Origin of the sequence: Treponema lecithinolyticum ATCC 700332 (genome assembly GCA_000468055.1) — a bacterium.
In the GTDB taxonomy this organism is placed as follows: Bacteria; Spirochaetota; Spirochaetia; order Treponematales; family Treponemataceae; genus Treponema_C; species Treponema_C lecithinolyticum.
Genome location: KI260561.1, coordinates 230,687 through 275,455 on the forward strand (window position 1 = coordinate 230,687; position 44,769 = coordinate 275,455).

Annotated in this window: 38 protein-coding genes (1 of these 38 running past the window's edge); 18 read left to right on the forward strand and 20 right to left on the reverse strand. The window is 44.8% G+C overall.

Annotation, left to right across the window (positions count from 1 at the left end):
- Positions 1–1,390, reverse strand: partial view of an IMP dehydrogenase gene (locus HMPREF9193_RS03825; RefSeq protein WP_021686754.1) — the 5' portion only. 116 nt of this gene lie to the left of the window's left edge; only the first 1,390 of its 1,506 coding nucleotides appear in the window; its start codon is at positions 1,388–1,390; the stop codon falls past the left edge of the window.
- A gap of 104 nt (positions 1,391–1,494) precedes the next feature.
- On the opposite strand from HMPREF9193_RS03825, the gene HMPREF9193_RS03830 reads away from it, so the two are divergent.
- Positions 1,495–2,931, forward strand: a complete 1,437-nt coding sequence (locus HMPREF9193_RS03830) for a lyase family protein (protein ID WP_040847557.1) — start codon at positions 1,495–1,497, stop codon at positions 2,929–2,931.
- Positions 2,932–2,943: 12 nt separating this feature from the next.
- On the opposite strand, the gene asnS is transcribed toward HMPREF9193_RS03830, so the two are convergent.
- Positions 2,944–4,425, reverse strand: a complete 1,482-nt coding sequence (asnS, locus tag HMPREF9193_RS03835; protein ID WP_021686756.1) for an asparagine--tRNA ligase — start codon at positions 4,423–4,425, stop codon at positions 2,944–2,946.
- Between the two features lie 93 nt (positions 4,426–4,518).
- Here asnS and HMPREF9193_RS03840 point away from each other — a divergent pair, with 93 nt between their 5' ends.
- The gene (locus tag HMPREF9193_RS03840; protein WP_021686757.1) at positions 4,519–5,385 is read left to right on the forward strand and encodes an aldo/keto reductase; all 867 of its coding nucleotides are present in this window, start codon (positions 4,519–4,521) and stop codon (positions 5,383–5,385) included.
- A 56-nt stretch (positions 5,386–5,441) separates the two neighbouring features.
- On the opposite strand, the gene HMPREF9193_RS03845 is transcribed toward HMPREF9193_RS03840, so the two are convergent.
- Genes HMPREF9193_RS03845 through HMPREF9193_RS03865 form a run of 5 tightly spaced genes read right to left on the reverse strand, consistent with a single transcriptional unit; the run spans position 5,442 to position 10,562 of the window.
- Positions 5,442–6,143, reverse strand: coding sequence for a Bax inhibitor-1/YccA family protein (locus tag HMPREF9193_RS03845; RefSeq protein ID WP_021686758.1), 702 nt, complete (start codon positions 6,141–6,143; stop codon positions 5,442–5,444).
- A gap of 37 nt (positions 6,144–6,180) precedes the next feature.
- A complete protein-coding gene (locus HMPREF9193_RS03850; protein ID WP_021686759.1) occupies positions 6,181–6,825 on the reverse strand; it encodes a DUF4340 domain-containing protein in 645 nt (214 codons plus the stop codon).
- Position 6,826: 1 nt separating this feature from the next.
- The gene (locus HMPREF9193_RS03855) at positions 6,827–8,896 is read right to left on the reverse strand and encodes a GldG family protein (RefSeq protein ID WP_021686760.1); all 2,070 of its coding nucleotides are present in this window, start codon (positions 8,894–8,896) and stop codon (positions 6,827–6,829) included.
- Complete coding sequence (locus tag HMPREF9193_RS03860; RefSeq protein ID WP_021686761.1) at positions 8,896–9,606, reverse strand: ABC transporter permease; 711 nt, start codon at positions 9,604–9,606, stop codon at positions 8,896–8,898. The genes HMPREF9193_RS03855 and HMPREF9193_RS03860 overlap by 1 nt, the downstream gene beginning before the upstream one ends.
- Positions 9,603–10,562 carry an ABC transporter ATP-binding protein gene (locus HMPREF9193_RS03865; RefSeq protein ID WP_021686762.1) on the reverse strand — a complete coding sequence of 320 codons (960 nt, stop codon included), beginning with the start codon at positions 10,560–10,562 and terminating at the stop codon, positions 9,603–9,605. The genes HMPREF9193_RS03860 and HMPREF9193_RS03865 overlap by 4 nt, the downstream gene beginning before the upstream one ends.
- Positions 10,563–10,787: 225 nt before the next feature.
- Here HMPREF9193_RS03865 and HMPREF9193_RS03870 point away from each other — a divergent pair, with 225 nt between their 5' ends.
- From HMPREF9193_RS03870 to HMPREF9193_RS03890, 5 genes are all read left to right on the forward strand, one after another.
- Complete coding sequence (locus HMPREF9193_RS03870) at positions 10,788–12,626, forward strand: DNA topoisomerase IV subunit B (protein ID WP_021686763.1); 1,839 nt, start codon at positions 10,788–10,790, stop codon at positions 12,624–12,626.
- A gap of 19 nt (positions 12,627–12,645) precedes the next feature.
- Complete coding sequence (locus HMPREF9193_RS03875) at positions 12,646–14,586, forward strand: DNA topoisomerase IV subunit A (protein WP_021686764.1); 1,941 nt, start codon at positions 12,646–12,648, stop codon at positions 14,584–14,586.
- Positions 14,587–14,600: 14 nt separating this feature from the next.
- Positions 14,601–15,605, forward strand: coding sequence for a hypothetical protein (locus tag HMPREF9193_RS03880; protein ID WP_021686765.1), 1,005 nt, complete (start codon positions 14,601–14,603; stop codon positions 15,603–15,605).
- Positions 15,602–16,183 (forward strand): IMPACT family protein, encoded by a 582-nt coding sequence (locus HMPREF9193_RS03885; RefSeq protein ID WP_021686766.1) that lies wholly within the window; start codon positions 15,602–15,604, stop codon positions 16,181–16,183. Before HMPREF9193_RS03880 ends, HMPREF9193_RS03885 begins: the two co-directional genes overlap by 4 nt.
- 87 nt (positions 16,184–16,270) lie before the next feature.
- Positions 16,271–17,341, forward strand: a complete 1,071-nt coding sequence (locus HMPREF9193_RS03890; protein WP_021686767.1) for a zinc ribbon domain-containing protein — start codon at positions 16,271–16,273, stop codon at positions 17,339–17,341.
- An 88-nt stretch (positions 17,342–17,429) separates the two neighbouring features.
- On the opposite strand, the gene HMPREF9193_RS03895 is transcribed toward HMPREF9193_RS03890, so the two are convergent.
- Positions 17,430–18,671: a hypothetical protein gene (locus HMPREF9193_RS03895; RefSeq protein WP_021686768.1), complete on the reverse strand. Its 1,242-nt coding sequence runs from the start codon at positions 18,669–18,671 to the stop codon at positions 17,430–17,432.
- A 149-nt stretch (positions 18,672–18,820) separates the two neighbouring features.
- Here HMPREF9193_RS03895 and HMPREF9193_RS03900 point away from each other — a divergent pair, with 149 nt between their 5' ends.
- Positions 18,821–19,360 (forward strand): tetratricopeptide repeat protein, encoded by a 540-nt coding sequence (locus HMPREF9193_RS03900; RefSeq protein ID WP_021686769.1) that lies wholly within the window; start codon positions 18,821–18,823, stop codon positions 19,358–19,360.
- Positions 19,353–19,769 (forward strand): SoxR reducing system RseC family protein, encoded by a 417-nt coding sequence (locus tag HMPREF9193_RS03905; RefSeq protein ID WP_021686770.1) that lies wholly within the window; start codon positions 19,353–19,355, stop codon positions 19,767–19,769. The genes HMPREF9193_RS03900 and HMPREF9193_RS03905 overlap by 8 nt, the downstream gene beginning before the upstream one ends.
- On the opposite strand, the gene HMPREF9193_RS03910 is transcribed toward HMPREF9193_RS03905, so the two are convergent.
- Both HMPREF9193_RS03910 and HMPREF9193_RS03915 read right to left on the reverse strand, forming a co-directional pair.
- Positions 19,766–20,941: a protein-glutamate methylesterase/protein-glutamine glutaminase gene (locus HMPREF9193_RS03910; RefSeq protein WP_021686771.1), complete on the reverse strand. Its 1,176-nt coding sequence runs from the start codon at positions 20,939–20,941 to the stop codon at positions 19,766–19,768. The two genes, HMPREF9193_RS03905 and HMPREF9193_RS03910, sit on opposite strands and share 4 nt — an antisense overlap.
- A 19-nt stretch (positions 20,942–20,960) precedes the next feature.
- On the reverse strand, positions 20,961–21,776 hold the full coding sequence (locus tag HMPREF9193_RS03915; RefSeq protein ID WP_021686772.1) for a CheR family methyltransferase: 816 nt from the start codon (positions 21,774–21,776) through the stop codon (positions 20,961–20,963).
- A 91-nt stretch (positions 21,777–21,867) separates the two neighbouring features.
- Here HMPREF9193_RS03915 and pyrG point away from each other — a divergent pair, with 91 nt between their 5' ends.
- The 4 genes from pyrG to lptB are packed head-to-tail and all read left to right on the forward strand — an operon-like array spanning position 21,868 to position 25,765.
- Positions 21,868–23,466 carry a CTP synthase gene (pyrG, locus tag HMPREF9193_RS03920; protein ID WP_021686773.1) on the forward strand — a complete coding sequence of 533 codons (1,599 nt, stop codon included), beginning with the start codon at positions 21,868–21,870 and terminating at the stop codon, positions 23,464–23,466.
- Positions 23,463–24,146 (forward strand): hypothetical protein, encoded by a 684-nt coding sequence (locus HMPREF9193_RS03925; protein WP_040847464.1) that lies wholly within the window; start codon positions 23,463–23,465, stop codon positions 24,144–24,146. The genes pyrG and HMPREF9193_RS03925 overlap by 4 nt, the downstream gene beginning before the upstream one ends.
- A 19-nt stretch (positions 24,147–24,165) precedes the next feature.
- The gene (locus tag HMPREF9193_RS03930) at positions 24,166–25,035 is read left to right on the forward strand and encodes an LptA/OstA family protein (protein WP_211227770.1); all 870 of its coding nucleotides are present in this window, start codon (positions 24,166–24,168) and stop codon (positions 25,033–25,035) included.
- Positions 25,028–25,765 (forward strand): LPS export ABC transporter ATP-binding protein, encoded by a 738-nt coding sequence (gene lptB, locus HMPREF9193_RS03935; protein ID WP_021686776.1) that lies wholly within the window; start codon positions 25,028–25,030, stop codon positions 25,763–25,765. The genes HMPREF9193_RS03930 and lptB overlap by 8 nt, the downstream gene beginning before the upstream one ends.
- A 45-nt stretch (positions 25,766–25,810) precedes the next feature.
- Here lptB and HMPREF9193_RS03940 read toward each other — a convergent pair whose 3' ends face one another.
- On the reverse strand, positions 25,811–26,704 hold the full coding sequence (locus HMPREF9193_RS03940) for an alpha/beta hydrolase family protein (RefSeq protein ID WP_040847465.1): 894 nt from the start codon (positions 26,702–26,704) through the stop codon (positions 25,811–25,813).
- A gap of 114 nt (positions 26,705–26,818) precedes the next feature.
- Between HMPREF9193_RS03940 and HMPREF9193_RS11465 the strand changes: the two genes are divergently transcribed.
- From HMPREF9193_RS11465 to HMPREF9193_RS03960, 5 genes are all read left to right on the forward strand, one after another.
- Positions 26,819–26,944: a hypothetical protein gene (locus tag HMPREF9193_RS11465; RefSeq protein ID WP_306698966.1), complete on the forward strand. Its 126-nt coding sequence runs from the start codon at positions 26,819–26,821 to the stop codon at positions 26,942–26,944.
- A 181-nt stretch (positions 26,945–27,125) separates the two neighbouring features.
- Complete coding sequence (gene nadS / locus HMPREF9193_RS03945) at positions 27,126–27,422, forward strand: NadS family protein (protein ID WP_021686778.1); 297 nt, start codon at positions 27,126–27,128, stop codon at positions 27,420–27,422.
- A 102-nt stretch (positions 27,423–27,524) separates the two neighbouring features.
- The gene (locus tag HMPREF9193_RS03950; protein ID WP_021686779.1) at positions 27,525–28,244 is read left to right on the forward strand and encodes a hypothetical protein; all 720 of its coding nucleotides are present in this window, start codon (positions 27,525–27,527) and stop codon (positions 28,242–28,244) included.
- 142 nt (positions 28,245–28,386) lie between these two features.
- Positions 28,387–30,159 (forward strand): major surface protein MspTL, encoded by a 1,773-nt coding sequence (gene mspTL / locus HMPREF9193_RS03955; protein ID WP_021686780.1) that lies wholly within the window; start codon positions 28,387–28,389, stop codon positions 30,157–30,159.
- 128 nt (positions 30,160–30,287) lie between these two features.
- Positions 30,288–31,577 carry an NCS2 family permease gene (locus HMPREF9193_RS03960; RefSeq protein ID WP_021686781.1) on the forward strand — a complete coding sequence of 430 codons (1,290 nt, stop codon included), beginning with the start codon at positions 30,288–30,290 and terminating at the stop codon, positions 31,575–31,577.
- 86 nt (positions 31,578–31,663) lie between these two features.
- On the opposite strand, the gene HMPREF9193_RS03965 is transcribed toward HMPREF9193_RS03960, so the two are convergent.
- The 9 genes from HMPREF9193_RS03965 to polA form a co-directional block, all read right to left on the reverse strand.
- Positions 31,664–32,047, reverse strand: a complete 384-nt coding sequence (locus tag HMPREF9193_RS03965; protein WP_021686782.1) for a RidA family protein — start codon at positions 32,045–32,047, stop codon at positions 31,664–31,666.
- Between the two features lie 60 nt (positions 32,048–32,107).
- Complete coding sequence (locus HMPREF9193_RS03970; RefSeq protein ID WP_021686783.1) at positions 32,108–33,484, reverse strand: MATE family efflux transporter; 1,377 nt, start codon at positions 33,482–33,484, stop codon at positions 32,108–32,110.
- The gene (locus tag HMPREF9193_RS03975) at positions 33,477–35,054 is read right to left on the reverse strand and encodes an NFACT RNA binding domain-containing protein (RefSeq protein WP_040847466.1); all 1,578 of its coding nucleotides are present in this window, start codon (positions 35,052–35,054) and stop codon (positions 33,477–33,479) included. Before HMPREF9193_RS03975 ends, HMPREF9193_RS03970 begins: the two co-directional genes overlap by 8 nt.
- A 149-nt stretch (positions 35,055–35,203) precedes the next feature.
- Positions 35,204–35,884, reverse strand: coding sequence for a hypothetical protein (locus HMPREF9193_RS03980; protein WP_021686785.1), 681 nt, complete (start codon positions 35,882–35,884; stop codon positions 35,204–35,206).
- A gap of 30 nt (positions 35,885–35,914) precedes the next feature.
- Complete coding sequence (gene fusA, locus HMPREF9193_RS03985; protein WP_021686786.1) at positions 35,915–37,999, reverse strand: elongation factor G; 2,085 nt, start codon at positions 37,997–37,999, stop codon at positions 35,915–35,917.
- Positions 38,000–38,144: 145 nt separating this feature from the next.
- On the reverse strand, positions 38,145–39,749 hold the full coding sequence (locus HMPREF9193_RS03990; RefSeq protein WP_021686787.1) for a hypothetical protein: 1,605 nt from the start codon (positions 39,747–39,749) through the stop codon (positions 38,145–38,147).
- 136 nt (positions 39,750–39,885) lie between these two features.
- Positions 39,886–40,866, reverse strand: coding sequence for an SPOR domain-containing protein (locus HMPREF9193_RS03995; protein WP_021686788.1), 981 nt, complete (start codon positions 40,864–40,866; stop codon positions 39,886–39,888).
- 7 nt (positions 40,867–40,873) lie between these two features.
- Positions 40,874–41,494, reverse strand: coding sequence for a dephospho-CoA kinase (gene coaE / locus HMPREF9193_RS04000; protein WP_040847468.1), 621 nt, complete (start codon positions 41,492–41,494; stop codon positions 40,874–40,876).
- Positions 41,491–44,310, reverse strand: coding sequence for a DNA polymerase I (polA, locus tag HMPREF9193_RS04005; protein ID WP_021686790.1), 2,820 nt, complete (start codon positions 44,308–44,310; stop codon positions 41,491–41,493). The genes coaE and polA overlap by 4 nt, the downstream gene beginning before the upstream one ends.
- Between the last annotated feature and the right edge of the window lie 459 nt (positions 44,311–44,769).

Here is a 44,769-nt window from a genome sequence, read left to right on the forward strand (position 1 = left end):
AAGCGCCGCAATTGCACATAGTGTGGCGTATTTTACTCATGCTCACGTTTACGTTGTCGTGTAAACTCCCCGCATAAGGAACGTAAGAATCCACACCTTCTTCAAACGACAATTTTGATTCGCCGCCCATGTCATAGCGCTGCCAGTTGCGTGCACGGTTGGAACCTTCTCCCCAATATTCTTTAACGTAGTTTCCGTTTATTATCAATTTGTTTGTGGGACTTTCGTCAAAACGGGCAAAATAACGTCCGAGCATAACAAAGTCTGCTCCCATTGCCAAAGCAAGCGTTATATGATAGTCGTGCACTATGCCGCCGTCGGAGCACAGGGGAATGTATACGCCGGTTTTTTGAAAATATTCGTCGCGTGCTTGTGCCACTTCAATAACGGCGGTGGCTTGTCCGCGTCCTATGCCTTTTTGCTCGCGCGTTATACAAATAGAACCGCCGCCTATGCCGATTTTTATAAAGTCCGCCCCGGCTTCGGCTAAAAATAAAAAGCCTTCTTTATCTACAACGTTTCCCGCGCCCACGCGCACTTTTTCGCCGAATGTGCGATGTATGTCTTTGAGCGCGCGGCTTTGCCATTCGCTAAAACCTTCGGAAGAATCCAAACACAGCACGTCTACTCCCGCTTCAAGCAATGCGGGAACGCGTTCCATGTGGTCTCTGGTATTTATGCCGGCACCTACAATATAGCGGCGCTGAGCGTCGAGCAATTCAAGCGGATGTTCTTCGTGAGAAGCGTAATCTTTGCGGAATACCATAGCGGTAAGGCAGCCGTTTGGTGCAACAATGGGTAAACAGTTGAGTTTGTGCTTCCAAATAAGGTCGTTTGCTTCGCTTAAGCTGATACCGTCTTTTCCCGTTACCAAAGAGGAAAGCGGGGTCATATAATCTTTTATGAGTGCATCTTCGCTCGTGTGCGTTATGCGGAAATCCCGCCCGGTTAAAATGCCTGCCAGTTTGCCCTGTGCGCTTCCGTCTTCGGTTATGGCAATCGTTGAATGTCCCGTTTGTGCGGTTAATGCGAGCGCTTCTTTGAGTGTTTGGTCGGGGCGTAAATTGGAATCGGAGGGAACAAAGCCCGCTTTGTATTTTTTTACTTTGGATACCATTTGCGCTTGTTTTTCTATGGGCTGCGATCCGTAGATAAAGGAAATGCCGCCTTCTTTTGCCAGCGCGATTGCCATTTTGTCGTCGGAAACCGATTGCATAACGGCTGACACCAGCGGAATGTTTACGTGTAAATCGGATTGCTCGCCTTTTTTAAATTTTACGACAGGGGTGCGCAAATTGACTTGTGCGGGAATGCAATGCGCCGGAGTATAGCCGGGAATCAATAAATATTCGGAAAAAGTGTGTGATGTTTGTTCGAAAAAATATGCCATATATAATTATATGGCATAGCTTAATTGCTGTCAATTGCGGGGTTGCATTGTGTTGCTAGCGGATGATGACATTACAAGCTTTTCGTGTTATAGTTTTTGCTGTTATGGAAACGCGCAATATATTTTTTAACATTTCGCCGCTGGATCACCGCTATTCGTTGTCGGAAGAACAGCTTTTTAATACATTGTCTTCTTATGTGTCCGAGCAGGCAGCAATTATGTCCTGCGCCCGAGCAGAAATCGCACTCGTTAAAGCTCATCTTGCCGTGCGTTCCGTTCTTGATAAAAAAACGGAGCGCATGCTCGACGAAGCGGTACAAAACATCGACTGTTCGCGCGTGTACGAAGAAGAAAAAAAGACCAAGCACAGTATGCGCGCTTTAGTAAACGTGCTTAAAACAATGCTTCCGGAAAACATAGCTTCGTTTGTGCATTTGGGAGCCACCAGTGTCGATGTTTTGGATACGGCACTTGCCATGCGCATGAGAGACTGTATGCAAGGTGCGGTTTTACCCGTGCTGCGTTCTCTTGAAAATGAATTGTGTACGATAGCTGAACGCGACAGCGATGTGCCGCAAATAGGGCGTACCCACGGACAGCATGCGGTTCCCATTACCTTCGGTTTTGCCGTTGCCGAATATGTAAGCCGTTTGGGTAAATCGATCGGTGAAATAGAGCGTCTTTCGTGCGATTTACGAGGTAAGCTTTCAGGCCCGGTCGGCGCTTATAACGGCACATCTCTTTTGGTAAAAGATCCGGAAGAGCTTGAAAAGCGTTATCTTGCATACGTAGGGCTTAAACCCTCCGAGTATTCCACACAGCTGGTGGAACCCGAATATCTTTTGCGTTTGCTTTTGGAGTGCAATGTTGCGTTCGGCATTATAGCAAACCTTGCCGATGATTTGCGCAATTTGCAGCGAAGCGAAATAGGCGAAGTGTTTGAATATTTTGCCGGATCGCAAGTCGGTTCTTCCACTATGCCGCACAAACGCAATCCGTGGAATAGCGAACACGTAAAATCTTTATGGAAAGCTTTTGCGCCGCGCGTGATGACTTTTTTTATGGATCAAATTTCCGAGCACCAGCGCGATTTAACCAATTCGGCAAGTCAGCGTTTTGTTGCCGATTATGTAGCAGGTTTTGCGCTTGCAGCCGAGCGTATGAAAACGATTGTTGCCGCTTTGCGCGCCGATACAGACACAATGCTGCGCAATTTGAATACTGCCGGCGGAAAAGTTAAGGGCGGTATTCTTGCAGAACCTGCCTATCTTTTGCTTGCAGAAAGCGGCGAATTGAATGCGCACGAAATTATTCGCTTAATTACGCTGGAAGCGGAAAAAACCGGCGCGGATTTTTTTGAAGTTTTGCAAAAACACGCCGACGTTTTTCAACGTATAAAATCTCAACTGGAAAAACTCGGCACAACCGATGTCTCTTCTTTTTTTGAACACCCCGAACGCTATTGCGGCATTGCCGCGCAAAAAGCGAGATGCCTTGCACAAAAATACCGCTTTTACGGTACAACGATGCAAAATTCGTAAAATATTTTTGCGTTAAAATTCGGCAGACTTTGGCGTACGGGGAAAGGGAATAACGTCGCGCAAATTTGCCATACCGGTTACATAGCGCAAAAGACGTTCAAAGCCTAAGCCGAAGCCCGAATGAACGACGCTTCCGTATTTGCGCAAGTCCAAGTACCACCGATAGTCTTCGGGATTTAAGCCCAATTCCTTTATGCGCGACAAAAGCACGTCGTAGTTTTCTTCGCGCTGCGAGCCGCCGATTATTTCTCCGATGCCGGGAACCAGCACGTCAACTGCGCGCACGGTTTTGCCGTCGTCATTCAATTTCATGTAAAAGGCTTTGATGTCTTTGGGATAGTCGTACACCATTACAGGCTTGTTAAACAGCTGTTCGGTTAAAAAGCGTTCATGTTCGGTTTGCAGATCGCAACCCCAAAACGCTTTGAACTCAAAGCGGCCGTTGTTTTTTTCAAGCTCTTTGACGGCGTCGGTATAGCTTATGCGCTTAAAATCCGATGAAGCGACTTTTTTTAGCGTATCGATGAGCCCCTTTTGAATGCGCGCGTCAAAAAACGCCATATCTTCGCTGCATTTTGTAAGCGCCCAATTCACCAGATATTTGATAAAGTCTTCCGCCAAGTCCATGTCGTCGTCGAGGTCAAAAAAAGCCATTTCCGGCTCTATCATCCAAAATTCAGCCAAATGACGCGGCGTGTTCGAGTTTTCCGCACGGAAAGTGGGACCGAAAGTGTAGACGCGCGAAAGGGCGGTTGCCCACGCTTCCGCTTCCAATTGTCCGGACACCGTTAAGTTTGCACTTTTGCCGAAAAAATCTTTGGTGTAATCCACGAGTTCTGCGGCTTTTTCGGCTTTCATTCCTTTTGCACCGGCGATGATGCCTGCTTCTGCAATCTTTTTTAAATCGAGTGTGGTTACTTGAAACATTTCGCCTGCGCCTTCGGCATCGCTTGCCGTGATAATCGGCGTGTGTACGTAGTTAAAGCCGCGCTCTTGAAAAAAGGTATGAACGGCAAACGCCATTTGGTTTCTCATGCGCCCTACCGCGCCGAACGCGTTGGTGCGCGGTCTTAAGTGGGCGATTTCGCGCAGGAATTCAAAACTGTGGCCTTTTTTTTGTAAGGGGTAGGTTTCCGCGCTCGCTTCTCCGAGCACGTCTATGCACTCGAGCGCAACTTCAACAGCCTGCCCCGAAGCGGGCGAGGGTATGAGTTTTCCCGAAGCGTGAACCGAAGCTCCGGTCGTTATTTTTTTCAGTTCGTTTTCAATGAGTTTGCAAGCGCCGTGCTCTATGCCGTGCATCGACGCGTTTTGGTTTGCGCTTGTGCTTTCGCGGTCGAAGGTTAGCTGAATCGAAGCGAAGCACGAGCCGTCGTTTACTTCGATAAAGCACAGATTTTTCGAATCACGTTTGGTGCGCACCCAGCCGTATATGTCTACGGTTTTTCCGTCAGGTTTTGAAACAAGAATATCTTTAATCAATGTATGCTGCATAGCATAGTCATATCACCTTTTGCGCTTTTCTTCAAGGCGCCTTCTTCTCTTTGCTTCCCTTGCTAAAACTCAAAAGCGTGCTATACTGTAGTTATGGATAACAAAAAAAACGGAAAGCGCTGCTATACGCTGTCTTGCGGTGTTCGCATACCGAAAATCGGTTTCGGCACATACAAAGCCGCAGAGGGCGGCACGTCAAAGATAATCGCTCAAGCGATTGAAGCCGGTTATCGCTGTTTCGATACGGCATCTTTTTATAAAACCGAAAAACACCTTGCCGACGCGGTAGAAAAAAGCGGAATTGAGCGAAAGGATTTTTTTTATATTTCAAAATTGTGGAAAACCGACATGGGGCGCAAGAAAACAAAGGCTGCGTTTGAAAAAACGCTTTCGGCACTGCGCACCGATTACCTCGACTTATACCTTATCCATTGGCCGCTTCCGTTCATTCCTTGCCCCGATTGGGAAAAACTCGATGTTGAAACGTGGAGTGTTATGGAAGAACTTGTTGCACAGGGGCGTATACGGGCAATCGGTTTAAGCAATTTTTTGCCGCATCATATTGAAAACATTGTACGCAATTGTAATATTATGCCTGCAGTAAATCAAATAGAATTTCACCCGGGCTATACGCAAGAAAGCACCGTGCGCTATTGCAAGCGAATGGGCATACGGGTTTTGGCGTGGAGCCCCATAGGCAGAACCCGTATGCTTAACGATTCTTTAATTGTTTCGCTTTCGCAAAAATACCGGGTAAGCCCCGCTCAAATTTGTTTACGCTTTGCCGTGCAAAGGGGTATTATTCCCGTTCCAAAAGCGTCGTCCGTTGAACGCATAAAAGAAAACCTTAATTTGTGGTCTTTTAAAATAGATGTGCAGGATATGCAGCGTTTGGAAAGCATGCCCCCGGCGGGCTGGTCGGGCGAACACCCCGACCGGGAACGCGTGTATTTTACTTAAAACTGTGCGTGTATCGCGGTTTTACCCGACCGGTGCGGATGCACGGTTTTTAAACTTTACCTGCGTTTTCCGAACAAGCGCAGCAAAGACAAAAAGATATTTATAAAATCAAGGTACAATTCCAGTGCACCGATAACTGCGATCTTTTTGAAATTATCGCTTCCGTCGGCATATACCGAAATATTCATCAGTTTTTGAGTATCGTATGCGGTTAAACCGGTAAATACGACAACGGCAAGAATGGAAATAATCCAATCGAGCGAAGAAGAGCGCAGCAAAAGGTTTAATACCGAAGCGATGATAATTCCTATCAGCCCCATCAGCAAGTACCGTCCTGCCGAACGCAAATCGCTTTTTGTTTTAACTCCGTATAAACTCATACCGCCGAACATTAAAGCGCTTACTACAAACACTTTTGCAACGGCGTTCGGAGTGTACTGCAAAAAGATTGCCGAAAGAGTAATACCGTTAAACACCGAATAAGCGATAAAAGCGGTAAATGCCGTTGTGCTGCTCATTTTGCGGATTCCGGCTGAAAGCCAAAAAACCAAAGCAAACTCTCCGATAATCAAAGCGAAAAATACGATCGGATTACCGAATATCAAGCGGAGCATAAAGGTGCTATGAGCCGTTACAAAAGCTGCCGCGCCGCTTATAGCGAGCGCCAGTACCATCCAGCCGTATACGCCGCTTATAAACTTGCGCCGTACATCTTCATTTGCCTGTTTAAGGCTGATTGTTTGAGTTGAATTATCCATACTTAAAAGTTAACTCCCTTTAGTCTTTGTGTCAAGTTTATTTTTCAGCGGAAACTCCGCTTTCGGTTAAATCGGTAATGCCGTTCATCGAAGAAACTCCGTTGTCGGCGCTTTGACCGGGTTCGTTTGCGCTCATACTTTCATCGGCGTCGGCGGTTTTGTCATTTTCGTTTTCTTTTGCCGTAAGCTCTTCTTCGCTGCGGTCAAAGACGGCGCGTAAATCGCTTGAAGCAAGCAATACTGCTTCGTCTTTGTCGATCCGTATGTACGTTTGTGCCGATGTTTCGGCAGTTTTTCCGATGTACAAGGTGCGAAGTGTTTTTCCGTTTTTAGCTGCCGTTACCGTTATAAGGTTTTTTTCATCAAAGCCGAAACGTTCGGCAGCCGTTTTTTGCCGGCTTTCCGCCGAAACGGTTCCCAAAACGCGCACTTTTTGCACATTGTCGGCAATGCGCTCCGATACATAGCTTTCGGCTTTTACATTTTCGGCTAAAAACCATTCGCCGTCTTTTTTAGACAGCGTATACGAACTGCCGTCTGCTTTTACTACGCTTATAAGATCCGCTTGTTCTTTGAGCACAAGATCGCGTACCGCATTTTTTCCCGAGCGTATCAATTGAAACGTATAGGTAAGCGCTAAAACTGCAATAACCGCCAGTAAAATTATTTTTCGTGTATTCATATTAGCGATCCTCCGTGTGCGCGTTCAAATAATGATTGCGTATTTTTCTTTTGCGTCTGCTTTTTGCATGCCATACTAAAAAGCCGGCAATAACCGTAAAAAGCGGCAAGCCGTATTGATTTATAATTTTTGCCAAAGCCGCCTTTGCTGCAGTTGTTTTGTTTAATGCGTTAAGCGAAAGCCCTTTGGTGCGCATGGCACACAGCTGTTCGTTTCCATTCAAATAATCGATTGCATTACGGTCGAACATGGCGATAGCTTGAGAACCGCTGTCGTCATTGATAAGCATACCGGTGGTGATTTTTGACGAGCCTGCAAAAAAGAAACGTCCTTTTTGTAAGCTGTGTGTAAGGTGCACTTTTTGTGCCGTTGTACCGCCTGTCGGCGTGCCGGCGTCGCTCATAGCAGTATCCGTTTCAACCGGTTTATCGAATGCGCTTTTAAAAGAGCCTTCAGCTATAAGGGCAAGATTTTCTTCTTTCATATCGGTTTTTGCCGGGGGAAAAATATATGAGGGATTTAATACACTGATGTCTTTTTGTACCCACGCTTCTTTACTTGTTTTTGCCAAAACGGTAATGCTGCGCTCAGGATTTTCAAAACCGTCAAGAAGCTTTACCGCGCCGCTTTGCAAAAACAGTACGTATGAAAGATTTGCCGAAATCGGGTGTTTTTTGTTCATACCGCTTTGATACAACAAAGGTGCGTAGTAAAAGTTTGTTTTACCGTTTGCCGTGTTTGAAACATAACACTGCGTGTCCATGACATAGCCTTCACCCAATTCAAAACCGTATGCACCGAGCAGTTTTTCCAAACCGGTTTCGTTTTTTTCGTACGTCGGCGGCATACCGTAGTACATTGCCGTTTGATCCTGTTTTTCGATATACGGGTCTAAAAACAAAGCGATGTTTCCGCCGCGCAGCAAAAACTGATCTATTTTATATAGTTCGGCATCGCTGAATTTTTCTACCGGACCATTTATAACGAGCGTTGATATATTTGGGCTTATGTCCTTTTCGCTCAAATTCAATTCTTTAAACGTGTACCAATCGGATGAATACGCAACAAAGTTTGCCGCTCCGTTTTGCGCATCGTACAAACCGCGTTCGCCGTGTCCGGTTACATAGCCGATGTCTGCAGAACGCGCCGTTAAAGCTGTTAAGCTTTCGCTGAGGCTTTGCTCCATATCGTCCAAGCCTGTAATAACATAGCCTCCGAACAGTGTATTGCTCATTTGCAGCGGTACAAGGCGGAATGCTTCGCCGTATTCCAATACCAATCCTATAACGCCCTTTCCTTCAGAGCCGTCTTTTTCTGTCCAGCCGACGGTTTGTAAACCGTATTTTTCGCTCAATGCTTGAATTTCGCTTTGTGCCGGCTCTTTTTCGCTGTACGTTATGCGTCCTTCATTTTTTTCGTTAAGCGAAGAAAATGCATTTTGTACCGACGATTTAATGGAAGAAAATCCTTTAATGTTAAAATCGGCGAGGCGCGGACTTATATATAAGGTAAGAGATACTTGCCCTTTTAATCCGGAAAGCGTATTCACCGCATTTATCATTTGTACCATTTTGGAAGTTAATTTATATTCCAAACCTTCCGATGAAGTTACTCCGTCGATGGTTTCTATGCAGTCGGCATAGGTTAAAACAATGCCCATCCATACGCTTTTAAAACCGACTTCATTGTCTTTTACTTCCTGTATTTGCGCTTGCGACAGCCGGTACGCGCTTGCCAAAGATTGGTTTTCGCTTTGGTCCATATCGAAGCGTTCCCACGAAAAGTATTTGTTACCCGCGCCGGAGTACTCGGTTAATAAATCGGTAACGTATGTTGCCGTTCCGTTGTACGGGGAGGGCAGGTTTGACGAAAAAAACACTTTTACCGAAAGCGGCTGTTCCAGTGTTTTTACGACTTGTTTGCTCGCTTGCGACAAAGAATAAGATTTGGGCGCGGTTGCATCGAGCCGAAAAAAGCTTCGTGCACTTACCAAGTTTAAAAGTACCAGTGCGATAATAAACAGTAAAAAATCGCTTTTAGGGCTTTTAAGATACCGTAAAAAGTTTTTCATTATGCCGCCCTCCGTGAATCGACGGTTTTAACCGTCAGCGTTAAAAATAAAGCAGTCAGCGATATAAAGTACACTACGTCGCGGCTGTCGATAATACCGCGTGAAATCGACGTAAAGTGGCTTCCCGCCGATAAAAACTGCAAAAAACCTACAACCGGTGCCGGTAAAAAAATCAAAAATTGGTCGATTAAAGCAAGCGCAATACATAAAGCAAAACCTGCAAAAAAAGCAACGATTTGATTTTTAGTAAGGGCTGAAGCAAAAAGTCCTACTGCACAAAAAGCTGCCGTTAAAAAAAGCGCTCCGATATAACCGCACACAAGCGGGCCTATATCAAGCGAACCGAAAAAAGATGCGGTAACGGCGTATACGACGGTCGGTAAAAGCATAATCGCGCCGAACAAAACGGCGGCGCCGAATTTACCTGCGACTACGTCGAAAGAGGTAACCGGAAGCGTCATTAAAGTTTCCAAACTGCCGGTTTTGCGCTCTTCGGCAAACAGTTTCATAGTAACGGCGGGAATAAAAAACGACAAAAGCATGGGCAGGTTGGTAAAAAACTGACGCAATTCCGCGCGGTTTGCCAAAAAAAATACTGCAAAAAATAAAAATCCGGAAAACAGCAAAAATAAACCGATTACGATATATGCGGTTGCTCCGGCAAAATAAGCGGCTAATTCGCGTTTTGCAATAACCGTTTTGGTATTCATGCTTCACCTCCCGTAGTCAGCGTGCGGAACACTTGTTCAAGGCTGTTGCGCTTTAACGACAATTCGTACAATTTCCAGCCGTTTTTGGCAACGATTTCGGCGGCTTGCGGACGGATTTCCGTGTCCGGTTTAAGCGCAACTCGTACGGCGCATACACCGGCGTTTTGCGGAAAAGAGAATTCGTCGTCGTGTACGTCGATTCCGTTAACTTCAAGTACTCCTTGAAGTTGCGAAAACGCGTTTGTCAATTCTTTTTGCGTTGTTCCGGCTGCCGCAATGCACAGATTTGCGCCGCTTCCGTAACGGCTGCGCAGCTGTGAGGTGGGGCTGTCGGCGGCAATTTTTCCGTGCGAAATGATGATAACCCTGTCGCACAGCATTTCCACTTCGCCCAAAATATGCGTAGAAATAATAACCGTTCTGGTTTTACCAATTTCTTTTATCAGGGAACGCACTTCACCGATTTGATTGGGGTCCAAACCGCTGGTCGGTTCGTCTAAAATAAGGATTTCAGGATCGTTCATAAGCGCGTGGGCAAGTCCGACTCTTTGACGGTATCCGCGCGAAAGTTCGCTGATGTTTTTGTGCATTACTTCGGCTAAGCCGCAAGAGGCGCACAAAGCTTCGGTTTTTTTTACCGGATCTACGCCTTGCATGCGGGCAACATATTCCAAATAGTCTTGCACAATCATGTCGCCGTACAGCGGGGCGGATTCGGGCATATAGCCTATTTTACGCTTTGATGCTTTTTCGTCGCTGCGTATGTCTTGTCCGTCGATGGTAATGCTTCCTTCGTCTTGCGCAAGGAAACCGGTAATCATCCGCATGGTTGTCGTTTTCCCCGCTCCATTCGGTCCTAAAAGTCCGACGATTTCGCCGGTTTTAATCGAAAAACCGATGTCGTCTACCGCTTTAAAAGAACCGAAAGAACGGGAAACATGCGCCAGTTCAATCATAATATTCTCCTCAATAATATATAAATACTAAATGTTTACGAATGGTTATGGTAACAATTCCGCGCTGTTTGGTAAAGTGCGTGTGAGCGCCATTGGCGGCTCCTGGGTGATGCTGCCGTGCCGTAGCGTCGCCCGAACTGTGCGCGGCGGGTTCGCTTCCGTACAGTAGCGTCGCTTGTTTTGCTTACTCTTTCCACAGCTTCTTCTTTATGTTATAGTTATGCTATGGGTGTGAAACAAGAAAAAAAAGATGCAAAAACCGCCGTATACGACGAATCCAAAATAAAAACGCTCAGTTCGCTTGAGCACATACGGCTTCGTACCGGTATGTATATCGGGCGGCTGGGCGACGGCTCAAATCAAAACGACGGTATTTACATACTGCTTAAAGAAGTTATAGACAATGCGGTAGACGAATTCATTATGGGCAACGGTAAACGCGTCGACGTGGAAGTAAAAGAAGGGCGCGTAAAAGTGCGCGATTACGGGCGCGGTATTCCTTTGGGAAAATTGGTTGACTGCGTATCCGTTATAAACACCGGAGCCAAGTATAACAGCGAAGTGTTTCAGTTTTCGGTCGGCTTAAACGGTGTGGGTACAAAGGCGGTGAACGCGCTGTCTTCTTTTTTTAGAGTAGTGTCCGTGCGCGAAGGCAAAGCTGCCGAAGCGGTGTTTGAGCGCGGAAAACTGAAAAGCAATAAAACGATTCAAGCAAAACCGGAAACAAAACCGGGCACGTATGTGGAATTTGTGCCGGATACGCAAGTGTTCGGCGAATATGCGTTTAATATGGAATTTGTTGAGCGCAGGCTGTGGAACTATGCGTATTTAAACGCAGGGCTTACTTTAGTATGCAACGGTATTAAATATGTCAGCGAAAAAGGTCTTTTGGATTTATTGTCCAACGAACTTGAAGGCGAAAGTTTATATCCGGTAGGCTATTATAAAGGTAAACAAATTGAATTTTCGTTTACCCATTCAAACGCGTACGGAGAAAATTCTTTTTCGTTTGTAAACGGACAATTTACTTCGGACGGCGGCACGCATTTATCGGCATTTAAAGAAGGTTTTGTAAAAGGCGTAAACGAATTTTACCGTAAAAACTACAAAAGCGAAGACGTGCGCGAAGGAATGGCTGCCGCCGTTGCGGTAAAAATTCAAGAGCCGATATTCGAAAGCCAAACAAAAAACAAACTCGGCAACACCGACGTAAAAGGCTGGATTGTAAACGAAACAAAAGCCGCCGTCGACGATTGGCTGCACCGCAACCCGGAAACGGCAAAAGCTCTGGAATTAAAAATTACGGCAAACGAAAAATTGCGTACGGAATTAAATACCGTAAAAAAAGAAGCAAAAGAAGCGGCAAAAAAAATTGCGCTTAAAATCCCCAAACTTAAAGACTGCAAGTATCATACTGAAGACGGCGCCAAAGGCGAAAATACGATGATATTTTTAACCGAGGGCGATTCGGCTGCAGGCTCTTTAGTCGGAAGCCGCGATGCAATGACGCAGGCAATATTCAGTTTGCGCGGCAAGCCCGAAAATATGTACGGTAAAAAAAGAACGGACATTTATAAAAATGCGGAACTGTACAATTTGATGATGGCGCTCGGTATAGAAAACGACACCGAAGGTTTGCGTTACGGTAAAATCGTTATTGCAACCGATGCCGATAACGACGGTTTTCATATCCGAAACCTTTTGCTCACTTTCTTTTTAGGCTATTTTGAAGAATTGGTAACCGGACAGCGCGTTTTTATTTTGGAAACACCGCTGTTCCGCGTGCGCAATAAAAAAGAAACGCGCTATTGTTACAGCGAAGCCGAGCGCGACGAAGCCGTCAGCTTACTTGGAAATGCGGCGGAAGTAACCCGTTTTAAAGGTTTGGGAGAAATAAGCCCTACGGAATTCGGACAGTTTATCGGAGACGATATGCGCTTGGTGCCGGTAGAAGTGCAAACGCTTAAAAACGTTCCGCGTTTATTGGAGTTTTATATGGGTAAAAATACTCCGCAGCGCCGCGATTTTATTGTTCACAATTTGCTTGAGCAAATAGACGCTTAAGCTTTACTAAAGGATTACTATGGCTTACGTAAAAAATATATTCGACAAAAACTTTTTGGAATATGCAAGCTACGTTATCCGCGACCGCGCAATTCCCGATTTGGAAGACGGGTTAAAACCGGTTCAGCGGCGCGTTTTGCATACCCTTTTTGAAATGGACGACGGTAAATTCCACAAAGTGGCAAACGTTGTCGGCCAGTGTATGAAATACCACCCGCACGGAGATGCTTCCATTTACGGGGCATTGGTTGTGCTTGCCAATAAAGATTTGTTTATAGACCGGCAGGGGAACTTCGGCAATTTGTACACCGGAGACGGAGCTTCGGCTGCGCGTTATATAGAATGCCGCTGTACCCGTTTGGGAAAAGATATTTTGTACAATCCGGCTATTTCAAACTATGTGCCGTCTTACGACGGACGCGGTAAAGAGCCGTCGGTATTTAGAGCAAAGCTGCCCTTAGCGCTTGTTTTGGGAGCCGAAGGTATTGCAGTCGGTATGTCTACCCGTATTTTAAGCCACAATATCCGCGAAGTAATAGAAGCCGAAAAAGCTTGTTTAACGGGTAAAAATTTTGCGCTGTATCCGGATTTTCCCACCGGCGGTTTAATCGACGTTTCCGAATATCAAGACGGATTGGGAAAAATCATCACACGTGCAAAATTGGATACCTCGGATCCCAAACGTATTGTTATTACCGAACTGCCTGCAGGAAGCAATACCGAAACCCTTATGCAATCCATAGAAACTGCAGCAAAAAGCGGAAAAGTTAAAATCGCTTCCATTAACGATTTTACCACCGATAAAGTTGAAATTGAAATAAAATTGCAGCGCGGAGTGTACTCAAAAGAAGTTGAAGATGCGCTGTTTGCGTTTACCGATTGCGAACAATCCATTTCCTGCAATTTACTCGTTATAAAAGACAATATGCCGCAAGTGATGACGGTAACCGATGTAATAAAACACCATGCAAAGCAGCTTGTCGGCATTTTAAAAGACGAATTGCAATTGGAAAAAGCGAATTTAACCGACCGGTTGCATTTACGCACCCTTGAGCGCATTTTTATAGAAGAACGCATTTACAAAAAAATAGAACAAATGAAAACGGCGGAAACGGTTGTAAAAGCTGTTATTGCAGGATTTAAACCGTTTGCCGCAGAGCTTATCCGTCCGGTAACGGAAGAAGACGTCGATACGCTTTTGAAAATACCTATCCGGCGCATATCGTTATACGATATACAAAAAAACCGCCAAGAAGTGCAGGAAATAAACGAGCGGCTTAAAGAAATTGCCAAATTGCTTAAAAATTTAACCGCGTATGCGGTAAGCTGGCTTGACGGAATTCTTGCAAAATTGGACGAAGATAAAGCTGTGCGCAAAACAAAGATTACCGATTTTAACCAAGTGGATGTGCGCGAAGTCGTTAAAAAAGATACCGCCCTGCGCTACGATTCCAAAACGGGGTATTTGGGAACTGCCGTTTCAACCGGAACTGAATTGTTTAAAGTGTCGCCCTACGACCGTATTGTAGTGTTAAGAAAAAGCGGCGTGTACACGGTGTGCGATGTGCCGGATAAATTGTTTGTGGATACGGGCATGTGGTATTGCGGTTCTTCGGAAAAAGAAGAGCTTTCCAAAGTTTTATTTACGCTTATTTTCCGCGACCCTAAAACAAAGTTTTGCTTTATAAAAAGATGCCGTATCGGGCAGTTTATATTAAACCGCGATTATTTGATTGTTCCGGAAGGAATGCAGCTTTTGTATGTAAGCACTAAAGCCGATTTTTCTTTTACGCTTATGTATACAAAAAAACCGCGCGTAAAGATTTTGCAAGAAACGTTTAAAGCTTCCGATTACGAAGAAAAAGGTTTAAAATCTATCGGTGTGCGGCTGAGCTCCCGTGAAACGGAAAAAATCGTCGTGACAAAAAAAGCTCAAGCAAAAGACATTCAGGATGTGTAAAGCGGGGAAAGAGTATGAAGTCGGTAAAAAAATTACTGCGTAACATAAGCGTGTGCAGCGCGCGCCATTTGCCCAAACTGGCTTTGGCTATGCTGGTAATGACGCTTATTTCTTACTTTTTTTTAGCTTTTGCGGTAACCCCCTTTGCTGCAGTTGTTGCTTCTAATGCTTCGTCCATGCGCCTTTTGGCTGCGGTGGGCTTTTCGGCGTTTGCAGTGTCCGTTTTAAACACCGTTTTACAATACGGTTTTTTTGTACTGACGCTTTTATTGTATACCGGAAAGCGCGCCGTGCTCGGTCATTTGTTTACCGGATTTCGCGATTTTAAAAGAGCTCTTACAGCTGCTTTGTTTTTTATGCTACTGTATGCCGTTTTTACCTTTGCGCTGGTATTTGCACTCGGCGCTGCCGGCTCCCGATTGCTTTCTAACACGGATTTTTCGCAATTGCTTCAAAACGCGGCGGAAAACTCTTTTTCTTCCGAGCGAACATCCCTGCTGCTTGCAATCGGTATTGCTTTAGTACTTTCGTTTGTTGTTTTTGCTTTAATTTATTTACGTTACGGTTTTACGTGGTTTTTTTTATACGAAAACTCCTCGCTTTCGGTGCGTCAAGCGCTGCGCAAAAGCGCTGTCTTTGCCAAAGCTCAGCGTATGCGCTTTTTTGTGCTGTGCGTAAAAAGCTGCTGGCGTTATGCGCTTTGTGCGCTTCTTCTAACGGCGCTTTCGTTCGGTATTACCGGTGCCGCCTCGCATCCTTTTTTCCGCTCGCTGCAGCTGTTTGACCCGCTTTTTAGCATGGCAAGCACGCTGTGTTTGTACATCGCTGTTATCCGGGTATGCATTGCTTTTGCCGCTTTTTACGATGAACAATCGACAAATACGGTCGGCTCGAGCGGCTCGGGCAGCTTAAGTTCTGCCGGCATCGGGCTGAGCGACACGGATGACGGCGCACACAGCGGAACCGGGACGGGCGGCAGCCGTGAAAATCATACCGGCGCTTTACCGGAAAAAACGTGAAAGTTTTGCTTGCACCCGCTGCAGCCGAAATAACCGTAAAAAAATCGCGCTTTATAGCCGAAGCTTTTCCGGTAAAAACCCAAAGCGAAGTGCGTGCTATGCTTAAAGCGCAAAAACAAAAGTATGCGGATTCTTCCCACGTTGTGCACGCCTTTGTGCTCGGTCATGGTGCGCAAATCTGCGGAATGTCCGACGATGGGGAGCCTTCCGGTACTGCAGGGCGCCCCGTGCTGAATGTGCTTAAAGGTTTCGGCTGCAGCGATATTTTGCTGAGCGTAACGCGTTATTTCGGCGGCACGCTTTTAGGAACGGGCGGCTTGGTTAAAGCATACACGCAAGCGGCGCAAGCAGTGCTCGAAGATGCACAAACCGAAGAATTTGTTGAGCGAAGCGCGTTTGAATTAAACCTTTCATACCAAAATTACGAAGCTTGCCGCTTTTTATTTGAAAAATTTTGTATAACCGGATTGTGCGAAACGTTTGCCGAAACAGTTGTGTTAAGCGGCTTTGTACAAACGTCCTTAAAAAATGACTTTGAAAAAAAAATAAAGGATGTGTGCGCCGGCTCTCTTTTATAATTTTGCCGTGCGTAACTAATGTTAAAATCCATCCTTGCCTGTTTTTTACGTTCCGTGATAGTATATACATCATATTAAGGAGGAACCATGGCAGATAAATCTATGCGGCATGTAGAGCGGATAATCAAGATTATTTTAACGATTATCAGTTTGCTTTTTGCCTTTTTTCTTATTATGTTCGGTACGATTCTTTTGCGCGACATGGGTTCGTGGGGAGCAAAACCCGAATTGGAAGATTTTTTGGAGCGCGCAGGTGTTTCAGACATGGAAGCTGCCGTTGAAGAAGCGGAAAAAGAAGCCGATTTTATTGAAGACAGTTTGCAAACCAATCAAGCTGGATACGAAAATGCACTAAAGCTCTACCGTGAAGAAAAAAGCGTTTACGAAAATTGGCTGGCAACACGCGCAGTCTTAAAAGACAAAGAGCAAAACGCTGTTGTGCTTCAAAAAACGCGCCTTTTGGAATCGTACAAAGATTCTATGCGCAGTTGGTCAAATGCCGTTCAAAAAGATACGCAGCAGCTTAAAGAAAAAAAGAGTGAAATTGAATCGCTGCGCAAAAACGAAGATGATGCGCGCAGCAGTGCCCGTAAAGATTGGGATAAAGCTTATTCGATGTATAAACTGAAAATCTTTGCCGTGCGCTTGCTGTTCGTTTGCCCTCTTTTGGCTTTGGCAATTTTTTTGGTTATTAAATACCGCACCCGCAAATTCGCCGCCTTTATTTGGGGTTATACGGTGTTTGTACTGTGGGCATTCTTTTTCGGTTTAATACCGTATTTGCCCAGTTTCGGCGGCTATGTGCAATACGGCGTCGGCATATTGCTGACGGTTGTTGTCGGCTATTATGTTATAAAATATACGCAAAACTATGTGCGCGAAAAACAAGAGCAAGCGCGCTTGTCTTCCGAAGAGCGCAGCAAAAAGATTGCGGAAGCTGCTGCACTGCGCTCGTATACAATGCAAGTGTGTCCGTCGTGCGAGCATTCCTATATGCCGTCGGTTACCAAAGCTTCAACGCTGCCGAGTTTTTGCTCTCATTGCGGTTTGGAACTTTTTTCGCCCTGTAAAAGCTGCGGTGAAGTAAACTTTGTGCATTTTAATTTTTGCTGGAAATGCGGCGCCGACTTAAAGAAAAAAGAACAAAAACAAGGGTAAAAAAAACATTTTGTTTGATTATGCCGGAAGCCTAAAAAAGCGCGGCGCGGCTTTTTAGCTGCGCCGCTGCGCTTCACTTTGCTGCATGCTATTTTATATTTTTTATCTTTTCCGCTAAAAATAAATAATTTTTATATGCTTCTTTTACGTGCGGCATATCCAATTTTAAAGCGTCGCTAGGAAATTCGGTAAGAGATTGTGAGCGCAAAACTTCTCTGCGAAGCGTATTTACAAAAGTTCTAAAACTTTTATTTGTAATGCGGTTATATTCTATTGATTCAAGTTTGCTTTGACGATAAAATTCCCGTAAAACAGGATTTTTTATATTTTCTTTATCGTCGGCAAAAATCTCATCATATTTTAAATCAACTATTTTTCCTTTTTCGTATATAACTTCCAGACGTGTGCTTATGCCGCAATCATAGGGTTGCGTTATTCCTACATATCTTTTATCGCTCGCTTTTTCTTTAACTTCTTTCGCCATCTCTTTGAGCAAAGGAACAAAACCGTTTTTTGCACTGTTGGATGAACCGAACAAAGTTTTATAGTCAAGGTCCAATTTTTGATTTTTTAAAACTTGCCATTCCAAATAGCTCATGCCGTTTATAAGCGTAACCAAAGTGTAATTCGTTCTGGCATTTTTTGCTTGAAAAAAACCGTAGCCCGAACGGCGTTTTGTCTCTCCTGCCCATTCGGAAGCATAGTACGTAATAGGCGGTCTTTCATTCAGTTCTATATGCACTATCTCGTTATTATTAACCACGACTTCCGCGTAAGCTTCATAGCCGCCGTCAAAAACTTTTTTTCCGGAATAATAATCTCCTACGATAATTCCCTTGGGAGGCTGAACCGACCAGTACATAGCCTTGATTTTTTCCTGCCCCTCTTTGTTTTTTTTCTTTGCTATTTCCATAGCTTCTTTAACCTTAGGGTCCGCTTCCAATTCTTTGGCAGCTCCTTTTTTTCCGTCGTATTTTAATGTTTGGGAGTGATTTACCATGTCGGCGGCTGTTCTGGACGCTCCGCTCGATGCGTCGTAATCATACACTCTGCCGTTTATGACGATTTCCTTTGAGCTTTTATCGATATATTTATAATAATTCGGAGTGTAATTTATTTTTTCTTGTTTTTTATTATTACATACATAGTCATCCAAATTGATAAGTGTTTTCCATTTATCAACTTGGCTTACTGTCGGAGTCGATACTGCATCGATTTTCGTTGTCGCGCCCGTTTTAGCGTTTACTTTTGCGGGAGTTTCGGCGTTGGCTTTTAATGAAAACAATCCCAGCAGTAAAAAAAATTTTAAAAGGTTGTTTTTTCTTTTCATGGTTTTTCTCCTTTTCTTTGCATTTGGTTTGTGACGTATTTTAACAGATTTTTTCAATTAAGAGCAATATAGGCAGATTTCTGTTTTACCCAAAATACGCACTACTTGTAGCTTTTTATATTATACCGTACAATAAAACCGGAGCCAGTATGACGGAAAATCCGGATGTATTAAATACACAAGCTATAGACCTTGCTGCCAAGGGCGACTACGACGAAGCGATCGCCTGCTTTAAGCGGGCAATTTACATGGAAAATTCAAACCATCTTTTATGGTATAATTTAGGCATAACGTACCGCGATTCGGGCAATTTGAACGCGGCAAAGCAAGCGTTGTTAACAGCCTATGCTTTGGATGATACGGATCAAGAATTGTTGGAAAGTTTAACTTTGGTTTGTTTTGCGCTCGATGAAACCGACGATGCCTTTGAATACTGCTCCGAATCACTTGAGTTAAACGGCGAAAATGCGCGATCGTGGAATAATTTGGGGGTACTGTATTTTTCACGAAGCGAATATCAAAAAGCGGAAGAAGCGTTTGAGCAAGCGTTGAGTATATATCCGCATTATTACGATGCACTGTATAATTTGCGCGACACCTATGCCGAACTCGGCAATAAAACGGGAGAAGCCGAATGTACGCGCTTGCTGTCCGACATGCGTTCAAGCGGGAGTGTTATGCATGCGTGATACGGCTCAAGTGCTTGAAGTAAATCAAAACGGCAGCGTACTGGTAATGCCTTTTATAACGAATGCATGCATAAGCTGTACGAATTCCGGCTGCGGCAAGCGCGGCTCTCCTTTTACCGCAGCAAACCCGAACGGACTTCCGCTTGCACCAGGTATGACTGTGCGCATAAGTGCAAAAAAACGCTATCAAGCGCTGCAAGCTTTAACCGCACTGTGCGTACCGCTTGTGTGTGCCGCAGCCGGCTGGTTTGTGTCGGCAAAACTTGCCGTGTTTGCCGGAATGCGCGTGCACGAATGGGTGCATGCTTTAGGCGTGCTGGCGGGAATTTTTATACCTTCCGTTATTATCGCTTTGATAAGCCGATTTAAAAAGCCGGTGCACGGAGAAATAAGCGAAATCGTGTATTAGTACTTTAATGCAAGTTCGTTAATTTCTTTTGCCATATTGCTTAAAGATACTTGCTTTTGAACGCCGCCCATTTCCCATGCTACGCGCGGCATGCCGTATACGATGCATGATTCAGGGTCTTGTCCTAAAGTCCGCGCACCTTGTCTGCGCATTTCGGCTAGTTGAGCGGCGCCGTCTTTACCCATACCGGTCATAATAATGCCGAGGGCATTTGCCTGATAGGTTTTTGCAACCGATTCAAACAATACGTCGGCGGACGGACGGTGACCGTTTCGCGGTTCTTCGTCGCTTAAGTGTACAACCGAAGCAAGATTTTTCTTTTCGACAACAACATGGCGTCCGCCGGGCGCGATAAGAATTCTGCCTTTTTTTAATAAATCGCCCTCGGCAGCTTCTTTAACTTCCAAAGGACAAATATTGTTTAAGCTTGCCGCGAACTCGGCGGTAAAGCCTGCGGGCATGTGCTGTACGACAACTATCGGCTGACGCAAATCAGGCGAAAGACCTGCAAATACTTCGCGCAGCGCATTGGGGCCTCCGGTAGAAATACCGAAAGCTATAATATCTATGGGACCGCTTTCCCGAATCGGCTTTACGGGAACTATTTCTGCCGGAGTTTCTTTTGCAAACGAAGAAACCGGAGCGCTTTTGTTTTCAGAAGCGGCTTTTGCAGCAGAAAACAAACCGCCGGTGCGCTGCGCTTCTTGCGAAGCAGGCGCGGCAGCGGTAAAGCCCGGTAGCGGAACGTTTTTGCCGTGACGGCGTGCGTATGCGCCGCCGTAGCTTTTTACCATTTCCGCAAGCCGGTCGGCTACTTTTCCGATATCTTCAGAACCGGTGTCCGATGGTTTAAGCAAAAAGTCGCTTGCACCCAATTCCAAACATTCCATAGTAACGGCGGCGCCGCGGTGGGCAATGCTGGAAAGTATAACGACGGGAATATCGATTTTCCGCGCTTTACGTTCGCGCATAAATTCAACACCCGTCATAACCGGCATTTCAAGGTCTAAAATGATAACATCGGGATTGCAGCGTTCCAACTTTTCCAAAGCCATTTGACCGTCCATGGCTTTTCCCACAACAGTCATTCCCGGAACGGCATCAATCATCCGCGAAACAAGGTTGCGCATAAGCGCGGAATCGTCTACAACTAAAACAGCAATGTCATCCATAGCGAAAACCTACCGTATCTTATGTGTTTTTCTGGTACAAGCATGCCCAGTCTGTTTTTAAAAATTCGAATTTAGTATCCATGCCGAACAAAGATTCGGAATGACCTATAAAAAGGAAAGATTTGGGAGCCATTGAATCCCAAAAACGGTTTACGGCAGCCGTTTGCATAGCTTCGTCAAAGTAAATAAGCACGTTTCGGCAAAAAACAACGTCCAAATTGCGCTGTCCCGAATCGTTTTTTAAGTTGTGATAGTCAAAGTTAATCGTAGACTTTAATTCTTCTTTAACTTGGTAACCGCCGTCTATTTTAGTAAAAAAACGCGTTAAATAATCGGGCGGGATGCCGACTATGCGGGCTTCAGGGTAGTAACCTTGTTTTCCGACCATCAGCGATTTTAAAGAAATATCGGATGCGGTAATTTCAAAATTTATTCCTGCAGGCAGTATTGATTTTAAAATCATAGCGATGGTGTAGGGTTCTTCACCGGTGGAACAGCCTGCGCTCCATACTTTTATCGTGCGTCCGCCCTGTTGTTTTTTTAGTTCAAGTACTTTGGGAATAACGTAGTGAGTAAAAGCGTCAAAGTGAGGCTGATTTCTAAAAAAACGGGTTAAATTGGTAGTAACCGAATCCAAAAAAGCCTTCATTTCTTCTTTGTCTGAAAGAATAAGGCTGTAGTAGTCTTCGACTTTCTCAAGCTGTTTTTCGCGCAAACGTTCTTTTAATCTGCTGTCCAAAATGGAACGGTTGGAAGCGGAAAAAGTGATACCGCTTTCATCGTAGATGGTTTTACGGAACATATCAAATTGCGCGTCGGTTAACAAATCCATCATAATTAACAAATTATACTCTATTTATAAAAAAAAGTAAACGGTTTTATTGTAAACCGTTGACAAAAAGCGGCAGAGATGTGAAAATTGCGCAATGAGTAAATATATTTTGGTAACCGGCGGCGTGTGCTCCAGTTTGGGCAAGGGTGTGGCAGCAGCGTCTATCGGCACTCTTTTGGAATGCAGCGGCTTAACAATCGCTATGATGAAATGCGATCCGTATATAAATGTGGATGCGGGGAATATGAATCCGTTTCAGCACGGGGAAGTGTATGTAACCGAAGACGGCGCGGAAACGGATTTGAACTTGGGCAATTATGCGCGCTTTACCGGCGTAAAGCTCAGCAGTGCAAATTCCGTTACTACCGGTAAAATATACGAAGAAGTAATAAAAAACGAGCGAAGCGGGCGCTATAACGGGCGTGCGGTGCAAGTAATTCCGCATATAACCGACGAAATAAAACGGCGCATTATGCTTGTGGGAATGAAAACGCAAGCGGATGTGGTTATCGTTGAAATAGGCGGAACGGTCGGCGATATAGAATCCATTCCCTTTTTGGAAGCTGTACGTCAGCTGATACGCGAACAGGGTAAAGAAAACGCCCTGTCTGTTCATTTAACACTTATTCCCGCCATCACCGGGGGAGAGCTTAAAACAAAGCCGACTCAGCATTCGGTAAAAAATATGCAGCAATTGGGTATTCAGCCCGACATTTTGCTGTGCCGCACGGAAGTTCCGCTTGACGAAGATATGCGCAAAAAAATAGCGCTGTTTTGTAATGTGGAAAAAGAAGCGGTTTTTACTTCTATAGATGTGCATAAAACCATATACGAGCTTCCTATAGAATTTCACCGTCAGGGTGTTGATAGCCGTATTTTATCAAAGCTCGGCTACTCTTCGCGTAAAGCGGATATCCGCTCGTGGATTGATTTTATCGATAAATTAAACCGCCCCAAAGGCAAAGTGCGTATCGCTATGCTCGGTAAAAAAACATACCTTGACGATTGCTATAAATCAGTGCGCGAATCTTTATTTCATGCGGCAGTTAGTGCTCACGGCCTTGCCCTTGAAATATGCAAAATAGATGCGGAAACGCTTGAAAACACTTCCGATATAGAACCGTTTTTTCAAAACATAGACGGTATCATCATTCCCGATAATTACGGGCAAAGAGGCTTTTTAGGGCTTTTGCAAGCCGTCCGCTATGCGCGTGAAAACAATATTCCGTTTTTGGGTATTAATTTGGGTATGCAGCTTATGGCAATAGAAACTGCGCGGGATTTACTCGGTTGGGAAGACGCCGATTCTACTGAATTTGTGCAAAATTCGCAGCATCCGGTAATCAGTTTGCCCGAAGAGCAAGCAGGGCTTGCTGCAAGCGGTGTCGTCAGATTGGGAAACGGCGGCATAACGCTGGTTAAAGGTTCAAAAATAGAACGCATTTACGGCAAACAAGACATTATCGAACGGCACCGCAGTAAATACGTATTCGACCGTAAATATGCCGACGATATGGCGTCTCATAATTTATTGATAAGTGCTTTTTCCCAAGACGATGGGCAAGTGCAAGCTTTTGAATGGAAAAATCATGTTTGGGGAATAGGCGTGCAGTTCCATCCGGAATTTTTGTCGCGGCCTGCTTCTCCGCACCCGCTGTTTGCAGCATTTATTGGGGCGGCTTTTCACAAATGAAACGCGTGCGCCGTACTCTGACTCTGTGCCGCCGCTTTTTAGTTGAGCGCGGCTTTAAATGCAAATATACCTGTAAAAATAAAGGGCTTTTTTGTATTTTATGTACGGGCGCATTTTTTTTGTGTTTGCAAAGCGTTTTATGTTCTTGTTCGCTCGATTACGGACAACGTGCCGTTTCAAGCGCCAATGTGCCCGAATTCGCTTTTTACGGCGCCGAATTTACGCGGATAGAAAACAATATGCCCAAGCTGTATATGAAAGCCGCAAAACTGGAACAGTACGGCGGAACCGATGCTATGTACGTTCAAGACGCTGTTTTTACCCTGTATGACGGTGAAAATGTGCGCATGGAAGGTTCGTGCGCCTTGCTTTCCGCCGAACGCAACGAAAAACGTTATCATTTTTTTTCACATATCGATATAAAAGATTATGAAAAAAACGCCGAAGTGCAAGCGGAAAATTTGCGCTGGGACGGCACGGGCGAAACGCTTGACGGCGGAAAAGACGATGCTGTTTCCATTTCCGTGTCAAACGATAACGGTACGGTTATACAAGTGCAGGGTACGGGTTTTTCCGCACGCGGCATTGATGTAACGTATGCTTTTGAAGGAAAAGTCAGCGGTACTATTGAAACTGCCGAGGCTGCCGGGAACGCTGAACAAGCGCAAAGTGCCGAATAAAAGCTTGTAGGGGAAAAACGTGCAGAGGATACAAACGCTACAGCTACTACAGCCGCTTAAAGCGCTTAAAACAAACAGCCGGTATCGGAGAAATTTTTGTTTGCCGCGTGCGCTGCTTTATTCTTTTGTATGCGCACTGTATGTACTTTTTCCGTTTGCCGCCCGTGCCGAAACAATACGGTTTTCCGCCGATTCTATGAGCGGGAGTACCGCGCAAGACAGCGAATACACGCGGTTAAGCGGTTCGGCACAAGTGGAAACCACTTCCCTGCAATTAAAAGCCGGAACAATAACTTTGAGCGGAACCGATTACCGCATTATCAGTGCCGAAGAAAATGTGCAAGGCACTTACCTTGAAAGCGGGTTTACCTTTAAGTGCAATTCTTTGCGCTACGACCGCAAAACAAAGGTAACCGTTTTGGAAGGAGCGGTTTCGATGAATGATACGGAAAACGACGTTCAGTTAAAAGCCGAGTACATTGAATACAGTCAAGACACCGAAACGGCGCTTATTCAAATAAATGTGGAAATTACCCAAGACGATGCGCTGTGCACTTCGGCGTTTGCCGTGTACCGAAAAAAAATGCAGATTTTGGAATTAAGCGGTGCGCCCAAAGTAAAACAAAAAGACGACACCTTTCAAGCACAAGAAATCGTTTTTGATTTACGTTCGCGAGAAATTACTTTGGACGGTAAAGTGCGCGGCAGTGTTTCGGATACATCGGATACAAAGGAAAGCGGAGTAAAAAGCGAAAACGGAACTAAAACCGAAACAGAAACAGGAACCGAAAGCGAATTAAAAACCGAAAAAGACGTTCAAAAAAAAGGTTCAACAAAAAATACAAATACAACAACAAATACAAAAAGCGGCGGAAAAAACAATGGCTGATATAAAAGGCGAACTGCAAGCAGTCAGTTTATATAAAAGTTTCGGGAAAAAAGAAGTGGTGCGCGGCGTTAATTTTTCCATGCATACCGGAGAAGTCCTGGGACTTTTGGGACCGAATGGAGCGGGCAAAACTACCACTTTTTATATGATAGTCGGCTTTTATCGTCCTACCGGCGGAGAAGTTTTTTTGAACGGGGAGTGCATTACCCGCCTTCCGATGTATAAGCGTGCGCGCATGGGTATTTCTTATTTGCCGCAAGAAGCTTCTATTTTTAGAAAACTCAGTGTTGAAGAAAACGTGTGGGCGATTATCGAAACGCGCCGCGATTTGTCTTCCGTACAAAAAAAAGAACTTTTGGAAGAGCTTTTGGAAGAGTTCTCCATAACGCACATACGCAAACAAGGCGCTTATACACTTTCCGGCGGCGAGCGGCGCCGAACCGAAATCGCACGCGCGCTTGCAAGCGATCCGCGTTTTTTGCTTTTGGACGAACCTTTTGCCGGCATAGACCCTATTGCCGTAGCCGACATAAAGGCAATGGTACGCTTGCTTGCCAAGCGCGGTATCGGCGTGTTGATTACCGACCACAACGTCCGCGATACTTTGGAAATTACCGACCGTTCAATTATTATAAGCGGCGGTCAAATTGTTGTGCAGGGAATCCCTCAAGAGATTTTGGATTCCCCCATCGCCCGCAAAATCTATTTGGGCGAAGAATTCAAAATGTAAGGGGTGCAGGAAATTAAGGGTATAATTTTCCTGCACTTTTTTCACTTATAGCGTGTCGGCGAAAAACGAGCCTGTTTCATCGACGGCTATGTACAAACTGGCAAAGTTCGGCTCCGAAAACACGTTAAACGTATGTTCCATGCCTTCAATAAATACCGTTTTGCTTTTGGGATTGTGCGAAACCTCTTTTATTTTTGTGCTCCATTCGGGATTAACCGCCGTGTCCTGCGTGCCTGCAATCGCCAATACCGGTCCGGTAAAACGTGCAAATTCGGCTAAAACGTCCGTGCTCATAACATCTTTGCACCATTGCAAGCTGACGTTCAGCGGACTTCTCCAATCGAATTCCATTACAAAAAAACCGTTTTTTTGTGCTTCTTTGTAATCGGCTTCGGTAAAAAAATCGCCGTCATTTAATTTGGGAGCTCCCGCCCATGTGACTGCGCTTTTAAAAATATCACCGTGGCGTGCACAGGCAAGCAAGGCAATTGTACCGCCTTGGCTCCAGCCCATTACCCCGATGCGCGAAGAATCGATGTTTTTTAATGAACCGATGTATTGAGCCGCTTTTACTGCATCTGCTACGGCGCTTGTAAATGTATAGCCGGTGTAGTCGGCTTTTGAATCGCCGTTTCCCATAAAGTCAATGCGGATGGTGGCTATGCCGTATTTTTCTGCCAGTACGGGAGCGGCTTTGCGGTATCCGTCGCCGGCTTCGTTACGGTTGGACGCGGTTCCGTGCAGCATGACAACGGCAGGAAAGCGGGAAGAGCCGTCGGGTATGCACAGCGTTGCCGGAATAACGTGACCGTTTGCAGGAATTTCGACATCGGTTTGCGTATACGCGTACATGCCGTCTTTTTTTGAAGAAGTACAGGCACTCATTAAAAGTCCTGCACCGACGCAAACACTTAAACAAAAAAATACCCCTTTTTTCATAAGTCCTCCTAAAAAACTATTGTAATAAAGCGCCAGTATAACTATGCGCGGCGATTGTGTAAAGGTAAAAAAAATTAACTTGACATGTACGCCAATGGCATATATAGTTTGTATATGGAGCTTATTGAAACTTCGGTATTTACGAAAAAAATTACGGCTTTGCTCAGTGAAGACTCTTATAGATTGTTTCAAAATGCTCTTATTACAGCGCCGTGTCAATTAAAGGTGGAAACGGACTGAGGAAAATGCGTTGGAGTATTGCCGGTAAAGGAAAACGGGGCAGTCTCCGCATTATTTATTATTATAAAACGGTAAAATCTTTGATTTATTTACTGTATGTTTACAAAAAAAAATGAAGCGGAAGATTTAACCGATAAACAATTGGAAATATTGGCTAAAGCGGTAAGGGAGTTGTAGTGGTATGAAAGAACAAGATTTTAATGAATTGTTGACAAGTGTACAAGAAGCCGTTCAAATAAGCAAAGGTAATATTCCTCCTTCGCGTTCATTTAAGCCGACTCCGGCAAATGTTGCCGCTATTAGAAAAGGTATCTGTAAAAGTCAAGTTGATTTTGCACATATGATAGGAGTAAGTGTCGGCACTTTACGGAATTGGGAGCAAGGACGCCGGTATCCTCAAGGGGCAGCAGTTGCTTTACTTAAACTTGTTTCGGCATCTCCCGAATATGCCGCACAAATTCTATCAAAAAAAATTTAATATTGTTATCTGATATACAGTCGGCAATGTCCGGTTCAGGGAGCACGATTGTGTAAAGGTAATTGTGTAACTTTTTGTTGAACGGGAAGTTATATAAGTAACATGAAACGCTATATTACAGCTGCACTTGTGTGCGCTCTGTTTTCGGTTGTGCCGGTGTCGCTTTTTTTTATGTCCTGTAAAAGCAGCAGCTTTGCACTCCGTGATTCTCAGGAGCGCAAACAAGCGGCGGTGCGCAATACAAATGCCGAAAATCCCGATTTTTTAGGCGATTTTGACCCGATACGGCTTGAAGACGTTATGGCGCTGCGCGTTGTATTCGGAAAATTAAAGCCGACCCGCATACGCTTGTATTTTTTGCCGCGCACAAACGTTGTTGAAGCGTACTTACGCGACGGTATGAACGCTTATGCGCTTTTATTTACACAAAAAGAGCGCGAAGCGCTTTCCGAAGGTATAACGCTATATACCCGCGACTACCAAGTTTACGCTGCAGGCGATAAAAATGCGATGAACGTGCGCGCCCCTTCGACAAAAAACGCGTATAACCGCGGCAGTTTAACGGTAGGTTGGGGCGCTGCGAGCACTGTACGCAACGGGAAAACCGAATTCCGCACCAATTATGAATTTCTTGAAAAAGGAAAGCCGTATTTTGTGTTTACGGCGGAACCTGCCGACGACAGCGAAGATCAGGACGCACAATCTCCTGTTTTACACTTGTATTTTTCGCCTTCTCAGCTCGAAAAACTGATAAATACCGTTAATCAGGATGTTTTACAGGAAAAAGTAGACGAACTTTCGCAAGAAGCGTTTTCATTTTGACATATTCCCTTGTAACTGTTAAAAATATTTGACAATTCCCATAAGGTGTGCTAAACTTTTAGGAAAAGAAAGCTGACTGTGCCTTAAAAAAAGCGTTGCTTTAGTACAGTTTTGCACATTTTAAGGAGGGATATTTTAAATTATGAAAAAGATCCTTGCATTTTTTCTTGTGTTTGCTTTAGCCGGAGCTGTTTTTGCAGATGAACCTTCCGCCGAAGCAAAAATAGCGGAATTTAAAGGTGATGCCGCAGTTACGTTCGGAGTTGATTTGGACACAAATCGCACCGGTTTTAAAAACGAAGTCGGCGGCAGTATTAAACTGAACTTGTTGAACGGCGGCGATAAATCGACCACCGGCGACGGCATATGGGGCGAACTTAAGCTTAAAATAAACGCTTTTACCCTGCAAGCTAAAGCCGATAAAAACGTTAATTTGCTTACCAAAATAGACGACGATGATGTTAAGGTGGAAATAGATACCGCAAAAATCCACATCGGTCCTGCATATGTAGGTATTAAAAAAGGCGATCTTAACTACGGTTCGAATTTTTGGTACCCGAATGCGCTTAACTACAAAGACGGCGACGATGAATATTATAACCGCACGCCTTCCGATAAAGTTAAATACGATCAGGGGCTTGTGCTGGGTTATGAACAAAAAGACTTGTTCAAAGTTGAAACGGCTTTCCGTTCTCAAAAGGATACCGGAAAAAAATTAGACAAAGTTGAAGGCGTTATTCTTCCGAAAGATACCGAAATTAAAAAAGGAGAATATTTTAAATCTGTTGAAGGTGCACATGACAATGCCAAAACCGATGACGTTTTTGACGACGCTGCTCTTGTTGATCCTATTCCGGGAAAAACCGATGTGAAAAAACTGAAAGCTACTAAGGCTGTTTTCAAACGCGTTATGAAAGACGGCGATACGAATTATTGGACCGATAAATACGCTTTGGGTGTGTACGGTGAAGTAAAACCCATTAAAGATTTGCGTGTTGCTATCGGTACGGCTTATGTATTCGGCAGACTTAGCGGCGATAAAGATGTTCTTAAAGCGGTAGGCGATTCCGATAACAGAGGCGATATTACATTCTTTACCGGCGCGGATTATAAACTTTCTTTATTGGAAAAATTCGTCGTTAATCCTGTGGTTACTTATACCTTGTATGCCGATGCAAAATGGAACGGTGCAGACGAAAAACTGTATTACCCGGAAGACCTTAAAACCAGCATGTTAAAAACCGGCGTACGGTTCGGCTGGGGCGAAGAAAAAAAATCAAACTCTCTTTTGTATGATTTCTTCGGAAAAAACACACTGGTATACGATACGAACAAAGAAGACAAAGGCGATGACAAACTGCTTCCCGGTGTTTCACTTTTCGGCGCGTTTGACTTAGTTAACAAAAATATCGAAACAAAACTGCCCCTGATGATGACGTTCTATTCCGGCGAACTCGTAAAGGGCTTAAACGTTGCTGCGTTGGTTCATGCAAACGTTGCTAAAGACGCTTCAGAAATTTCCAGAGTTGTTCCCGGTACGGTATATGCGGGACGCATGACCAAAGCGGACTACGAGCGTTTGATCGGTGCAAAAGGTTTGCAGATCGGTCTTGCCGCAAGCTATGACGTTAAACTTAACGATATAACGATTGTTCCTGCTGCCGCTATGCTTTGGACGCACGGTATGTTAAAAGGTGAGGCTGATACCCGCATGACTGCCGATGAATTCAAAGTAGAAGCTAAAGTAGACGTTAAGGGTGTTATTCAAAACACAACGCTTTCCGTTTTTTGGGATGAGGCCGCTTTTGGTAAAGGTACATCAAAAGAATGGACATTTGGCGTAAAACACGACGAACAAAATTATTACACGCTTAAAAACGGTGTGTTCGGCTTAAAGGCGAAAATCGCTCTGTAAGACTTGAATACTCCGATTTTTAATCGGTAAAGTTAACAGCCGCCGTGCGGGAAACCGTGCGGCGGCTGTTGTTTTTTTTTTATATTTGTGCTAGGGTGGGAATCTATTTTTTTTCCCGGGAGGAAGCAATGGAAAAATTATTCAAAATGGATGTTCACGGCACGAATATTCGCCGTGAAACGGTTGCAGGAATTACTACTTTTTTAGCAATGGCGTATATTTTAGCGGTAAATCCTTCAATTATGTCGAATGCCGGTATGAGCAGCGCGTCTGTGTTTACCGGTACGGCAATTGCCGCTGCGATTGCTACGCTGACTATGGCGTTTACGGCAAATTTACCCATAGCCTTGGCACCGGGTATGGGCTTAAATGCGTTTTTTGCTTTTACCGTTGTACTGGGCATGGGAATTTCATGGCAAAAAGCTTTAACTGCAGTTTTTCTTGAAGGTGTTTTATTCATCATTTTATCGCTGTTTAACGTTCGCGAAGCTATTATAAAAGCTATTCCGTCAAATCTTAAAAAAGCCGTTGCAGCAGGTATAGGCTTGTTTATTTGTTTTATCGGCTTCCAAAATGCAGGTATTATTGTAAACAACGATGCAACTTTAGTAGGCTTGGGAAACTTAACGTCCGGTTCCGCTGCAGTTGCTATGATAGGTCTTGCAATCACCGCCGTTTTGTTTGCTTTAAAAGTTCCCGGTTCCATTTTGCTCGGCATTTTGCTTACCACGCTTATCGGAATTCCTTTCGGGGTAACTCAGTTGCCGCAGGGGTGGCAGCCGGTTAGTATGCCCGCTTCTCCGCTTTTGTTTCAGTTTGATTTTAACAATATACTTTCTTTCGAATTTTTTGCAGTCTTTTTTACATTTTTGTTTGTAGATATTTTCGATACGGTGGGAACTTTGGTTGGTGTTGCTTCAGAAGGACGCCTCATGGATGCTAACGGAAACGTGCCGCGCGTAAAACAAGCCTTGCTTGCCGATGCCGTAGGAACGGTAGCCGGTGCATGTTTGGGAACATCGACGGTTACCAGCTATGTGGAAAGCACGGCAGGTGTTGCAGCAGGCGGGCGCACCGGTTTTACTTCGCTTACTACGGGTATACTGTTTTTACTCGCTTTATTTTTAAGCCCCATTTTTTTACTGGTACCCGCTGCAGCAACAGCTCCTGCGCTTATTGTTGTAGGATTTTTAATGCTTAAAGCTGTAACCGGTATCGATTTTAACGATGTAAGCGAAGGCTTGTCTGCATTTATTACAATCGTTATGATGCCTTTTGCCTATTCTGTAGCCGAAGGTATTGTATGGGGTATCATTACTTACGTGGTAATGAAAGCTGCTACCGGAAAAGCAAAAAGCATCCCGGTAATTACGTGGATTTTATGTGCGGTTTTTGTTTTACGGTTGGTGTTGGCTTAAAAGCAAAAGTATCCGATAAAAAATAAAATAAAGATTAAAAAAAACGCCGCTGAAGCTGCATAGCTTTGCCGGCGTTTTTTTATTTGCTATTGCTTTACGGCTACGGCTTCGATTTCAACCAATGCGTCTTTGGGTAAACGCGCCACCTGGACTGCAGAACGTGCAGGAAATGCGCCGTCGGTAAAAAATTGAGCATACACTTCGTTCATTGCGGCAAAGTTATTCATGTCGCTTAAAAAAACGGTTGTTTTTACGATGTCGCTCATTGAACAGCCGGCTTCATCGAGTACCGCTTGTACGTTTTTCAGCGATTGCTGTGTTTGTTCTTTTATCGTTGTGCCTGCAAAAGAGCCGGTTGCAGGATCGACGGGAAGCTGTCCCGAAGTAAAAACAAAATTGTTTGCCTGAACGGCTTGTGCATACGGACCTATTGCTTGCGGTGCGTTTTGTGTTGCTATTGTCTTTTTCATAATCCCTCCGTTATTCGGTTACTACGAAAAACTATATCATAAATTGCGTTTTGAGGCAATTTATAAGGCGGTTTTTGCATTTTGGCTGCTGTGATCTTCGCTTACAAAGCGGAATGCGTCTTTTTCCCAGCGTCCGCTTAGATAGTAAGGGGTAATAATAAGTGCCCCTGCAAGCCAACCTGCCGCATAACACCAAAAAATGTCGTATTTACCGCTTATGTAATTAAATAGATATGCAGACGGTACGCGTACTATAATTAACGATACGAATGTAATAATCATCGGCATAAGCGATTTTCCCGCACCGCGTACGGCAGCGCCCAAGATAAAAATAACGGCAAGCAAAAAATAGCCCGGCATTAAGCGCATAATAAATTCTTGACCGGTATGCAGTACTTCTTCGTCGTGGGTAAATGCCATAAGTAAATAGCGCCCAAAAACCATAACCAAAATACTTATACTTACGGATAAAGCAATGGAAATAAAAAGAGTACTGCGTACCCCTTGTTTTACCCTGTCCAGTTTTTTTGCGCCGATGTTTTGTCCTACGTAGGTTGAAGTTGCATTTGCAAAACTGAGCAAGGGCATAAAAACAAAGGTGTCGATTTTATTTGTTGCGCTGTACCCTGCCATAAAAGCGCTTCCGTGCCCGTTTACCAAACGCTGCAATACAACCGTCCCTATGGAAAACAGCGCGTTTTGAACTCCTGCCGGCAATCCTATACGGATACAGCGCGATAAAATACTCATATCGAATTTTATATGACGCAGCGATATGCGGAATAGCGTAATCGTACGGTTTATGTACCACACACCGAATAAAAATGCCGCACACTGCGCAATAAGGGTTGCCAGTGCAACGCCGAATATACCCATGTCGAAAACGGTTACAAAAATCAAATCCAATACGATGTTTATAACGGTTGCGATACTTAAAAAAAGCAAAGACGATTTACTGTCTCCGACACCCTGTAAAATGGCATTATTGATGTTATAGCCGAACGAAACAAAAGTACCGGCAAACATGGTTTTTAAATACAAAGCGGACATTTCCATTGTGTCGCCTTGGGGCGTATTCATTAAGTTTAAAAACGGACGGGCGCAAACGATTCCGCTTACGGTAATCACGGTAGCTCCTACAACCATGGCTATGTACAAAGTGTCGACGGTTGATTGCAGTTTTTCTTTTTGTCCGGAACCGAAAAATTGGGCGATTAAAATCGAAGCGCCTATACCTATGCCGGTAAAAACCGATACTAAAAGAAGCATTACGATAAACGAATTGCCGACTGCAGCTAAAGCTTCTTTTCCGACAAAGTTTCCGACGACAACGCTATCTACGATATTGTATGCTTGCTGCAACAAGTTTCCCAAAAGCATGGGAAATGCAAAACGGCTGATAAGCCGTATGGGTTTTCCTTCTGTCATGTCAATCATCTTTTTTCAGTTTCTCCATTTTTCTGAGCCGCTGTTCATCGATCGTAACGGTTAGATTTTTTTCGTGAGAAGGTAAAACAGTTCCTTTGGGCGCATTTTTTGCACGCCTAAGGTGTTTTACCTGTGTATAATATATATCGGCGGTTTTTGCTTTACGGGCTTTGGAATAAAAAACCGCTAGATTGCCCGCATCCAATAAAATTTCCAGAGGGATAGTTTTGTCTCTGCGGCTTTTTATAAAAATGTAACCGCCGCTCCAATCCCGCGTATGCAGCCACATGTCTTGTCCTTTTACGTAATGACGCAGTAATTCATCGTTTTCGGCTGCACTGCGTCCTGCAAAGATGTCCCATCCGTCGATAAAAAACGCAACTCCGGGCCGTTTTTTCTTTTGCTGTACCCGTATGCTTGTGTTTTTTTGCAAAAGCTGCTTCATCCGTACCGGGTTTTCTTCTTGGCGGATGGTGTCCCATGCGCTTTGTACCTTTTGCAATTCGGCTTTTAAATCTTCAATGTCGCGTTCCAAATCGGCGCTGCCGCTTGCAGCTTTTTTGTACTTTGTATAGTACATTTGTGCATTTTGCGCTGCACTTTTTAAAGGGTCTATTTTTAAGCACACAATGCTGCCGCCGTTTTCGTAGTCGGTACATTCAATGCTGGAAGTTCCGCTGTATTTGCCCTCGCCGGTCTTTTTTTTATCGCCGACCGTTTTTTTTCCGGCTGCGCTGTTTTTTGGAACGCTGTTATTCGCGCTGCTTTCGGCTGTTTTTTCGCTTTCCCTGTTTTTTTGCGCATTCAACAAATGCGCATGTGCCAGTATTAAATCGCCTTGATGTTTCCACAGTGCGGCATTTTCAAAATCTTTTCTTTTTTCTTCCAGCCTTTGCAAAGCACCCTGTATGCGGTTTACCGCTTGACCGTATTTTTTTTCGGCTTGAAGTAAAAGAGCGCTGCGTGAACAACGCTCTCCGTGTTCGCCGTACCAGAGGTCGATTTTTTCGTTTAAGCTCAAGCCGCTTGACTCGATTTTTTCGGCAGCGAGCAATTCATCGAAATTTCTGATTTCAAAAGTTTTTTGCGCCGCACGGATATGCTCTCCATCGATTTTGGGTAAAGTAAAGATACCGCCGCTTACTTCTTTGCGTTTGGGTCTCCGATAAAAGGCGTCTAAAATGCACAAGTTTTCGTCGGTAAGCAAAACGTTTGCCGCACCGCTCCACAGTTTTATAAACATACGGTACTTTTCGCCGCTTCGTTCAAGCTCCAGCCGGACGATACGTTCTTTTCCTATTTGCCGGCAGCTTGCAATTTTACAGCCTTTTACGCGGCTTTTTAAGAATTCCATAAAACGAAGCGGCTTTGCCGTTTTCGGAATGTTTCGTTTTGTTTCGTGTATGCGGCACTCACCGGCAGCAAGGCACATGTATAGAACTTTTGCGTTTTGGTACGAAGTTTTGTATACATACAAAGCCAAACTGTCGTAACCGGGCTGTACAATTTGCTGGATAAAAGCATTTTCAATGTCCAGTTCAGCTAAAACGGCATCTATTTCCTTATAATTCAGCGACATAGGTTTCTCCGAATGCATGTGCAGCTGTGCCCGTTAAAAAAATTGCGCATATAAGTTTGGGTGAGGCATAAAAAAAGCTGCCCGGTATTGCAGGCAGCTTTTTTTCAGCGCTTACGTGTACTTGTGTACCGGGCGCCGTGCCGCAATTTTTATTTTTCCGCCATAAGCAGCGTTTTGGGGTCGAGCTTTAAGTTAATTCCGTCAGTTGCTTTGCCGTGCATTTTCAGCACTTTCATGTTAATGGAATCGTTCTTTTGCTCTAAGTGAACGACGGTGTTTATTTTTTGTTCGGTTGCGCTGTTCATAACCGTACACACGTCTTCGCTTTCGCAATTACATGTTGCCCAAATAACAAAGCCGGCTTCGGCAGCATAGTTTTTTAATATGGTTATGTCGTTTTCGTTTACTTCAGCAAAATTAAACCCGTCTATAATCAAACAAGCGGTAGGAATGCCGCCGGAAAGCAGCGCTTTAAGCGTTTGTACAATTTGCGCAACCGAAACGGCGTGCTGGTTGAAATTCAAAATAATGCGCTTGCTGATCAATTCGTTTTTTACTTCTTCAGCATTGGCAAGGTTTTTCTTTTTTGACATTTCCCAAAAGATATCTTCATACCACGTAATTATGGCATTTGTATGTTGATTAAAGGAAACATGTACGACTTGCTTGTTTTGCAACAGCATATCCAAACCGATTTGTACAAGTACCGCCGTTTTGCCCAATCCTTTTTTGGAAGTCAAAATGCCCATTTCACCGGTTTGTAATCCGCCGTTGGTCGCTTGCTCAAAAAAACGAACCGGACTGCGGTCGATAAGATCTTGTTTGACCATGTTCACTCCTTAGTTAATATTTTGTTTTACCTATTGGCTTTTTTTGCGTTTTTCTTCGTACTCTTTTGTCAGCGTTTCCGAAATGCTTGAAGGCACTTTGCCGTATTTTTCGAATTCCATAGAGAATTCCGCTTTACCTTGCGTTAACGAACGCAGCACGGTTGAAAAGCCGAACATTTCACTCAACGGAACTTCCGCATCGACACGGCTGAAATTTCCGTCTTCGGTAGAAGAAATAATAACGCCGCGGCGCTGGTTTATAACGGCAAAAATGTTTCCTTGGAATTCGGTAGGACCTTCTATGGAAACCTTCATAATCGGTTCCAAGATAATCGGTTTTGCTTTCATGTACGCTTCCCTGAACGCTCCGATAGCCGCTTGTTGGAATGCGATATCGGAAGAGTCTACCGGGTGCGATTGACCGTCGTTGATGGTCGCTTTTATGCCTACGATCGGGAACCCTATTAAAGAGCCTTTTGTCATAGAAGCGCGGAAACCTTTGTCGCATGAAGGAATGAATTCGTTGGGAATAGCACCGCCTTTAATGGCATCCACAAATTCATAGTCTTTGCCTTCAAGGGGTTCTAAAAAGCCTGCAACGCGTCCGTATTGACCGGAACCGCCTGTTTGCTTTTTATGCGTATAGTTAAAATCGGCGTGTTGGGTAATGGTTTCGCGGTACGCAACTTGGGGCATACCGGTTTCCACTTCGCATTTGTATTCGCGTCTCATGCGTTCGATGTAAACTTCCAAGTGAAGCTCACCCATACCTTTAATAATCGTTTGGTTCGATTCAGGATCCACATAGGTTTGGAACGTGGGGTCTTCTTTGGTAAAGCGGTTAAGCGCTTTTGCCATTTGGTCTGCCGATTTTTTGTCTTTCGGCGTAATTGCCAAAGAAATAACCGGGTCGGGAACGAACATCGAAGTCATAGCATAGTTTAAACTGGGATGGCAAAAGGTATCGCCGGAAGCACAGTCGATTCCGAACAAGGCTACGATGTCGCCCGGAGCTCCCTCGTTGATGTCTTCCATCGTCGAAGAGTTCATACGCACCAAGCGTCCGACTTTAAATTTTTTGCGTGCACGCGTGTTTAAAAGTTCATCGCCTTTTTTAAGGCAGCCTTGGTATACGCGCACATAGGTAAGCTGTCCGTATTGTCCGTCTTCCAATTTAAAGCCTAAAGATACGCACGGCAATTTTTCGTCGGATTTTAATTCCACCGGAGCTTCGTTGTTGTTCAAATCCAAAGCGGTGTTTTTTACTTCGGTAGGGTTGGGCAGGTATTTGATAACGCCGTCTAAAAGCGGCTGAATGCCTTTGTTTTTGTATGCAGAACCTAAAAATACGCCGACAAATTGTTCGCTGAGCGTTCCTTTACGGATCGCACGCTCAATCATTTCTTGAGTTTCGTTTCCTTCAAGCATAGCTTCCATAAGTTCGTCGTCGAACATAGAAGCGGCATCCAAAAGTTCTTCGCGGTATTTTGCGGCTTCGGCTTGCAAGTGTGCCGGAATTTCGGCTGTACGCAGTTCGGTTCCGTTATCGCCTTCAAAATAGATGGCTTTCATCGTTACCAAATCTACAACACCTTCGAGTTTGTCTTCCAAACCGATGGGGATTTCCATCATGTATGCGTTAAGACCGAGTTTTTCGCGCAATTGCATGCGTACTTTAAACGGGTTTGCTCCGGTGCGGTCGCATTTGTTAACAAAGGCTATACGCGGAACGTGGTAGCGCTTTAATTGGCGGTCTACGGTAATTGACTGCGACTGTACGCCGCCGACGGAACACAAAACTAAAATTGCCCCGTCCAAAACGCGCAAAGAACGTTCAACTTCAACGGTAAAGTCCACGTGACCTGGTGTGTCTATAACGTTGATAGTGTGATCTTTCCATTTTACCTGCGTAGAGGCAGATTGAATAGTAATACCTCTTTCGCGTTCCAATTCCATGTTGTCCATTACAGCGCCGACACCGTCTTTCCCGCGCACTTCATGGATCGCGTGAATTTTATCGCAGTAAAAAAGAATGCGTTCCGACAGGGTTGTTTTTCCGGAGTCGATGTGGGCACTGATACCGATATTTCTCATTTTTGAAATATCAAAGCTCATAATTATAGTACCTCTCAATTATAGTTTTGCAGACATTGCAAAGATTTCAGTATAAAAACACTCGCACCATTATATCGAAATTTTTTTATAATAGCAAGCTCAATACTGTTTTTTTTATTGTGCTAAAGGGTGGCGGTTTATAATTTTAAAAACGGATTTTTGCCGTAATATCGCCTTTAAAACCGTTTGCTTTATTTTCGCCGCCGGTAAACGAGCAAGAGGTATCCAAACTTACGCTGTTTTTGCGCGTATATTGCAGCGGAATAAACGAAACAGCTTTTAGTTTTATAAGGTATGAGCGCTCATAAGTATGCGTTTTTTGAGGAGCAAAAAAGATAAGCTGTGCAGATGCACCCACTGTGGTGCGTATGCGCTCAAGCGGTATAAAGCTTGCCGAAAACGAAGAGGTTAAACGATATTCTTTTAGTATCCGTGCGCCTTGCGGTATGCACAGCCATTGGCAGCTCCAATCCCATGTGCGTTTTACTTTTTTGCTCGCATACGGCGGGGTAAAACTTATGAGTGATTTTACTGTAACGGAAGTTTTATCGTGTACGGCGGGGTATACGCTGTCGGCTTTTTTTATTACGCGCATATCGGAAACGCTGCACGATACTTCGGTTTTTACCGGCGGCGCTTGTACAACAATGCCTGTTTTTAAGGCGGCGGTCCACGGGCTTTGGTTTTGTTTTTTTTCTTTTTTTGTTTTACCGGAGCCCGGTTTTTTACCTGTTTGCGAAGCGGCTTCTTTTTTTGGCGTTTCGTATGCAATTTCGCTTGCAGCACCTATTTTAACAGACCGTATCGGCGAATGTGCAAAAACGAATGTAAGCTGCGGATTAAATGAAAACTTAACGCTGTGTTTTTCACTTGTTCCCGATTGATTTACGTAGTGCGGCGTGCACATAAACCACTGCAAGCTGTATGAATAGGGTAAAAGAGAGCGGATAAGGTATATGCGGGTAAACGCTTGAAAAGCGGACGTTTGCGGATTGTTGCCTTGGGCGAAGCGCATGCTCAAACGGCTGTGTGCGGTTTTAAAATCGAATTGCTGCATAAACGCATGCGAGTATAGTGTTTCCGTGTATACCGTACCGGCTTTTTTTGCTGCAGAAGGGCTTACGTAAGCAGGTATACGCTCAACTGTAAGCGGAACGCTTTTCCATGCAAACGCTGCTGAAGCGCTTATTCCTTCGGGAAGCAAACGCCCGTACACTTCGATTTCAAACGGTACGTATATGCCGGCGCCCGGCGACATTTTGCCGAAAGACAAAGACGGAGCTTGGTTTGCCGCCGCTTTTTCACCGCTTACAAAAACAAGGGTGTGTATAAACGAAAACGCTTTGAATTCCAGTGCGCACGACAAAGGCGTTTTTTCGGCGGCGGAAGGAAAGCCGATGTACAGCGGATGCACCGGTTTTGCCGGCTGTGATGCAGCGCTTGCAGTTCCCGTAGTGGGTTTTGAAAAACCGTTCCACATACCGGCAAAGCGCACGTTTCCCAAAAATAGGGAAAAAAGCGGCGACGGGTTGATTTTTATACTTACGCTGCTTTGAGCAGGGCGCACGCCCGATACGATTGCTTGAAATTCTACGTTTTGTGTAATCCGCCCTTTTTCTGCGGTTGGGGTAGGGATTGCCGTTTCGGTTCGGCTAGCTGTTGTACCGGGGACGGTCGTCTCGGCAACGGCGGCGTTTTGCGCTGCGATTGCACACAGCGTATATAAAAATAAAGGCAGTATGTGTTTCATACTACCTTTATTCGCTCACGTTTGTAATTTTTTTATACTTTTTGCGCGTTAAACCGTAAAATTCCGTGTTTTTTTTATTTTTATAAAAAAAACACTTGCGTTACAGTATCGCTTATCCTTACCTTGCCGCTAACCCTTATCGTGCAGGCTTTGAAGAATTGGTAACATAGCTTTTTGTGGAACTGAAATTATCTATCAGTTTTATGCGGCTGTTCCAGTATTCGGCTTCGCTTTCGGTTGTATAGGGTCCGACTCTCAGCCGGTAGTATACGGTGCCGGCTTTATCCTGATACGTAAACACTTCGGCAGGAATTTTTTCGCCGGCGAGCACGCTGCGCGCATATTCGGCGTTTGCTTTGTTGGTATAAGAGGCGGCTTGTACCCAAAAACGGTCGGCTATTTTTTGAGAGCCGGTTTTTGCGCTTTTTGCGGAAGCCGAAGCTGTTTTTGCCGAGCCCGCATTTTTGACGGCAGGCTTTGCTTTCTTTGTTTGTGTTTTTGCTTGCGCTCCGGCATTGCTTTTTTTAGCGCTTGCCGTAGTACTTGTCTTTTTAGCTTCCCCGGCGGATGATGAAACTGCCGTATTATTGGTTTTGGCAGAAGTTGTAGCTTCCGCTTGCACGGTAACGGGAACAACCGTTTTTACATCGCTCATCGGCTGCGTGCCGGAAGGAGCGCTTATTACTCTTTGTTCTGCCGCACCGGTTTGGTCCGTTTGATTGTCGCCGGAAGCGTTTTGCGCAGTTGTTTGCGAAGCGCCCAAATCGATAACGGTAGTGTTTTCGCTGATTACCGTAACATCGCGGCTTTGTACCGTTTCAGGCGGCAAAACGCCGTTTGTGTTTTGCATGTCGGTTTGGTTTTGTAAACCGTTATCGGTTGATTGTAAACCGGATGACTGTATATCCGAAGGTAAAAGTTGTCCTGTTTGGTCTTGGCTGTTTTGCATAGAACCGGAAGACGAACTGAGAAGCCATGTGCTGTTATCCGTTTGTGCGGAACTTATAAGCGGCTCTGTGCTTTTGTGCGGAGAATAGAGAATAAGTGCAGCTCCGATAACAACCAGCAAAAAAATACCGACTGCCGCGGTTACCCATAATATTCGTTTGTCATCCATAAAAGTACTATCCTTTGTTTATACACATATTCAAAGCGCGCAGAATTTGCGTTTTCAGCCGCTCCTGTGTTTTTGAATTTTCTACAATATATATATCGGCATTTTGTTTTTTACATTTAGCAAAGTTTTTTTGCTGAAAGAAAAACCGTGCGGCGATTTGAAAAAAACTTAATCCGTCTCTGCGGCGCACCCGTTTAATGCGAAGGCACAGCGGAGCGTGTATGTACAGTATGCAATCGCAGCGCTTTATAATCGGAACTTTGTGTAAAAGCGCCGCATTCACTACAAAAGAAGCGAGGGGCTGTTTTTCGATTTGTTCTTCCATAATACGGTTTACTTCGGGGTGAATTATGTGCTCAAGGGCTTGCAAATCCTTTTTGCCGGAAAAAACGATTGAACCGAGCGCCCGTCTGTTCAGGGAACCGTCGGCGTTCAGCAGTTGTATGTGCCGTTTGCGCGCTTTTTCTTTAAACATTTCGGCTATTTGTGCCGTATGTTCGCACAGCACGCTGTGCGCAATTACGTCGGCATCCAAAACTGTAAAGTTTTTTTCGCGCAATATATCGGCTGCGGCGTTTTTTCCGGCTGCCATAGGTCCGGTAATGCCGATGATGTACCGGTTTTTCAATGGAATTCACCCCAGTTGGCGCCGTATTCTACGCTGACGCGAAGCGGGACGGAAAGTTCAACCGCTTTTTCCATTTCGGTTTTTAAAAGAGAAGCAGTGTCTTTTGCTTGTTCTTCGCTGCATTCGGCTATCAATTCGTCGTGCACTTGCAGCAGTAAGCGTGCGCCGGCTATGTCTTTTTTCAGTGCGCGGTCAACTGCAATCATCGCTTTTTTTACGATGTCTGCCGCAGAACCTTGGATGGGTGTGTTTACCGCTATGCGTTCGGCTGCCGCTTTTTCTTTTTTGTTTGCGCTGTTTATGGATGTAATAATGCGCCGTCTTCCCATAATGGTTTGTACATATCCGTTTTGTTCGGCATCCGCTATCGTTTTATAAATAAATTCTTTTACGCCCGAATACGTTGCAAAATATGAATCTATAAACTGTTTTGCCGTCCCCATGGGAATACCCAATTCATTGGACAATCGGAAAGCGCTCATGCCGTACATAACGCCGAAATTGATGGTTTTTGCCGTTCTGCGCTGCTCTGCGGTGATTTGTTCGGGCGGCACGCCGAATATAAGTGCTGCCGTTGAGCGGTGTACGTCGGTTCCTTCGTTAAATGCGGCGCACAGGTTTTTATCTTGCGATAAATGTGCCAAAATAACCAATTCTATTTGCGCATAATCGGCGGAAACCAAAACGCGTCCTTTGGGAGCGCTAAAGGCGGCTCGTATGCGTCTTCCGGCTTCTTCGCGCACGGGGATGTTTTGCAAATTGGGATCGCGGCTGGAAAGTCTTCCGGTTGCCGTTCCCGTTTGAATAAAACTGGTGTGTATGCGCCCGTTTTTGTCAGCCAAAGCGGGCAACGCGTCCACATAGGTGGATTTTAGTTTGGCAAGCGCACGGTATTCGAGTATTTGTTTGGGAACGCTGTGCCACAGTGCTAATTCTTCAAGTACTCCCGTATCGGTAGAAAAACCTGTTTTTGTTTTTTTTGAAGGCGTTAATTTAAGTTCTTCAAACAATACCTGCTGCAATTGTTTAGTGCTTGCAATGTTAAACTCGTGTCCTACCGTATCGTAAATAGTTTGTTCGGCAGTTTTGATTTGTGCCGTCAATTCCGCCGAATATTCGGTAAGTTTTTGTTTTTCAATACCGATACCTGCGATTTCCATTTGTGCCAGTACGGGCAGTACGGGGGTTTCCAGTTCGTAAAACAAAGCGCTTAAGCCTGTGCTTTCCAATTGCTTTTTAAGCACGTGCCACAACTGCAGCGTAAAATCGGCGTCTTCAGCGGCATACGGTACGGCTTGTTCCGGCGGAACGTCCATAAAAGTTGCACCTTTGGGAACGATATCCGCAAATTCTATGCCTTTTAAACCCAGTTTGCTTTCGGCAAGGGAGCCCAGTTTAAAAGAGTCGCGCTCCGGCTGTAAAAGCCATGCGGCAATCATCGTATCGTACACAGTGCATTCGGGGAATTTTCCTGAACCCAAACCGTTTGCCAACAGCACTTCCAAGTCGTATTTGCCATTGTGCATTATCAAGTGCATGTCTTTATTGTAAAAAATGCGTTCAAGTTGATGTAACGCGTCTTTTTTTGCTATCAGGTTTCCGGCAAGCAGCATATCGGTTGTTTCAATCGGAACATAGTATGCCGTTCCCGCTTGCGTGCACAAAGAAAACCCGGCAAGGCGCGCTTGGTGCGCATTAAGGCTATCCGTTTCGCAGTCGAATGCAGCTGTTTTAAGCTCGAGTACGGTGTCTATAAGGGCTGTCAGTTGCGTTAAATCGTATACCGGGCGGTAATCTCCCGTGTTTTGCCTAACTTCGTCGGCGGTTTTTTCTTCCGGAATATCCGTATGCGGCGTTTTTGCAGCATGAATTGCAGCAGATGGTGTAGCGGAACTGTCCGATGGCTTTGCCGATGAAACCTCTTTTTTTTGCCCCTGTGCGGATTCTGCGGCTTGTGCGTATTGTTTTGCCACGGCAAAGACGCCGCAGTTTTGTAAAAGATGCGAAGCTGCAGCGTAATCGATATGAGCGAGCGAAAGATCTTCAATCGTTGTGCCGAGCGGAACATCCGTTTTAAGCCGGATAAGCGTTCGCGAAAATTCTCCGCTTGTTTTACCTTCACGTATTTTGTTGCCGAGCGCTCCGGTAATTTCTCCTGCGTGTTCGTAAATACCTTCAAAACTTCCGTATTGTGCCAGCAGTTTTTGTGCGGTTTTTTGTCCTATACCCGGAACTCCGGTTATATTGTCCGCCGTATCGCCGGTTAAAGACAGCATATCCAACATAAGAGAGGGGGGTACTCCCCACTCTTGTTCAACTTGTTCGGATCCGATAAGCTCCCAGCCGCCGGTTTTTCCGTTTTTCATCATCATGATTTTATCGTCGATAAGCTGCATAAGGTCTTTGTCACCGGATAAAATGCGGCACTGTTTGTTTTGTTCGCGGCACATACGGGCGACCGTCGCGATAATGTCATCGGCTTCAAAACCGTCTTGGCGCAGCACGGGTATACCCAACGTTTGCAAAATGTTTTCTATAACAGGTACTTGTGCGTGCAAATCTTCGGGTGTTTTATCGCGGTTTGCTTTGTATTGGTCGTACATTTGATGACGGAACGTAGGCGTACGCGAATCAAAGGCTGCCGCCGCAAAAGAAGGGCGTTGACTTTGCAAAAGGTTTAACAAATTGCGGAAAAAGCCGAATACGGCTGAAACGTTTTCGTTTTTTTCATTTGTCAGCGGGTGGTTTATAAAAGCGTAATACGAACGGTAAATAAGCGCGTAGGAATCCAAAATATATACCGTGTTGTCGGTCATTGCATTCTCCTGCTATAAAGTAACACGGATTGGAAGTAAAAACAAGGAGTTTGCAGGTACGCATTGTGCGCTTTCGTTTTTTTATCAAAAAAAAAGGTTGAAACCTGCCGGAAAGCAGGTTATAATAATACCCATGGAACAATACCGTAGCGCAAACAGTATTCCGCTCCACGACCTTGCCTCCTTTGCGCATCAACATGTAACACAAATTACACAAAAGTCTGCCCGGATGCTTGACAAAGCGTTCGAACGGTGCATAATCGTTCGTTCGTTCGTTCGTTCGTTCGTTCGTTCGTTCGCGTAACTTATGCACAAAACTCAAAATCCGTAAACAACCAACAAATAGGGGCGAATGTGGAAACCTGTCCCGCTTTACGTGAAAGAACAAACAACGGCATCCATGCCGGTATGAGGATTGCATATCCTGAGTGCAATTCACAACTCGAGTTTGCTCCGCAA

What these genes read in the sequence shown, in the direction of transcription:
- HMPREF9193_RS03830 (WP_040847557.1), top strand. Translation starts at nt 1,495, where the DNA reads ATGGAAACGCGCAATATATTTTTTAACATTTCGCCGCTGGATCACCGC.
- asnS (WP_021686756.1), bottom strand. Translation starts at nt 4,425, where the DNA reads ATGCAGCATACATTGATTAAAGATATTCTTGTTTCAAAACCTGACGGA.
- HMPREF9193_RS03840 (WP_021686757.1), top strand. Translation starts at nt 4,519, where the DNA reads ATGGATAACAAAAAAAACGGAAAGCGCTGCTATACGCTGTCTTGCGGT.
- HMPREF9193_RS03845 (WP_021686758.1), bottom strand. Translation starts at nt 6,143, where the DNA reads ATGGATAATTCAACTCAAACAATCAGCCTTAAACAGGCAAATGAAGAT.
- HMPREF9193_RS03850 (WP_021686759.1), bottom strand. Translation starts at nt 6,825, where the DNA reads ATGAATACACGAAAAATAATTTTACTGGCGGTTATTGCAGTTTTAGCG.
- HMPREF9193_RS03855 (WP_021686760.1), bottom strand. Translation starts at nt 8,896, where the DNA reads ATGAAAAACTTTTTACGGTATCTTAAAAGCCCTAAAAGCGATTTTTTA.
- HMPREF9193_RS03860 (WP_021686761.1), bottom strand. Translation starts at nt 9,606, where the DNA reads ATGAATACCAAAACGGTTATTGCAAAACGCGAATTAGCCGCTTATTTT.
- HMPREF9193_RS03865 (WP_021686762.1), bottom strand. Translation starts at nt 10,562, where the DNA reads ATGATTGAACTGGCGCATGTTTCCCGTTCTTTCGGTTCTTTTAAAGCG.
- HMPREF9193_RS03870 (WP_021686763.1), top strand. Translation starts at nt 10,788, where the DNA reads ATGGGTGTGAAACAAGAAAAAAAAGATGCAAAAACCGCCGTATACGAC.
- HMPREF9193_RS03875 (WP_021686764.1), top strand. Translation starts at nt 12,646, where the DNA reads ATGGCTTACGTAAAAAATATATTCGACAAAAACTTTTTGGAATATGCA.
- HMPREF9193_RS03880 (WP_021686765.1), top strand. Translation starts at nt 14,601, where the DNA reads ATGAAGTCGGTAAAAAAATTACTGCGTAACATAAGCGTGTGCAGCGCG.
- HMPREF9193_RS03890 (WP_021686767.1), top strand. Translation starts at nt 16,271, where the DNA reads ATGGCAGATAAATCTATGCGGCATGTAGAGCGGATAATCAAGATTATT.
- HMPREF9193_RS03895 (WP_021686768.1), bottom strand. Translation starts at nt 18,671, where the DNA reads ATGAAAAGAAAAAACAACCTTTTAAAATTTTTTTTACTGCTGGGATTG.
- HMPREF9193_RS03900 (WP_021686769.1), top strand. Translation starts at nt 18,821, where the DNA reads ATGACGGAAAATCCGGATGTATTAAATACACAAGCTATAGACCTTGCT.
- HMPREF9193_RS03905 (WP_021686770.1), top strand. Translation starts at nt 19,353, where the DNA reads ATGCGTGATACGGCTCAAGTGCTTGAAGTAAATCAAAACGGCAGCGTA.
- HMPREF9193_RS03910 (WP_021686771.1), bottom strand. Translation starts at nt 20,941, where the DNA reads ATGGATGACATTGCTGTTTTAGTTGTAGACGATTCCGCGCTTATGCGC.
- HMPREF9193_RS03915 (WP_021686772.1), bottom strand. Translation starts at nt 21,776, where the DNA reads ATGATGGATTTGTTAACCGACGCGCAATTTGATATGTTCCGTAAAACC.
- pyrG (WP_021686773.1), top strand. Translation starts at nt 21,868, where the DNA reads ATGAGTAAATATATTTTGGTAACCGGCGGCGTGTGCTCCAGTTTGGGC.
- HMPREF9193_RS03925 (WP_040847464.1), top strand. Translation starts at nt 23,463, where the DNA reads ATGAAACGCGTGCGCCGTACTCTGACTCTGTGCCGCCGCTTTTTAGTT.
- lptB (WP_021686776.1), top strand. Translation starts at nt 25,028, where the DNA reads ATGGCTGATATAAAAGGCGAACTGCAAGCAGTCAGTTTATATAAAAGT.
- HMPREF9193_RS03940 (WP_040847465.1), bottom strand. Translation starts at nt 26,704, where the DNA reads ATGAAAAAAGGGGTATTTTTTTGTTTAAGTGTTTGCGTCGGTGCAGGA.
- HMPREF9193_RS11465 (WP_306698966.1), top strand. Translation starts at nt 26,819, where the DNA reads ATGGAGCTTATTGAAACTTCGGTATTTACGAAAAAAATTACGGCTTTG.
- nadS (WP_021686778.1), top strand. Translation starts at nt 27,126, where the DNA reads ATGAAAGAACAAGATTTTAATGAATTGTTGACAAGTGTACAAGAAGCC.
- HMPREF9193_RS03950 (WP_021686779.1), top strand. Translation starts at nt 27,525, where the DNA reads ATGAAACGCTATATTACAGCTGCACTTGTGTGCGCTCTGTTTTCGGTT.
- mspTL (WP_021686780.1), top strand. Translation starts at nt 28,387, where the DNA reads ATGAAAAAGATCCTTGCATTTTTTCTTGTGTTTGCTTTAGCCGGAGCT.
- HMPREF9193_RS03960 (WP_021686781.1), top strand. Translation starts at nt 30,288, where the DNA reads ATGGAAAAATTATTCAAAATGGATGTTCACGGCACGAATATTCGCCGT.
- HMPREF9193_RS03965 (WP_021686782.1), bottom strand. Translation starts at nt 32,047, where the DNA reads ATGAAAAAGACAATAGCAACACAAAACGCACCGCAAGCAATAGGTCCG.
- HMPREF9193_RS03970 (WP_021686783.1), bottom strand. Translation starts at nt 33,484, where the DNA reads ATGATTGACATGACAGAAGGAAAACCCATACGGCTTATCAGCCGTTTT.
- HMPREF9193_RS03975 (WP_040847466.1), bottom strand. Translation starts at nt 35,054, where the DNA reads ATGTCGCTGAATTATAAGGAAATAGATGCCGTTTTAGCTGAACTGGAC.
- HMPREF9193_RS03980 (WP_021686785.1), bottom strand. Translation starts at nt 35,884, where the DNA reads ATGGTCAAACAAGATCTTATCGACCGCAGTCCGGTTCGTTTTTTTGAG.
- fusA (WP_021686786.1), bottom strand. Translation starts at nt 37,999, where the DNA reads ATGAGCTTTGATATTTCAAAAATGAGAAATATCGGTATCAGTGCCCAC.
- HMPREF9193_RS03990 (WP_021686787.1), bottom strand. Translation starts at nt 39,749, where the DNA reads ATGAAACACATACTGCCTTTATTTTTATATACGCTGTGTGCAATCGCA.
- HMPREF9193_RS03995 (WP_021686788.1), bottom strand. Translation starts at nt 40,866, where the DNA reads ATGGATGACAAACGAATATTATGGGTAACCGCGGCAGTCGGTATTTTT.
- polA (WP_021686790.1), bottom strand. Translation starts at nt 44,310, where the DNA reads ATGACCGACAACACGGTATATATTTTGGATTCCTACGCGCTTATTTAC.